Source organism: Nocardioides sp. T2.26MG-1 (assembly GCF_950101795.1).
Taxonomy (GTDB): Bacteria; Actinomycetota; Actinomycetes; order Propionibacteriales; family Nocardioidaceae; genus Nocardioides.
The window spans coordinates 393,525-451,195 of sequence record NZ_CATNLZ010000012.1 but is presented as its reverse complement, the minus strand read 5'-3'; the positions used below and the strand labels follow the sequence as shown (position 1 = coordinate 451,195).

The 57,671-nt window shown below is 69.1% G+C and carries 44 protein-coding genes and 2 pseudogenes (1 of these 46 only partly in view); 21 read left to right on the top strand and 25 right to left on the bottom strand.

Annotated features, from left to right (window positions below; all coding sequences use genetic code 11):
• The 5 genes from QQZ14_RS11925 to QQZ14_RS11905 all read left to right on the top strand — a co-directional run bounded on the left by QQZ14_RS11925 (position 1) and on the right by QQZ14_RS11905 (position 6,038).
• Complete coding sequence (locus tag QQZ14_RS11925) at positions 1–1,176, top strand: sugar ABC transporter substrate-binding protein (protein WP_284534525.1); 1,176 nt, start codon at positions 1–3, stop codon at positions 1,174–1,176.
• Positions 1,177–1,178: 2 nt separating this feature from the next.
• Entirely contained in the window at positions 1,179–2,717 is a 1,539-nt protein-coding gene (locus QQZ14_RS11920; protein WP_284534524.1) for a sugar ABC transporter ATP-binding protein, read from the top strand.
• Entirely contained in the window at positions 2,710–3,789 is a 1,080-nt protein-coding gene (locus QQZ14_RS11915) for an ABC transporter permease (RefSeq protein WP_284534523.1), read from the top strand. The genes QQZ14_RS11920 and QQZ14_RS11915 overlap by 8 nt, the downstream gene beginning before the upstream one ends.
• Before the next feature lie 129 nt (positions 3,790–3,918).
• On the top strand, positions 3,919–5,100 hold the full coding sequence (locus QQZ14_RS11910; protein WP_284534522.1) for an acyl-CoA dehydrogenase family protein: 1,182 nt from the start codon (positions 3,919–3,921) through the stop codon (positions 5,098–5,100).
• A 32-nt stretch (positions 5,101–5,132) separates the two neighbouring features.
• A complete protein-coding gene (locus QQZ14_RS11905; protein WP_284534521.1) occupies positions 5,133–6,038 on the top strand; it encodes a VOC family protein in 906 nt (301 codons plus the stop codon).
• Between the two features lie 316 nt (positions 6,039–6,354).
• Here the strand turns inward: QQZ14_RS11905 and QQZ14_RS11900 are convergent, their stop codons facing one another.
• A complete protein-coding gene (locus QQZ14_RS11900; protein ID WP_284534520.1) occupies positions 6,355–7,593 on the bottom strand; it encodes a flavin reductase in 1,239 nt (412 codons plus the stop codon).
• A gap of 142 nt (positions 7,594–7,735) precedes the next feature.
• On the opposite strand from QQZ14_RS11900, the gene QQZ14_RS11895 reads away from it, so the two are divergent.
• The 4 genes and pseudogenes from QQZ14_RS11895 to QQZ14_RS11880 form a co-directional block, all read left to right on the top strand.
• Positions 7,736–8,545: a 2-keto-4-pentenoate hydratase gene (locus QQZ14_RS11895; RefSeq protein ID WP_284534519.1), complete on the top strand. Its 810-nt coding sequence runs from the start codon at positions 7,736–7,738 to the stop codon at positions 8,543–8,545.
• Positions 8,542–9,492, top strand: a complete 951-nt coding sequence (locus tag QQZ14_RS11890; RefSeq protein ID WP_284534518.1) for an acetaldehyde dehydrogenase (acetylating) — start codon at positions 8,542–8,544, stop codon at positions 9,490–9,492. Before QQZ14_RS11895 ends, QQZ14_RS11890 begins: the two co-directional genes overlap by 4 nt.
• Positions 9,492–10,505: a 4-hydroxy-2-oxovalerate aldolase gene (gene dmpG, locus QQZ14_RS11885; RefSeq protein ID WP_284534517.1), complete on the top strand. Its 1,014-nt coding sequence runs from the start codon at positions 9,492–9,494 to the stop codon at positions 10,503–10,505. Before QQZ14_RS11890 ends, dmpG begins: the two co-directional genes overlap by 1 nt.
• Before the next feature lie 47 nt (positions 10,506–10,552).
• Positions 10,553–10,723 (top strand): annotated as a pseudogene (locus QQZ14_RS11880) (DUF255 domain-containing protein); the annotation flags it as partial.
• A gap of 138 nt (positions 10,724–10,861) precedes the next feature.
• On the opposite strand, the gene QQZ14_RS11875 reads toward QQZ14_RS11880, so the two are convergent.
• From QQZ14_RS11875 to QQZ14_RS11855, 5 genes are all read right to left on the bottom strand, one after another.
• Positions 10,862–11,413 carry a hypothetical protein gene (locus QQZ14_RS11875; protein ID WP_284534516.1) on the bottom strand — a complete coding sequence of 184 codons (552 nt, stop codon included), beginning with the start codon at positions 11,411–11,413 and terminating at the stop codon, positions 10,862–10,864.
• A complete protein-coding gene (locus QQZ14_RS11870; protein ID WP_284534560.1) occupies positions 11,406–12,524 on the bottom strand; it encodes an XRE family transcriptional regulator in 1,119 nt (372 codons plus the stop codon). The genes QQZ14_RS11875 and QQZ14_RS11870 overlap by 8 nt, the downstream gene beginning before the upstream one ends.
• 76 nt (positions 12,525–12,600) lie before the next feature.
• Entirely contained in the window at positions 12,601–17,181 is a 4,581-nt protein-coding gene (locus tag QQZ14_RS11865; protein WP_284534515.1) for a sacsin N-terminal ATP-binding-like domain-containing protein, read from the bottom strand.
• Positions 17,182–17,195: 14 nt separating this feature from the next.
• The gene (locus QQZ14_RS11860) at positions 17,196–17,477 is read right to left on the bottom strand and encodes a hypothetical protein (RefSeq protein ID WP_284534514.1); all 282 of its coding nucleotides are present in this window, start codon (positions 17,475–17,477) and stop codon (positions 17,196–17,198) included.
• A gap of 5 nt (positions 17,478–17,482) precedes the next feature.
• A complete protein-coding gene (locus tag QQZ14_RS11855; RefSeq protein WP_284534513.1) occupies positions 17,483–17,731 on the bottom strand; it encodes a helix-turn-helix domain-containing protein in 249 nt (82 codons plus the stop codon).
• Positions 17,732–17,839: 108 nt separating this feature from the next.
• Between QQZ14_RS11855 and QQZ14_RS11850 the strand changes: the two genes are divergently transcribed.
• The gene (locus QQZ14_RS11850) at positions 17,840–18,550 is read left to right on the top strand and encodes a helix-turn-helix domain-containing protein (protein ID WP_284534512.1); all 711 of its coding nucleotides are present in this window, start codon (positions 17,840–17,842) and stop codon (positions 18,548–18,550) included.
• On the opposite strand, the gene mobF is transcribed toward QQZ14_RS11850, so the two are convergent.
• Positions 18,502–21,105 carry a MobF family relaxase gene (mobF, locus tag QQZ14_RS11845; protein WP_284534511.1) on the bottom strand — a complete coding sequence of 868 codons (2,604 nt, stop codon included), beginning with the start codon at positions 21,103–21,105 and terminating at the stop codon, positions 18,502–18,504. The genes QQZ14_RS11850 and mobF overlap by 49 nt on opposite strands.
• Before the next feature lie 175 nt (positions 21,106–21,280).
• On the opposite strand from mobF, the pseudogene QQZ14_RS25405 reads away from it, so the two are divergent.
• Together QQZ14_RS25405 and QQZ14_RS11840 are read left to right on the top strand one after the other, a co-directional pair.
• Positions 21,281–21,370: pseudogene (locus QQZ14_RS25405) on the top strand (SEC-C metal-binding domain-containing protein); the annotation flags it as partial.
• Positions 21,371–21,400: 30 nt separating this feature from the next.
• Positions 21,401–22,810: a hypothetical protein gene (locus QQZ14_RS11840; RefSeq protein ID WP_284534510.1), complete on the top strand. Its 1,410-nt coding sequence runs from the start codon at positions 21,401–21,403 to the stop codon at positions 22,808–22,810.
• A gap of 156 nt (positions 22,811–22,966) precedes the next feature.
• Here the strand turns inward: QQZ14_RS11840 and QQZ14_RS11835 are convergent, their stop codons facing one another.
• The 7 genes from QQZ14_RS11835 to QQZ14_RS11805 form a co-directional block, all read right to left on the bottom strand.
• Entirely contained in the window at positions 22,967–25,231 is a 2,265-nt protein-coding gene (locus QQZ14_RS11835) for a KAP family P-loop NTPase fold protein (RefSeq protein ID WP_284534509.1), read from the bottom strand.
• Positions 25,228–28,587 (bottom strand): DEAD/DEAH box helicase family protein, encoded by a 3,360-nt coding sequence (locus QQZ14_RS11830; RefSeq protein WP_284534508.1) that lies wholly within the window; start codon positions 28,585–28,587, stop codon positions 25,228–25,230. The genes QQZ14_RS11835 and QQZ14_RS11830 overlap by 4 nt, the downstream gene beginning before the upstream one ends.
• A gap of 39 nt (positions 28,588–28,626) precedes the next feature.
• Complete coding sequence (locus QQZ14_RS11825; RefSeq protein WP_284534505.1) at positions 28,627–30,066, bottom strand: class I SAM-dependent DNA methyltransferase; 1,440 nt, start codon at positions 30,064–30,066, stop codon at positions 28,627–28,629.
• 74 nt (positions 30,067–30,140) lie between these two features.
• Positions 30,141–31,202: a hypothetical protein gene (locus QQZ14_RS11820; RefSeq protein WP_284534504.1), complete on the bottom strand. Its 1,062-nt coding sequence runs from the start codon at positions 31,200–31,202 to the stop codon at positions 30,141–30,143.
• 21 nt (positions 31,203–31,223) lie between these two features.
• Entirely contained in the window at positions 31,224–32,390 is a 1,167-nt protein-coding gene (locus QQZ14_RS11815) for a restriction endonuclease subunit S (protein WP_284534500.1), read from the bottom strand.
• Entirely contained in the window at positions 32,387–33,841 is a 1,455-nt protein-coding gene (locus tag QQZ14_RS11810) for a type I restriction-modification system subunit M (protein ID WP_284534498.1), read from the bottom strand. The genes QQZ14_RS11815 and QQZ14_RS11810 overlap by 4 nt, the downstream gene beginning before the upstream one ends.
• A 114-nt stretch (positions 33,842–33,955) precedes the next feature.
• On the bottom strand, positions 33,956–35,362 hold the full coding sequence (locus QQZ14_RS11805) for a tyrosine-type recombinase/integrase (RefSeq protein WP_284534497.1): 1,407 nt from the start codon (positions 35,360–35,362) through the stop codon (positions 33,956–33,958).
• Between the two features lie 125 nt (positions 35,363–35,487).
• Between QQZ14_RS11805 and QQZ14_RS11800 the strand changes: the two genes are divergently transcribed.
• Both QQZ14_RS11800 and QQZ14_RS11795 read left to right on the top strand, forming a co-directional pair.
• Entirely contained in the window at positions 35,488–37,461 is a 1,974-nt protein-coding gene (locus QQZ14_RS11800) for a thioredoxin domain-containing protein (protein WP_284534496.1), read from the top strand.
• 81 nt (positions 37,462–37,542) lie between these two features.
• Positions 37,543–39,051 (top strand): aldehyde dehydrogenase family protein, encoded by a 1,509-nt coding sequence (locus tag QQZ14_RS11795; protein WP_284534495.1) that lies wholly within the window; start codon positions 37,543–37,545, stop codon positions 39,049–39,051.
• Here the strand turns inward: QQZ14_RS11795 and QQZ14_RS11790 are convergent.
• Entirely contained in the window at positions 39,026–40,027 is a 1,002-nt protein-coding gene (locus tag QQZ14_RS11790; protein WP_284534494.1) for an ArsR/SmtB family transcription factor, read from the bottom strand. The genes QQZ14_RS11795 and QQZ14_RS11790 overlap by 26 nt on opposite strands.
• 56 nt (positions 40,028–40,083) lie before the next feature.
• Here QQZ14_RS11790 and QQZ14_RS11785 point away from each other — a divergent pair, with 56 nt between their 5' ends.
• Positions 40,084–41,337, top strand: coding sequence for an MFS transporter (locus QQZ14_RS11785; protein WP_284534492.1), 1,254 nt, complete (start codon positions 40,084–40,086; stop codon positions 41,335–41,337).
• Between the two features lie 15 nt (positions 41,338–41,352).
• On the opposite strand, the gene trhA is transcribed toward QQZ14_RS11785, so the two are convergent.
• Positions 41,353–42,102, bottom strand: coding sequence for a PAQR family membrane homeostasis protein TrhA (gene trhA, locus QQZ14_RS11780; protein ID WP_284534491.1), 750 nt, complete (start codon positions 42,100–42,102; stop codon positions 41,353–41,355).
• A gap of 115 nt (positions 42,103–42,217) precedes the next feature.
• On the opposite strand from trhA, the gene QQZ14_RS11775 reads away from it, so the two are divergent.
• The 3 genes from QQZ14_RS11775 (at position 42,218) to QQZ14_RS11765 (ending at position 45,553) form a co-directional block, all read left to right on the top strand.
• Positions 42,218–42,994: an isoprenyl transferase gene (locus QQZ14_RS11775; protein WP_284534490.1), complete on the top strand. Its 777-nt coding sequence runs from the start codon at positions 42,218–42,220 to the stop codon at positions 42,992–42,994.
• A 294-nt stretch (positions 42,995–43,288) separates the two neighbouring features.
• Complete coding sequence (locus tag QQZ14_RS11770; RefSeq protein ID WP_446740489.1) at positions 43,289–44,659, top strand: PhoH family protein; 1,371 nt, start codon at positions 43,289–43,291, stop codon at positions 44,657–44,659.
• 225 nt (positions 44,660–44,884) lie between these two features.
• Positions 44,885–45,553 (top strand): aggregation-promoting factor C-terminal-like domain-containing protein, encoded by a 669-nt coding sequence (locus QQZ14_RS11765; RefSeq protein WP_284534489.1) that lies wholly within the window; start codon positions 44,885–44,887, stop codon positions 45,551–45,553.
• A gap of 21 nt (positions 45,554–45,574) precedes the next feature.
• On the opposite strand, the gene QQZ14_RS11760 is transcribed toward QQZ14_RS11765, so the two are convergent.
• Genes QQZ14_RS11760 through QQZ14_RS11750 form a run of 3 tightly spaced genes read right to left on the bottom strand, consistent with a single transcriptional unit; the run spans position 45,575 to position 48,215 of the window.
• Entirely contained in the window at positions 45,575–46,147 is a 573-nt protein-coding gene (locus QQZ14_RS11760) for a DUF305 domain-containing protein (RefSeq protein ID WP_284534488.1), read from the bottom strand.
• Positions 46,144–47,535, bottom strand: coding sequence for a class II fumarate hydratase (locus QQZ14_RS11755; protein WP_284534487.1), 1,392 nt, complete (start codon positions 47,533–47,535; stop codon positions 46,144–46,146). Before QQZ14_RS11755 ends, QQZ14_RS11760 begins: the two co-directional genes overlap by 4 nt.
• Entirely contained in the window at positions 47,532–48,215 is a 684-nt protein-coding gene (locus QQZ14_RS11750; protein ID WP_284534486.1) for a spermidine synthase, read from the bottom strand. Before QQZ14_RS11750 ends, QQZ14_RS11755 begins: the two co-directional genes overlap by 4 nt.
• Before the next feature lie 187 nt (positions 48,216–48,402).
• Here QQZ14_RS11750 and QQZ14_RS11745 point away from each other — a divergent pair, with 187 nt between their 5' ends.
• Complete coding sequence (locus QQZ14_RS11745) at positions 48,403–49,341, top strand: hypothetical protein (RefSeq protein ID WP_284534485.1); 939 nt, start codon at positions 48,403–48,405, stop codon at positions 49,339–49,341.
• A gap of 78 nt (positions 49,342–49,419) precedes the next feature.
• Here QQZ14_RS11745 and QQZ14_RS11740 read toward each other — a convergent pair whose 3' ends face one another.
• Positions 49,420–51,159, bottom strand: coding sequence for a fumarate hydratase (locus tag QQZ14_RS11740; RefSeq protein ID WP_284534484.1), 1,740 nt, complete (start codon positions 51,157–51,159; stop codon positions 49,420–49,422).
• Between QQZ14_RS11740 and QQZ14_RS11735 the strand changes: the two genes are divergently transcribed.
• Positions 51,158–51,805 (top strand): DUF1707 SHOCT-like domain-containing protein, encoded by a 648-nt coding sequence (locus tag QQZ14_RS11735; protein ID WP_284534483.1) that lies wholly within the window; start codon positions 51,158–51,160, stop codon positions 51,803–51,805. The genes QQZ14_RS11740 and QQZ14_RS11735 overlap by 2 nt on opposite strands.
• 6 nt (positions 51,806–51,811) lie before the next feature.
• Here QQZ14_RS11735 and QQZ14_RS11730 read toward each other — a convergent pair whose 3' ends face one another.
• The 4 genes from QQZ14_RS11730 to QQZ14_RS11715 are packed head-to-tail and all read right to left on the bottom strand — an operon-like array spanning position 51,812 to position 56,151.
• Positions 51,812–53,035 carry an ABC transporter ATP-binding protein gene (locus tag QQZ14_RS11730; protein WP_284534482.1) on the bottom strand — a complete coding sequence of 408 codons (1,224 nt, stop codon included), beginning with the start codon at positions 53,033–53,035 and terminating at the stop codon, positions 51,812–51,814.
• A gap of 4 nt (positions 53,036–53,039) precedes the next feature.
• Entirely contained in the window at positions 53,040–53,882 is an 843-nt protein-coding gene (locus QQZ14_RS11725) for a carbohydrate ABC transporter permease (protein ID WP_284534481.1), read from the bottom strand.
• Positions 53,882–54,838: a carbohydrate ABC transporter permease gene (locus QQZ14_RS11720; protein ID WP_284534480.1), complete on the bottom strand. Its 957-nt coding sequence runs from the start codon at positions 54,836–54,838 to the stop codon at positions 53,882–53,884. Before QQZ14_RS11720 ends, QQZ14_RS11725 begins: the two co-directional genes overlap by 1 nt.
• Entirely contained in the window at positions 54,835–56,151 is a 1,317-nt protein-coding gene (locus QQZ14_RS11715; RefSeq protein WP_284534479.1) for an extracellular solute-binding protein, read from the bottom strand. The genes QQZ14_RS11720 and QQZ14_RS11715 overlap by 4 nt, the downstream gene beginning before the upstream one ends.
• Positions 56,152–56,391: 240 nt before the next feature.
• Here QQZ14_RS11715 and QQZ14_RS11710 point away from each other — a divergent pair, with 240 nt between their 5' ends.
• Positions 56,392–57,474 (top strand): ABC transporter ATP-binding protein, encoded by a 1,083-nt coding sequence (locus QQZ14_RS11710; protein ID WP_284534478.1) that lies wholly within the window; start codon positions 56,392–56,394, stop codon positions 57,472–57,474.
• 102 nt (positions 57,475–57,576) lie between these two features.
• On the opposite strand, the gene QQZ14_RS11705 is transcribed toward QQZ14_RS11710, so the two are convergent.
• On the bottom strand, positions 57,577–57,671 hold the 3' end of the coding sequence (locus QQZ14_RS11705) for an alpha/beta fold hydrolase (RefSeq protein ID WP_284534477.1). It continues 799 nt past the right edge of the window; the window shows 95 of its 894 coding nt (coding positions 800–894); the start codon falls outside the window, past its right edge; the stop codon is at positions 57,577–57,579.

Below are 57,671 nucleotides of genomic sequence, written 5' to 3'. Positions count from 1 at the left end.
ATGTCACTTCATCGTCAGACCGCCCGGCGGGGCGCCGCGCTCGTTGCGAGCGCCGCCCTCCTGAGCATGCTCGCCGCCTGCGCCCAGGACACCGTGAGCGCCGGCACCCCCAGTGGCAGCGCCGAGGACAGCGCCGCCGGCATCGCCAAGGCGAAGGAGGCCGTCGCCGGGTGGCAGGACGCCATCACCGACTACCCGGACGAGCCGGCGCTCTCGACGACGCCCGACCTGGCCGGCAAGAAGATCACCGTGATCCCGTTGGGCGACCAGATCCCCGTGATCCACGGCGTCGCGGTCGGCATCCAGGACGCGATGAAGGCCGTGGGCGCCACCGCCACGATCTGCGACGGCAAGTTCACGCCGACCGCGGTGGCCGACTGCCTCAAGCAGGCCGGCGACCAGGGCGCGGATGCGGTCGTGTCCCTGTTCATCGACTACGCCATGGCCGGTACGGCGTTCGACGCGCTGGCCGCCAAGGGCGTGCCCGTGCTCGTCGGCGGCGTCGCCCCGAGCGGCGGCCGCGAGTCCGACGACACGCTGGCGTTCTACGACAACACCGGCCGCGTGGGGAAGCTCTACGACGCGATGTCGATGTCGGCGCTCGCGCAGGGCGGCGAGGACACCAACGCGCTGTGGCTGCGGCTGATGGACTCCACCACCACCCGCGACGCGAGCGACCAGGGCGTGGCGACGTTCAAGGAGCTGTGCCCGAGCTGCGGCATCGCCACCGCGGACTTCACGACCGCCAATCTCGACAAGCTGCCGTCGGCGGTCAGTGCCGCGATGGTGGCCAACCCCGACACCAACGCGCTCATCGTCCCGGTCGACAGCTTCGTGGCACCGGCGCTGCAGGGCCTCCAGAGCTCCGGCAAGGCCAAGCAGGTCAAGGTGTTCTCCTCCAGCTCCGACCTCGCCGGACTGCAGCGCGTCGCCGCGGGCCAGCAGGCCTCCGACCTCGGCACCCCCGTGATCTACGAGGGCTGGAAGTACGCCAACGGCCTGATGCAGCTGCTCGCCGGCGACGAGGTCCAGCTCGCCGACGAGATGGTCACCCGCGACTTCACCGCGGACAACGTCGGCGACCTCGACCTGACCGACAAGGCCTACTTCACGCCCGACTGGTTCGGCAACGACAGCTTCAAGGCCGACTTCCTCGCGGCCTGGGGCGTGAGCTGACGATGACCACCACTCCCCGGCTGGAGGCCCGCGGCGCCAGCAAGACCTTCGGCCCCACCACGGTGCTGCAGGACGCCCACCTGGTCGTCCAGCCCGGGGAGATCCACTCCCTCGTGGGCCAGAACGGATCGGGCAAGTCCACGCTGGTGAAGATCCTCACCGGCTACCACGCCCCCGACGCCGGCATGACCCTCGAGGTGGACGGGCGGCCGCTGGCGCTGCCCGTCCAGTGGCGGACCGCCCAGGCCGCCGGCGTCTCCGTCGTGCACCAGGACGTGGGGCTGCTCGACCACCTGACGGTGAGCGAGAACGTCGGCGTCGGCGGCTTCGTCCGCTCGCGGCTCACCGGCCGCATCGACTGGCGCCGCCAGGACGAGCTGGTCGCGGAGCTCCTCGGCCGCCTCGAGATCCCGGTCCACCCGCGCATGCTCGTCGGCGACCTGGCCCCGGCGCACCGCGCCGGCGTCGCGATCGCCCGGGCGATGCGCGCCACCGTGCCCGGCCAGGGCCTGATGATCCTCGACGAGGCGACCCGGGCCCTGCCCCGCGAGGACCTCGCCCGCATGCACGACCTGCTGGCCCGCGTGGTCGCGACCGGTACGGCGGTGCTGATGGTCAGCCACAACCTCGAGGAGGTGCTGACCGTCAGCGAGCGCGTGACGGTGCTGCGCGACGGCCGGGTGACCGGCTCCGGGCTGCCGACCGCCGAGCTGAGCGAGGCCGACCTGGCCCGGCTCATGCTCGGCAAGACCGTCGACGCCGTGGCCCGCGTGCCCTCGGCGGGCGACGCGCCCGCGGGCTCCGCCGCGGTGATCGCCGATCTCGACGTGGACGGTCGGCCGCTGTCGATCACGATCGGGCGCGGCGAGGTGGTCGGGCTGACCGGGCTGCCCGGCACCGGCTTCGAGAAGGTGCCCTACCTGCTCGCCGGTGCGACCCGCGCGGCCTCCGGCACCGTGACCACCCCGACCGGTCGGCTCGACCTGACCCGGGCCGGCGTGGCGGACGCGCTGCGGGCGGGCGTCGCGCTGGTGCCGGAGCGGCGCGTGCGCGACGGCCTCGCCCTCGAGCACAGCGTCCGGGACAACCTCGCGCTGCCGAGCGTGCGGCGGCGCGGCCGCCCCTGGCTGGTACGCCGGAACTGGCAGCAGCAGCTGACCACCGACTGGATCGACCGGCTGCAGATCAAGGTGCGCTCGGGCGACGACCTGGTCAAGGAGCTCAGCGGCGGCAACCAGCAGAAGGTGCTGTTCGCCAAGTGGCTCTCCACCGGCCCGGAGCTGCTCGTGCTGCACGAGCCGACCCAGGCCGTGGACGTCGGCGCCCGGGCCGACCTGCTGCGCGCCATCGGCGACGCGGCCGCCGCCGGCCGCGGGGTGCTCCTGGTGAGCACCGAGCCCACCGACCTCGCGGAGATCTGCGACCGCGTGCTCGTGCTCCACCCCGGCCAGGAGCCGCGGGAGATGCGCACCGACGACCCCGACGCCCTCCTCGAGGCCATCTACTCCGTCCCCACCACCACGGGAGCCACCCATGCCTGAGCCCGTCTCCACCGTCGACCACCTCGTGAGCCAGGACGAGACCGCGCGGCGCCTCGTCGCCGACAGCGGCACCGTCGTGATCGCGCCCGTGCAGGGCGAGCAGCCCCGCCACGGGCGCGCCGGCGACCTGCTGCGCACGGCCGCCTCGAAGTACGCCCTCATCGGGGTGTGGGCGCTGATGGCGCTGTACTTCTACACGCAGGTGCCCGACACCTTCGGCACCAGCGGGACGTTCTCCTCGATCTTCGGATCCCAGCAGGTGCTGGTGTTCCTGGCCATGGCGGCGCTCGTCACGCTGGCGGTGGGGGAGTTCGACCTCTCCGTCGCGGCGATGATGGGCATCACCGCGACGGTGATCCCGGTGCTGGCCGGCATGCACGGGATGAACATCGTGCTGGCCTGTGTGATCGGGGTCGGCGCCTCCGTGCTCGCCGGTGTGGTCAACGGCTTCTTCGTCGTGGTGCTCGACGTGTCGTCGTTCGTCGTGACCCTCGGCATGGCGACCCTGCTCACCGGGGTCGCGCAGCTCGTGTCGGGCTCCACGATCGTCTCGGTCAGCAGTCCCAACCTGGCGAAGATCGCGATCGGCGACGTCCTCGGCATGCCGGTGTCGTTCTGGTACGGCATCGCGCTCGCGCTGATCATCGCCTACGTGCTCTCGTGGACCCCGTTGGGCCGCGCGATCGTGTTCGTCGGCGCCAACGCCGAGGTCGCCCGGCTCGCCGGCATCCGGGTGCAGCGCGTGCGCTTCGGGGCGTACGTCGTCGCCGGGCTGCTCGCGGGCCTCGCCGGCCTGATCCTGGTGGCCACCGTGGGCGGCTTCGACTCCTCGACCTCCAACAGCTACCTGCTGCCGGCGCTGGCCGCGGTGTTCCTCGGCACCGCCGTGGTGCAGCCCGGCGCGTTCAACCCGATCGGCACGATGGTCGCCATCTACTTCCTGACCACCGGCATCTTCGGGCTGCAGCTGCTCGGCTACGCCGGCTGGATCCAGAACGTCTTCTACGGCGCCGGCCTCGTGGTCGCGGTCGCGCTGGCCAAGGTGGTCCGGGACCGGTCCCGCGCCCGCTGACCCGCCCGCCGTCCCGACCGCCGACCGCGCGTGCCGCGGACCGGCACGCGCCGGTGGTGGCGCAGGTCACATCGTCCCTACCGTCCCCGTAGTGATCGTTACAGACGCTCGACCAGAGATGAGGAACCCATGCCCCAGTCCAAGCACGAGGTGGTGGAGAAGGTCCACAAGGCCGCCGACGTCCTCCGCGAGGAGGCGGTCCCGAGCGACGAGCTGGGGCGGCTGACCGACCGCACGGTCGAGGCGATGAAGGAGACCGGCCTGGTCCGGCTGCTCCAGCCGGTCGAGCACGGTGGCTACGAGGCCACGCTGGCCGACTTCCTCGAGGCCGCGATGGCGGTCGGCGCGGCGTCGCCGTCGGCCGGCTGGGTCGCGGGCGTCGTCGGCGTCCACCCGTGGGAGATCGCGATGATGGACGCGCGGCTCCAGGACGAGATCTGGGGCGAGGACCAGGACACCTGGACGGCCTCGCCGTACGCGCCCTTCGGCCGGGCGCGGCGCGTCGACGGCGGGTTCCTGTTCACCGGCCGCTGGCCCTACTCGACCGGCACCGACCACTCCGCGTGGGTGATCCTCGGCGGCATGGTCGTCGCGGACGACGGGCAGCCGGGCACGCCCCCCGACATCCGGCACTTCGTGATCCCGCGGGCCGACTACGAGATCGTCGAGGACTCCTGGAACGTCATGGGCCTGCTCGGCACCGGCTCCAAGGACGTGCAGATGACCGACGTCTTCATCCCGGACTACCGCGTGGTCGAGGCGTCGGTGATGCTCTCCGGCGGCTACGAGCACCGGCAGGAGGGCAAGCCGCTCTACCGGCTGAAGTTCCCGCTCGTGTTCTCCGCGGCGATCGGGGCGGCCACCCAGGGCATCGCGCAGGGAGCGCTCGCCGCCTACCGCGACTACCTCTCGACCCGGGTCTCCGCCGATGGCATCGTCGGTCGGACCGACCCCACGCAGCTGATCGTGTACGGCGACGCCGCGGCCGACATCGCCGCCAGCCGGGCGCACCTGCTGACCTCGGCCGCCGAGCTCCAGGAGTACGTCGGCAAGGGCGGCGAGATCACCCGCAGCCAGCGGCTGACGTTCCGCCGCGACCAGGTGCGTGCCACCCGGCGCGCGGCCGACGCGATCGACCGGCTCTTCAAGATCAGCGGCGCGAGCGGCATCCGCAAGGACTTCCCCAACGAGCGCTACTGGCGCGACCTGCAGGTCGGGCTGAGCCACATCTGCAACGTCGCCGAGAACGTCTACACCGGCTGGTCGACCGACGATCTCGGCGGCGACGCCAACCCCGCGCTGTTCGTCTGAGTCCCGACCCCCAACCCACAGGAGAAGCAGGAATGATCACTTCGCTCGCCTACCTCGGGGTGAACTCGCCCCGGTCGGAGGACTGGCGCCGCTTCGGGGCCGGGTTCCTCGGCGCCGAGCTGGCCGAGGACGGCCCCGACGGCTCCGTCCGGCTGCGCGTCGACGACGCCGCGTGGCGCATCCAGATCCACCCCGCCGAGGAGGACTCGGTCGCCTACTTCGGCTGGGCCGTCGACCACGAGGAGGACCTGGACGTCGTCGTCGAGCGCCTGGCCGAGGCCGGCGTCACCGCCGAGCGCGGCTCCGCGGAGCTCGCCGACGTCCGCGCCGTCAACCGACTGATCACGTTCACCGATCCGTGGGGCTTCCCCCATGAGGTCAGCTGGGGCCAGCACTTCCACCCCTCGACGTTCCGCCCCGGTCGCGCGATCTCGGGCTTCGTGACCGGCACCCAGGGCCTGGGCCACGTGCTGCTGATGATGCCGGACATCGAGGCCGGCCACCGGTTCTTCCACGACGTGCTGGGCTTCCGGCTCTCGGACAAGATCATCGTCCCGGGCCAGCTGAACGCGCGGTTCTACCACGTCAACGAGCGCCACCACACGCTCGCGCTCGGGCAGTGCCCGCCGGGCGTCGCGGTGTTCAACCACCTCATGCTGCAGATGAAGTCGATCGACGACGTGGGGTCGGCGTACGACATGCTCGACGAGTACGACGTGCCGATCACGCTCAGCCTGGGCCGCCACACCAACGACAAGACGTTCAGCTTCTACTGCGCCACACCGTCGCTGTTCAACGTCGAGGTCGGCTACGACGGCATCGCGGTCGACGGCGACTGGGTGCCCTACACCTACGGTGCCACCGCGATCTGGGGCCACAAGCTCGACCCCGAGGCGAAGAACCGCCCGCCGGGCATCGTGCACCCCTACACCGACTGAGCCCAGCGGTCACACCACTGCCCCGGACGCCGAGTCCGGGGCAGTGCTGTCTCCGGGGGGTGTCGCCCGTGCCGAAGAGTGATGTCGTTTGGTCACCAACCGCAGGTGGGGAGCGGTTCCCGCTGGAGTGGTGACCATGGGGGAGGTCCGGTTGCCCCTCCCGTCGCGCCGCGGGTCCGTCCGCCGGGCCTTGGGTGGGGTCGGTCTGGGGCGCGGCGGTGATGTCGTTTGGTCACCAACCGCAGGTGGGGAGCGGTTCCAGCTGCAGTCTGGGACCAAACGACGACGCTCCGGTCGCAGTGCGGCCCACCGGGCCTCAGAGCGGGAAGTCGGCCTCGTACCAGTCGCGGTACGCCGTGGCCTGCTCCGCCCCGCCGTTGGCGAGGTCGCGCTCGACGCAGGCGGCGGCCGCGCGGACCTCGTCGACCCAGCCGCCGACGACGTGGCCGGGGACGCCGGCGGGCAGCTGCGTCGCGCGCAGCACGAGCGCCACGCGGCCATCGGGGCCGTGCACGGGCACGACGACCGCGCCTACGTCGTACGTCTCGCCGGGCAGCACGTCGACGTCGTCGAAGAAGTGGCGGGTCTGGGCCAGCACCGACCGGACCGCGCGCTCGCGGGCGGGGGTGAGCTCGCCCGAGGCGTACTCGGCCAGGGCCTCGTGCAGGCGCTCGTACTCGCTGCGGGCGCCCGGGCCGACCATGCTCAGCGCGACGCCGCGCTCGGCGACCGTGGCCAGGCGGCGGCGGTAGCACTCGACGAGGGCGGGGTCGTCCGGGGTGACCTTGGCCAGCCACCGCTCGACGACCTCCGGGTCGGCGCCGGCGACGTACGCCTCGCCGATCGGGGGGATCAGCGGGATCCGCTGGCCGAGCGGCTCGACCATCGTCGCGGTACCGCCGTAGGCGCTGACCGCGGTGGTGAGCTCGTCGGGGCTGACCGCGACGAGCGCCGCGGCCTCGCACTCGAGACGAGCGGCGATCCGCTCGACCTGGGCGCGGGCCCGGTCGCCGAGGCGGACCGCGGTGATCAGGTCGGCGTCGGCCTTCGCGGCCATGCCGGCGGGCGAGAACCCGCCGTACCCGCCCTGGAAGAACAGCAGCGGCGTCGCGGGCCTGGTCACCTCCATCTCGTCCACAGCGCACAACACGATCCAGTGGTCGCCGGCCTCGACGACCGACTCCTGGCGGCAGTGCACGTGCGCGACGGCGTCGGTGAGCACCGGGGCGCCGGCCGCGGACGGCGACCAGTCGACGCCGTCGAACTTGCCGGGCCGGGGCACCGCCATCGTCCGGCACAGCGCCAGCTGGTCGTGCGCGAGCACGTTGACGCAGAGCGCGTCGGCCTGCGCCAGCCGGTCCCAGGTGCGCGAGCCGACCTGCGGCATGAACGCCACGAGCGGCGGGTCGATCGACACGCTGCTGAACGTGCCGACCACCATCCCGACGGGCTCGCCGTCCACGGTGCCGGTCACCACCGCGACGCCGGTGGGGTAGTGCCCCATCACGTCGCGGTACTGGGTCGGGTCGATGACGCTGCGCTGCACGGTCTCCATCCCTGCACGGTGCGCGCGCTCCCGGGCAGGCTCAAGAGCGTCATGCCGCACTCCGGCACACCGGGAGAGCCCGAGCACACGGTTCCGGGGACCGGCACGCGCCGCTGGCCCGGGACGGCCGGCGCCCCGGAGGGTTCGGGGCATGGCTCCTCACCTCCTCGCCCGAGAGGCGCAGCTCGACGCCGCGGCCACCCGGCTGCTCGACGCCGCCCGCACCGGCGTGCCGTGCGCCCCGGTGCGCGACCTCGTCGGCGCCGACGACGTCCAGGCGGCGTACGCCGTACAGCAGCGCCTCACCGCCTTCCGCGTGGCGGGCGGCGCCCGCGTGGTCGGCCGCAAGATCGGCCTGACCTCCGCCGCGGTGCAGGCCCAGCTCGGCGTGGACCAGCCGGACTTCGGGGTGCTGTTCGACGACATGGAGCACCACGGCGGGGACGTCGTCGCCGCCGGGTCGGTGCTGCAGCCGCGCGCCGAGGCCGAGATCGCGTTCGTGCTGGGCGCGGACCTCGTCGACGGGGACCTCGGGCTCGTCCGGGTCCGGGCGGCCGTCGACCACGCGGTCGCCGCCGTCGAGATCTGCGGCAGCCGGGTCGCGGACTGGGACATCAGCCTCGGCGACACCGTCGCCGACAACGCCTCGTCCGGCGCCTACGTGCTGGGCCCCGAGCGGGTCCGGCTCGACGCGTTCGAGCCGCGCGAGGCCGAGATGACCATGACCATCGACGGCGAGACCGTCTCGACCGGGTCCGGGGCGGCCTGCCTCGGCGACCCGCTCGCCGCGCTGGCCTGGCTCGCCGGGCGCGCCCGCGAGCTCGGCGACCCGCTCCGCGCCGGCCAGGTGGTGCTGTCCGGCGCCCTCGGCCCGATGCGGCCCCTCGCCCCCGGTCAGCGGGTGCGCGCCACCATCACCGGCCTCGGCTCGGTGTCCTTCACCTACGGGGAGCAGTCATGACGCGACGTACGAAGGTCGCCATCATCGGGTCCGGCAACATCGGCACCGACCTGATGATCAAGGTGATGCGGGGCTCCGACCACCTCGAGATGGGCGCGATGGTCGGCATCGACCCGGCGTCCGACGGGCTGGCCCGCGCCGCGCGGTTCGGCGTCCCGACCACCCACGAGGGTGTCGAGGGGCTGGTCGCGATGCCGGGGTTCGAGGACATCGAGATCGTCTTCGACGCCACGTCGGCCGGGGCACACCGCGCCAACGCGGCCCGGCTCCAGCCGCTGGGGAAGACGATGATCGACCTGACGCCCGCGGCGATCGGGCCGTACGTCGTCCCCGCGGTCAACCTCGAGGACCACCTGGACGCGCCCAACCTCAACATGGTCACCTGCGGCGGCCAGGCCACGATCCCGGTGGTGGCGGCCGTCGCCCGCGTCGTGCCGGTCGCGTACGCCGAGATCGTGGCCTCCATCGCCTCCAAGTCGGCCGGCCCGGGCACCCGCGCGAACATCGACGAGTTCACCGAGACCACTTCGCAGGCGATCGTCGAGGTCGGCGGTGCCGCCCGGGGCAAGGCGATCATCATCCTCAACCCCGCCGAGCCGCCCCTGATCATGCGAGACACGGTCCTCTGCCTGGTCGACACCCCGGACGAGGGTGTGCACGAGGAGATCCGCGCCAGCATCGAGAAGATGGTGGCCGACGTCTCCGCCTACGTCCCGGGCTACCGGCTCAAGCAGCAGGTGCAGATCACGCCGGTCCCCGAGGACCAGCCCGTCCAGACGCTGCTCGCCGCCGGCGCGACCGGACGCCCCACCCACCAGGTGTCGGTGTTCCTCGAGGTCGAGGGCGCCGCGCACTACCTCCCGGCGTACGCCGGCAACCTCGACATCATGACCTCCGCCGGCCTCCAGGTCGCCGAGCGGATCGCGGCCCGGAAGGCGAACGGCTGATGAGCACCCCGATCTACGTCCAGGACGTCACCCTGCGCGACGGCATGCACGCCGTACGCCACCGGATCACACCCGACGACGTGAAGCGGATCGTGGCCGCGCTCGACGCCGCAGGCGTCGACGCGATCGAGGTCGCCCACGGTGACGGCCTGGCCGGCGGCTCCCTCAACTACGGTCCCGGCTCCCACTCCGACTGGGAGTGGATCGAGGCCGCCGCCTCGGTGCTGGAGAACGCGCGGCTCACCACGCTGCTGCTGCCCGGCGTCGGCACCATCCACGAGCTCGAGCGGGCCTGGGACCTCGGCGTCCGGTCGGTCCGCATCGCCACCCACTGCACCGAGGCCGACGTCTCGGCGCAGCACATCGCAACCGCCCGTGAGATCGGCATGGACGTGTCCGGGTTCCTGATGCTGTCGCACATGGCCGAGCCCGAGCAGCTGGCGGCGCAGGCGAGGCTGATGGAGTCGTACGGCGCGCAGTGCGTCTACGTCACCGACTCCGGCGGCCGGCTGACCATGAACGACGTCGCCGCGCGCGTCCGCGCCTACCGCGATGTCCTCGAGCCCGCCACCGAGATCGGCATCCACGCGCACGAGAACCTCTCACTCTCGGTCGCCAACTCCGTCGTCGCCGTCGAGAACGGCGTATACCGGGTCGACGCCTCCCTCGCCGGGCACGGTGCCGGCGCGGGCAACTGCCCGATCGAGCCGTTCATCGCGGTCGCCGACCTGATGGGCTTCGAGCACGGCTGCGACCTGTTCCAGCTGCAGGACGCCGCCGACGACCTGGTGCGCCCGCTCCAGGACCGCCCGGTGCGGGTCGACCGCGAGACGCTCACGCTCGGGTACGCCGGGGTGTACTCCAGCTTCCTGCGGCACGCCGAGGCCGCGTCGGCGCGCTACGGCGTCGACGTCCGCGACATCCTCATGGAGTGCGGCCGACGCGGGCTCGTCGGGGGCCAGGAGGACATGATCATCGACATCGCGCTCACGCTCGCCGAGGGCGCCGCCTGACGGGACTGTCTCGACGCGGCGCTTGGGCTGGGGCACAGACTGACACCATGCCCAACCGCCTCGCGAGCGCGACGTCGCCCTACCTGCTCCAGCACGCCGACAACCCGGTCGACTGGTGGGAGTGGGGACCCGAGGCGTTTGAGGAGGCGCGCCGGCGCAACGTGCCCGTGCTGCTGAGCGTGGGCTACGCCGCCTGCCACTGGTGCCACGAGGTCGCCGCGTAGACGGTCATTGACGAGAGTTCGCGAAACCGCAGGTCAGGACGGGTTCTGTGGATCACTCGGGTTCGGGTTGTATCGCCGTTGGACACCGTTTCCGGGGCTTCATGTATCACTCTCGTGTATCACTCGGCCGGCCTACTCATGGGGGAGGTATCCCTCCTCGTACGCCCATGAGAACAGGCTCTCGCCAGAGCTGATCGGCAAGAACATGTCGGTGGCCAGGAGGTCGTCCACGATCTGTATCGCGCGTGCTCGGTCGACGTCCGGGAGGGTCCAGTGAGCCTCGATCACGAGCCAGAGGGTGTCGTGGCTCTGGACGCCGTGCAGGTCTGCCTGGGCGATCGCGCTCTTGTCATCGATCAGCGCCGTGATGCCGCGGTGCTTGGCGCATGCGATGACCGCGCTCTCGCCCAAGTGTTGGGTGGGACCGCCGCCAAGCGCCGCCTTGACGATGAGCTGCGTAAAGACTTCGTCCTCCGTGAGAACGGTCGTTTGTGCCCAAGACGTCGAAGCAGGGTCTGGTATCCCGCTGTACAGCATGCGCCCGGCCTGGATCTCTGTGTTGACTTCGTCGGGCACGACAATCACGCCGCCCGGCGCCAAGCGTTCAAGAATCTCGACGTGCCCGGCACGGCATAGGTGGGTGTAGACGCTGGTGTCAGTGACCCAGGTCGTTAGGTCAGGCATCCGATCCTGAGCCGGTGTGGCCCTCGAAAGATCGGCGGAGTCCGTCCATCGACGACGACGCGTCCACCGCAGGTAGGTCGTCGACAGTGAGCATCCCTCGCAGTAGTTCAAGTACGCGCGACTCAGTGAGCTTGGACGAGGTGTAGCCCGTCAGGCATGCGGCGACGAAGGCTGGCGAGAGGTACCGGGCTTCTAGCTCGTCATTCCATGACAACCCCAGGCGCAAGTAGTCGCCAGACCGGGGCTCGTTGGCGCTGAGCCGATCGCGCTCGTCGTGCGAGATGAGACCAACATTTCGAAGTTGAGAGATTGCCGCCGTCCAACTCAGTCGGAAGGCAACGCCGACTGCTAGAGCGCGATCTCGAAGCGGCCACTCAGCGTACTCTGACCAAACCGTGGTGATCCCAGCGCGGGGAGCGAGGAAGTGGATGGAGAACGAGTTGATCATCTGTTCGCTGTCAAGCGAGGCTTCCGTGTCATACGCATCGCCAAACAGCCAATGGCCCAGTTCATGTGCCAGGGTCATCCGGCGTCGGCCCGACCCGGTATGCCCATTGATGACCGCGGCGCCCAGTGCGCCACCCTCTGCGTCTACCGCAACACACCCTCCGTCGGGACCAGATTCGCCGAGGGGCGCCGCGAACGTGTGGAGTCCGAACCGTTCGCAAAGGCGGCCAAGATCGGCAATCGGTTCGGAACCGAGGCCCGCCTTTCTCCGGAACGAGGCGGCAGCACTCTCGGCCTCAGCGTGCGTTCTAGGTACGCGAGCGCTCTCATCACGAAGGACTGGCTCAAGCAACCCCAGCGCCAATAGACCTCGCAAATCTGACGCGAACTGGTCGATCTCGACGTCCAGAGCACGGGTCGAGTCATGCGCAGCGTGGGGCGTTGATCGACGGCTGACTGCAGCCGGCACTGGTGCCTCGACGAAGTACGAGAGCGGTCGACCGAGAACCTGAGCGATCTGCACCAGTTCAGGCACCTTGAGATTGCGCTCGCCCTTCTCAAGCAGGACGATAGCGGTCCGGTCGAGACCGACGGCACGCGCGACGCTCTCCTGAGTCATGCCTGCGAGATCGCGGGCCTCGGAGAGCCTCTGGCCGAGTACCATCTTGTCCACGTGTTGGATTTTCGCACATCGATCGTTCTCGCGCCAACGCGAGCTAGATCTGTGGACCGAGAGCGAGCTACTCCGGGTCAGTGCGCTCGTGGTCGTCCTCGCCCACTGGCTCAAACGCCCACGACCGGGCCACCTCGGCTGAGAGGACGCCGGTGAGGTGGACGGCTCCTTGTGGTTGGACAGTCAGGTGATGGAGCGGATCATGAATGATCCTGACCTCGGGGTTCCCCTGCCCATCCTCCACATTGCCCACGAGGACGAGGAAGAAGTCATCCGGCGCAGCCATCGCTCGCTGGATCTGGCTGTCCTCAAGCTGCACGGAGTCGGGGATCGCTCCTTGGTGAACTTTGAGTTCGTAGTACCGACCACGATCATCGACTGCATCGGCGCCCACATTTGGTTGGTGCCGGACATCGGTCAATGTGCATTCGTCGCCAGCCAGAACCATGCGAAGAAGCTCCAACCCCGCGTCCTCGCGCTCCTGTGCCGTGTAGTTGAGCGGCCCTCGGCCGCCGCCGCCGGGCTGTTTGGGTTTGTCTCGGTTCGGTTCCTTCAACTTCGGCTTCCCAGTTCCGGCGGCTCCGGACCCGCCCGACAAACCTGTACCTCCCTCGCCGCGAGGTGTGCCGGTGATGAGTTCCCCGGCGGTGTCTTGCAGGACCAAGGTGGCGGGGTCGACGAGAATGCGAGCCTTCGGCGGTGACGGGGGATCGTCCGTGGCCCCTTGGCTGGGTGTTCCCTTCTTCGGCTTTCGGGCCGAGCGAGTGACCGGCTGCTTCGAGGTCGGCAGGGAGTTGAGCGCCGCCTGGCTCTTCTCCCGACGCAACTTCTCTTCGGCAGCGCGCGCGGCTGCGGAGACGACGAGGTCGGCCTGGGCGCCTGCCTCGGCATCAGCCCAGGCCGCGAGCCACGCATACCCGATTTCGCGTGGGCCAGTGTCGAAGATGGACGCAATTGCGTATCCACCACTTCGGGCCCGGCTGGCGTCCTCGGAGGAGTTGACGAACAGCGTCGCACGTTGGGTGTCCAACCACGCTGGCAGCGCCACTTGGTGCCCAGCGCTGTCCGGCACGGCGACCTGGACCCGAAGGTCGGGAAGCACAGCGACCTGGAAGTCGGACAGTTCCTCCCATGTGAGAGCGATGGCCTCAGCAGATGCCGGCGCACTCTGGGTCAGGTCGGTCTGGAGGTTACGAACCGCGCGCCGCAGTAAATCCGTGAGATCGGGGTCGTAGTTGGCTGAGCTTTCGTGGAGGACATGTGCGTGGGTGGCGTCGAGCGGGGTGAGTGCGAGCGGATCGACAAGAGACTTGAGTTGAGTCAGTTGCCCGCCGGGCTGCCAAACTGCAACCTTCCCCTTGAGCGCTTCTGCGAGCAATGGGTTCTCGACCGCATATACGGGCCGCTTGCTTGTCCAGCCGTTGCCGACATACACCGGTTGGCGGCGCAACTGGCCGAGGCGTTCGGGAGATGTGTCCGCAAGGATTCGTAGAGCTTCCAGCATGATCTGCTGTTCGTCGGTGCTGAGGGATCGGGTGCCTGCGAGCGTCTTGATGACGGTCTTGGCATCGTCGGCTGTGGGGGGCCTTACTCCCAGCGCGCTCCATAAGGGTTCTGCGCCGGTTACGGCCGGCACGAATGCGACCAAGTCTCCGAAGACTGGGGGGCCAGATCGCGCCAGGGCGGTGCGTCTCCAGCCGTGGTTCGTGATGATCAAGCCGTCGCCGCGATCGAAGCGGCTGCGCAGCACGCTGGCTTGCATGTTGCCCACGCGCTGGATGCCTCCGCCGTGAACTTCGGCGGCCAGTGCTTGGTAGAACGGGGCGGCGAAATCGGCGGCTTCCTCCACCGTCATCGGGTGGCCGTCAGACCCGTCTGGGCTCACGGGCTGTCCAGACTGGTGCAGGGTGCGGATCTCCTCGATTCTGGTGATCAGTGCCGCAACAGTCGGATTGCCCTTCACCCCGAGGGCTGACAGCACTTCGCGATGCGCTGGTGCGTCGTATGCCTCGGCGAGGTAGAGCGCCGGGTCGGTGCCGTACATCGCCTCGTTGGTCCCAGTCCTGACTCGCAACTCCCCGGGGGCAGTCGGTCGGCCTCGGCCGTTGCCAAGCCAGGGGATCGATGCCGCTTGGCTGACCCACCACGCGTCGACATCACCCTTGTGGATCCAACCGTTGTCTGGATTCGCGGCGGTGACTCGGGAGTACGGTTCGAGACGGTCCCAGCTTCGGGTGAGACAGCCGATAAGGGCAATTGCCCGCTCTCGACGCTGTTGGCCGTTCCTCTCGGCCGCGATGTCGGCGAGTACCTTCTCAAGGTCGGGCGCGGCGTGGTCGTCGAGCGTGCACTGTGCCCCAACCTCGTTCATTTGCCGCGCGCGCCGAATCGGTGAGCCCGGTGCGTCCTTCCACAGGCCAGACGTGTAGTACGCGTACTGCTTGTAGTAGAGGCCGTTGTCGGGGAAGAGCTCCAGACGCGGGAGGTTCTCGGCACCCAAGAGCCGGAAGAGCCGTTGCGTGCCGATTCCGGCGCGGCCGGATGGTGCACGCAAGGCGTCTGAATAGCGTCGGTGGAGCCAGACGAGCCCGGGCGTCTTCTTGGCGGCGTTCGACCAGCTGTTCCGCTCCTTCTCGATGAAGTAGGAGTCGGCAGGCCGGGCAAATACCTGCGTGCGCTTCCCGTTGGCGTCGTACACGGTTGCCTCAAGTCGGATCGCGCGTCCGATTCCCTCGGCGAGCGCGGGGCGAGCCGACTCTTCGACGGATTCAAGGGCGGCGCGGAGCGCGTTCGCCTGGTCGTCGGTCAGCGGCTCAGCTAGCTCGACGTCGCTGCGCCCCGCGTTGGAGAGGACTCGGAGTGCGTCTGCGTCCGTCGCGGTCTTTCGCAGCGTTCCAGTGTCGTGCAGCCATCCGGCAATCACCGGCCACGTGGGACGTTCCGAGTAGGCGGTGTGCACCTGGGCGCCGATACCCAGTGAGGACCAGAGTTGGGATGCTTCCTCGGGCAGCAGAATGTCCAACCCTTTGGCGGCCTCGGGGCTGGTCCGCCGGCCGTCGGTGAGGACCAGGCACGACGAGGTGAGGAGCTCGTCGGCGAGATCCTCGTCCTCCTCTTCATCGGCGGTGGCAGCTGCGACAGCGGCAGCGGTCAGGTCGGCGACGAACTCAATCGTCCGATCTTCGGCGTTGAGGAGTGGCAGGGCGGTGCGAACGTCCACCAGCGCAGGTGTCGCAGCACCGAGATTATCGAGGTCGGCAATGACGACACGCCATCTGTCGTCATCAGAGCGGTTGAACGACGTGATGACATCAGCGGTTTCCGCAAGGTCGCGGATGTCTTGGTCCGTCAGGATGCCGGTCAGGTCCGGAGTCTCGTAGGAAAGGTCGCGTAACGGATGTCGATCGCCGCTGCAGCCCTTGAGTTGGACCCTGTCGGCGAACTCGAGTCGCGAGGCGGTCATGAGTTGATCCACGACTGCTTCATCGAGTGGGCTCGCGGTGAAGGTGTCGTCCGCGTATTCGGAGTCGAGTGGAACTGCCGCCCAGGCACTCTTGGGGTCGGTGGAGAACAGGTCCAGTGTGGCGTCGAGCCACAGGTCGGCGACGAGTCCGATGAGATCGAGGTTCCACTGGCTGTCGGCGAGGTCCCGGCGGTTGGCGAGCGGATCGAACTGTGCGGCGAAGCGGAAGGGCACGCCGAGTGATCGCACAGGCAGACCGACGTGGACGTGCCCCTCGTCGCCGGCGAATCTCGGGAACGCGATTGCAACGGGAGTGGTGTCGTGGTGGGACTTGCCTGCGCGGTGACCGGCAGGGCTCTTGGCCTTTCGTGAGTAGCGCAGCCAAGTCCGGCCATCGCCGGCCGTCACGGAGGTCCGGACAGCGCTGCCTGCAGCAAGCTCGATCACTGCCGGCTCGCCCACCGAGATGCTTACGCGTGTCACGGGATCCCCGTGCACGTCCAAGAGGGTCACCGAGCGGAGAGAGCTCAGGAAAAGCAGCCCGGCATCGCTCCACGACTGGAGCCAATCGGCCACTTCAGATTCCGTGGTCGCCCCGTGCTGGAAGGGCACGACGAACGCGGTGGTTGCAGCCTCCGGCTTGCTCGGCCAGCGCGGATCCGCGTCGGCCGCTCGCAGGGAGCTTCGGCCAAGGCTCAGATGGAAATGGCCGTTGTGGCCCTCCAGTGTGTCCGACAGCGCCTGCAGAGTCTTGAGGCCGATGCCGAATCGGCCGAGCTTCTCGGCCCGGCTCGTCTTATCGCTGAGCCACGGGATCGTGAGACCCCAAACGTCAGGCAGGGTGAAGTCGCTTCCGTTGTGCCCGAAGAGCAGGCGATCGTTGTCGACCGAGAAATACGCGTCGTCGGCGCCTTCGTCGTCGGCGTTCTGCAGCAACTCGGCGAGACCTTGCAGCCGGTCGTCGGATAGTTGTGCCGCGTTGCCCGTTGCGCGTCCAAGCGCCCCGCGGATGCTCGGTGGCAGTTTCTGGAACTCCTCCGCCAGCGCAACAAGGCTGGCCGATGCCGCATCGGCGTCCGCTGGCACTGGGATCCGCTCCCAAGGCATGTCTGGGTCATGGTGAACGACCTCGCGCGCGGCCTCGACAGCATCGACTGCCTCGAACCGCCAGAGATCGTTGTCCACGGTCGAGAATCTACTCACGCGGTCCGACGCTTTCGCTTGGATTGAGGGAGCAGGTCGCTGAGGTTCACCTCCTCTCGATCGGGAGCCACCAAGGATTGCAGTGCGGCTCCGGCCAGAGCGATCCGTCTTTCCTCCCAGTCGAGCAGTTGGTCGAGCCGCCACCGGTCGGGATGCGTCATCACCGGCGCAGGGACGAGAGACCGGTCCTTGAGGTTCTGGTAGCCCTTCGTCTTGCCCCAGCCGTAGCGCGCCATCACCTCACTCGCGCTGAGGAACACATGGCGCGGGTCGTCCATGCGTCTCACACCGCCTTCGGCTTGCCGAGGACCTGCTGGGAGGCGAGCCGCTGGGTGCGGATGAAGGTCCGCAGGTCGCCGACGGTCGTGTACAGGCGGCGGCCGATCTTGAAAAACTCCGGCCCGGTCCCCTCCTGGCGCCACCAGCGGACTGTGTTCACCGGGGTGCGCAGGACTTCGGCGACGTCGTCGAGCGTGAGCAGCTCGTCGTCGTGGCGGGCGTGGAAGGGGACGTCGTGGGTGGTGCTGTTCATGGTTCCTCCTACTCGTCGAAGACCCGCGAGAATCGTGGGCGACAGGCAGGTGCGCGGGGCTTGCCAGCCGAGGGGCCAAATACAGTCGATCGGATATACCGTGGCCAAATGGACCGCTCGTTCCTCCTGGGAATCGCGCGCCGGGCCCGAGGTCTGACGCAGGTCGAGCTCGCTGCCATCTCGGGTACGTCGCAGGCGACGCTGTCGCAATACGAGCGCGGCGTGAAGTCGCCGTCGCTGAAGGTGGCGTCGCGAATCCTGGCGGCGATGGACTACGAGTTCACGCTGCGTGGGCACATTGACTGGGTCGAGCACCATCCGCCCGGCATCGTGAAGTTCTGGGCGCCGAACATGCTGTGGGCGGTCGAGCCGCCGACCTGCTTCGCCACCCTCAACATCCCCGACGAGATCCGGAACACCGGCATGCGCTCGTGGACCATGCGGGACAGGGGCGAGCGGCGCGGTGTCTACGAGCAACTGATCCGCCGCGGATTGCCCCAGCAGATGATCCGCTGGATCGACGGCGGCCTGCTGGTCGACCTGTGGGACGAGCTCGACTTGCCAGACCCGGTGCGCGACGCCTGGGCCCCGGCAATCCGGCTGGCCACTGCGCCGCTGGAACTCGACGGGCTGCGCTCCATCATCTTCGAGGACGGCTTCGTCGCGCCTCGCGCTCGCATCCGCGACTACCAGTTCATTCCGAACCCTCCTCCTCCGCCGCGTCGGCAGCGAAGGACAAGGTTCGACCCGCGGCCGCTGCCGCCGCAGGATCAGATTCCGAGGCCGGGGCTGCCGGACGACGGGACCGGGGCCCGGTAGCCGAAGTCGTCTTCAGCGCGGCGTGGCGCTGGCGTCGACCGGCGGGAGTACAGGGGCTTCATCGACCCATACCGTTCGATCGCCTCGGCCGCCGCCTCCCGCGCGTGCGCCGGACCAAGGTCGGCACGGTCGCGGCCGAACACGTCGCACCATTGCTTGCGCGCCTCCTCGACGGAATCGGCGACCAGGTGCGCCACGTTGCGCTCGCGGCCCCTCGTCATCCCGACGTACGCCGACGCCGCGCCGCTGTGCTCGCCCACCAACACGTGGCTCTCCGCGACTGTCGCGCCTTGCGCGCCGTAGGCGGTGGTGGCGTAGGCGAGCTCGACGTCACAGCGCACGTAGTCGGGCGGAAGGACGCGCAAGCCCGCGTGGCCGCGGACGGTCAGCGCGCCGCGATCACATGAGACGACGGTCCACAGCTCGCGGTTCGCGACGCCGGCGTCATGGTCGTTGCGCCGGGTCGCGATCGTGTCGCCGACCCCGATCCGCTCACCCGCCGCGGTCAGGAGCTGCTGCTCGTCGACCTCGCCGCTCGCCTTGCGGATCCGGTGCGCGAATGTGTTGATCCGAGCCACCTGCTCGCGGGTGTCGGCGACGACGAGCTTGCCAACGCTGGCTTCGGCGGCCAGCCGCCGCGTGCGCTCGGCGTCACTGGCGTGGATGACGATCTCGCCACGGCCGAAGAGTTCGTCGAACACCTCGCCCGCCTGAACGCCGCTCCGCATCTGGAGCGACAGCTCGGCATAGTGCGGATCCTTGAAGCGGCGCACGCGGTCGAGCTGTTGCATCCGACCAGGTGCGTACCTGATCGCCAGATCCAGGACCCCGCCGCGGCCCACGGCAGGGAGCTGATGGCGGTCGCCGACCAGCATCACGAGGGCCTTGGTCTCGTCGGCCAGACGCAGTAGCGAGCGGGCGGTGTCCTGGTCGACCATGCCCGCCTCGTCGACGACAAGGAGATCCCCGCGACACAACCGGGCACCGAGGTCGGGCTCGGCCTCGACCCGGCTCCACCGGCCGTCCTCATCCCAGCGGAAGCCGTGCTGATAGAGCAGCCAGGCAGCGGAGTACGACGCTGCGCCGGTCGCGCCCTCTGCCACCTGGGCCGCCTTGAGGGTCGGCGTGACGACGACCATCCGACGGCCGGTGGCGATCGCCCGATCCCGGGTGGCGGCCAGCCGGGCGGTCTTGCCAGCGCCGGCCGCGCCCTCGATGACGGTGATCGCGTCGGCCTCGGCGCGGGCGATGATCCGGTCGACGATCTCGTACTCGACGGCCAGCACCTCCGTCGAGGTGAATGTGCGGACGTGCTCAGGCTCGTCGGAGCGGCCGAGCAGCGGCTGCGACGCCGCGATGACGCGGGCGGTCAGGTCCTCGGCCAGCTCGCGGCGCACGGCGGTGTCGACGACTCCTCCGCTCGACGCGATGATGCGCTCGACCTCGCCTCGGGCATCGGCCGCATTCCATGCCGAGCGACGGGAGCCGAGGCGGACGAGAGCCAGGTCGACCACGCCGTCGCGATCAATCGCACCTGCGCGCAGCGCGAAGAGCGGCGCGTTTGGCGCTGGCGGCTGATAGCCGAGCTCGTGCAGCTCCTCGATCCACCGCTGGCGCAGTTCCTCACCGCTGGTCGGCACGACCTTGTCGGGTCGGGCGTCGGCCCACGCCCGCCGATCCCACGCCTGCCGCAACGCCGGCCCGGGCTCCTCGCCGGGATGATCGGCGCGCCACTCGGCTTCGTATGAGTCGATGTTCGCTTCGATCTGCTTGGCGCGGGCGCTGAACGCTCCGGAGTACGCCGCCAGCTCGACGACCTCGCCGGTCACGGCGTCGAGCGTGAACCCGTGCCGCGCGAGTGCCTCGCGAAATGCCGGACTGGTCATCACGGCCGCGTGCCCGATCCCGTTGATCGCCTCCAGGCTGTCCCGGACCCCGACGGTGTGCAGGCCTCGCCAACTGCCCGCCGCGAACACACGGGCGTTGATCTGGAGGTGCAGGTGCCGGTGGGGGTCGCCGGCTCGTGAGGTGAAGTGGCGTACGACGGCCGCCTCGATCTCCTCGACCGGCACTTGCACCTGGCGATCGCGCGGCCCCACTCGCGTCGTCGCGTGACTCGCGAGCCACCCGACGATTTCCTCGGCCGCAGCCCTCTGGGCCGCGTGGTACGCCTCCGCGATCTCGATGTGAAGCGCTGCCGCGAGCGACCAGGTCTTCGGCCCATTGACCGTGACTTCAACGAACCGGACGCCCTTCTCGTCCTTCCGAAGCCGCCCCCTCGCGAGAGCGGTGTCGACGTCGTATCCGGCGACCCATCGCTCGTACGTCTTGCCATCCATATCGGCGCGCCGCTCGACGCTGTCCCGAGTCGCCGCGAAGTGCATCGCGACCCCGCTGCCTTCGGCGAGGTAGTAGTCGTCGGCCCGGGAGCGATCGGCCTCGACGTAGTGCCGCGCGGCGGCCGCAGCGCCGCGGTAGATCTTCATCCCGCCATGCACCCGAACCGCCTCCATCAACAACCGTCGACGACCGCATAACCGCAGGTCAGCGGCCACATCAGCGCCCGTCCCGCTACGAAACTTCGTAGCATGCGTGCCGGGTCTTGAGGAGGTTGAGAGGGCCGATGGGGAGGGCAGATTCGGGAGCCAGCAATGACCGTTGACGAGTGGTACTGGCGTGGTGTCGGTGAATGTCAGTCAGGTCCGGAACGATGGTGCGTGAGCTGAGGAGGTGAATCGGTTGGATCCGTTGTCGCCGTTAGGACGCAACGAGGACTGCTGGTGTGGTTCGGGTCGCAAGTACAAGCGTTGCCACGGCAACCATCGACCCGCCTCTCAGTCCGGCGCACCTGTGCCCGAGGATCCCGACGACGGGACCTACATCAGCCCGGGGTCGGTCCTCGCTCACGACGCGATGTCGATTCCCGATGGTGGCGCTCCACTCACGATGCCCACTGGTGAGCCAACAGCCAAGCCGATCACCTACACCAGTTGGGACCAGGAGCTGGTCGCAGTCGCCAAGACCTCCGACCCTCCGCTACGCCCGCGGGATCTTGGTCGATTGCGGGCCGAAGTGATACGCCATATCGCCGCACATCCGGCCGACGAGTCAGAGCCCGCCGATGAAATCAAGCAGGGATTGTTTTACTTGGCCGCGGAGTCGCTGCGTACGGTCAACGCTCTGGCTGCTACCGACCCGAAGCCGTCCATTCTGTGGAACGAGGAACTCGACCCAGCGGCGTTTATCGGGCGAACCCTGTTGCTTGCGGATCATGTGGCCATGCCCGACGGGGTGTTCGAGGTACTTCTTCGTCGGGGAACCAACCGATCGTTGAGCCGGGCGGCGGTCAAGCAGCTCGCGATCGCGGAGCTGATCGAGACTGGTCTGGTGATCCCTGTTCCGGTGGGCGTCGCGATGGCAGTGAACGGCGCGGGGGCCGCAGCACTCACCGCACTTGACCTCAAGGACCCCTCGCTCGTCTCGTGGGTTCGCGATCAGCTGATCATCGAAGGACCGACGGCGAGGGAAGCGTTGTTCGTGCGGGTCGCCGACGACCTTTCGACGGTCGCGGAAAAGTTCTGGCTCCACGGACACATCGATGCCGAGTCGCTCACCGCAGACGGCCGCTTCACGACCAAGATGCTCCAGCATTACGACCCCGGTTACGACTACGGGCCGTGGATCAAGCAGGTGTCGGACGACGCTGTCAGCTACTACGTGCAGCGGACAAACGAGCGACTTGTCACGGCCGACGTGTTTGGGGCTGAGTTCGTCAGCGCTTCGATGTTTGAGGCCCGCCTCCTCGCACGAAACAAGCGGGGACGGGACTCTGGACCGGCGCATGCCGCGGTGTGGGCGGACGTGCCGCAACTCCCAGACCTCGCTGGGCGTGAGCTCGTCAAGGTGATCCAGAATGAAGACGCTGTTGAGGATCTTCGGCGCCAGGTGCGGGCATCATTGGTGACCGCGCGCACGCCCGGCGAGCGGACGGACGCACTCACCGCGCTTGCCCACGAGTTGGAGGGGGCCTCCCGCCGCTTGGAAAGGACGGCGAGGTCGGACAGGGCATGGCAGGCCGCCGTTCCTGCTGGGCTGGGCGTCGCGAGCCTCGTTCTAGGCGCGATTTCCGGCGGGCTCCTGCCTGTAGCTGCGGGCGCGCTCGGTGTGGCCGGCGGCATCGCTCCATACCTAGGCGCGCGGATCAACGCGCGCAGGGAAGCTGCATATCTGTTTGTGACCGCCCGGAGATCTCGTCGATAGTCCAGTGGTTTCGTCTTCGACCATCTCGAGAGGTCGACAAGCTGCAAGCAGGAAGGTCCATCGCGGCTCGCTGATCGTTGTGACTGACCATCAGGGGAGTTCCGGAAGGCAAAGTCGAGACTGGTTCTTGAAGAGAAGGTCGCAAGACGTAAGGGATCAGTCGCCCGGCTCCTGATCGCTGTCACCGGCGAGAGTCGGCGCTTGCCTGCTTTCGGCTGCTTTAGCCTCTTGGCGGCGTCGGGCCCGCACGCGCTCCAGCCCGGTCAGCGCGTATTCGATTCTCGCATCTAGATCGTCGGCGTCCACGCGCCGATCGAAGTACGAATCCGGGTTGTGCCGATCGAGAAGCTCGGGCTGCTGTGGCATACGGTCCAGCACCTCGTCAACGCCCAGCAGGTCCTCGACGGTGCTCTCCGAGAAGTCGCCCATCGATGTCCAGGAGTCTTCGCCGTTGCTCGCCTGCCCGAGCGGGATCAACAGCCCGAGTACCTCCTTCAGGTCCCATGCGCCTGAGTCGATGGCCTCCCACACCAATTCACGGGTGTTTGCGGGCTCGGCGAGATGGAGGTGCGCATACAGAAAGGACAAGAGACGAGGATGAGACCGGGCGGGCTGGCTAGCGAACGACCTGATCCCGGCGGTCAGAGCGTCGGCGACGGGAGCCTTCGCTTGCGATGCCCAAGGGTGCGGGGTGTCGGATTCCTTCAATCCCATCCGCACGATGTCCGCAGCGAGTGCAAGCGACGCTGTGTCCGAATGTGCTAACGCCTCGACCAAGGGCACAGCAGTCGACGCCTCGGTCTGGTCGAGCACGTCCACTGCGAGACCGATGATGCTGAAGTCGGGAGACAGCCCGAACGCGCCGCTCTTCTGGTCCATCGCCGGCAGATAGATGCTGGCAAGCAGAGGGAGAGTCGTCGACGCGGGCAACGGCGACGCCCGGTGTTCTCGGCGCAACTTGCGCAGGGCGGGCGAGGCATCCCCGCGCATTCGCCGCACGAGCTCCGTAGTCGCGGGACCCAGCTGTCCGGCTCGCAGCTCGTCAGCAGCCGCCCTGACGGTCGACTCAGCCAGATCCGACTCCGGAACACCTACCTGGACGTACCGGTCGAAGTGTTCGGAGGTGCCGACTCCCATCCTCTGAGTCACGTCCTCTTGGTAGGACGAGCCGACGTATTGCGTGCCTTCCTTGGCGCCCCGGATGTAGATGAACAGGTGTGCCAGTAGGTTCTCGATCGCAGCGGGGTGTCGTGGCTCGGCATCGGCGATCCGCTGCTTCCAACGCGCCCATCGGTCCTGCGGCGATTCGTGACGCATTCCGAAACTGAAGGCGGAGGGCTGCTGAAGGATCTCGGCGCGGTGGCCCACAAGGAGGTCCAGGATCGGACGCTCGAAGACACGCAGGAACGTCACGGCGACGAAGTCCGAGAAGTCGACCTCTCCTGAGACGTCGGGCCAGGTCGCATCGACCTGGGTGAATAGGCGCTTCACTGACCGCGGTTGGTCCAGGTAGATCGTCAGGCAGTCTTGCCAGATTCGCTGCATCCGTCGGTTCGTGCCGGCCGTGAGCGTGATTCCTCGCCTTGCGCAGATCTCATCGATCGCCGCGTTGGCCAATGCGGCCTGTTGCTCCGGCAACATGGGAGGGATCTCAAGGCGGACCTGGATGATCTTCTCTAGATACTGTTGAGCGCGGCCCGAGCCCCTCCCCACGAGATCGGTCGCCTCCAGGAGATCTGTCAGAGTCGCCTCGTCGTACGCAAGCAAGTAGTAGACGTTCGGCAATCGGCCGAGGAGCCGCACGAGCTTGAACGTGTAAAGCAGCTCGTCTGGCGCCAAGCGGTCGAGGTCGTCAAGCACCATCAGAACGGGGTGATCGATCTTGGCAAGACCGTTTGCGGCGGACTCCCGTAGTCGGGCCGGACTTCGGTCTCCCGTGATGACAGCCCCGACAGCTCCGATCGCTCCCGATCCGTCAACGCCCGCGACCCCGCCAGCCGCGCCGAGCGGTGCTGCCTTCGAAACCCACTCGCCGACAATCGCGCGCCATTCCTTGCCGAGGACATCCTCAGGGACGGCGTCGCGGAGGGAAGCGAAGAAGCCGGCCGCGGAGCCGGCGAAGTCAGAGTAGGCCCACGGGTTGTGATGCCCCATGTACCAGTCGCTGTTGGCCAGTTCGGTCTCGATCTGGCCCAGCAAACTGGATTTCCCTGATCCCCACGGACCAACGAGGCCCACGACGGCGCTCTCGGTCTCTTCGGCCAGGTCGCGAATCGCGCGCGCCAACTGGGTAGCCAATCGCTTCCGATTCAGTACGTCACGTTCCAGGCCGTCTGCGTCGTCAGCGTAGAGAGACTGTGTCTTGCGCTCGAGCGCTCGAGGTGTGCGGACCGCGCTCGCCTTCTTCTGGCCGAACCTCATGCCACCTCCTCCGGCACGGCGGTCCGTTTGATCTTGTCCAGGGTCTCGACGATGACGTCGACGTCGGCGTCAGGGAAGAAGAAGTCCGGGCCGGTGGGGGCGTGGTCGGTGTAGGGCGACTCGAACAGGCGAGCCGGCTCCATGACGCCGTTCCGGGTGAGCTCATCGACAATGAGATTGACGAACCGGACCTGGTCAGCGGTGAACTTGGTCCCGTCGAGGTAGGTCTCGAAGGCATCGATGGCCGCGGCGCGGTCGAGTCCGACAAGGCTGCGGACGAAGATCCCAAGGCCCCCGCCCTGCTCGGTAGCCCAGGCGATGTCGACCTGCTGGCCGCCGGAGGCGACGAGCATTTCCTCCAGCGCCGTCAGATCCTCGGGCGTGAGCTGCTTGTTCCGGCGGAGTCGCTGGAGGGCGAGGTTGTCGAGGTGCTCGCGCAGGTAGGCCTCGGCCTTGGCGCGGAAGCGCTGGAAGTTCGTCCCAGGCGTCGTGCCGGGAAGCGTGACCTCGACCCCTTCGCCGAGGGTGTCCTCGAAGTCGGTGTAGATCGGGTTGCGGGCCGTCTTCTCGATGAACCGCGCGAGTCCGCGGATACGGAGTCGCGCTAGCTCCAGCATCGGCATGGTGACGTCGATCCACCACTCGTCACCGGCCACAGACTCCAGCAGGACGGCTTGTTCCGCAACACTGGGGATCGCGGTCTTGCCGAGCAGCGCGGCGGCAATACGCTGCACGGTCTCGCGGAGCCGCTCGGCCAGGACGGCGTCGCCGTCGAGCTGAGCGAGCTGGCGGCGCAGGATGAGCAGGTCGAAACGCTTGGCGTCCTCGTCGTCGTCTCGGACCGATGACGGCAACCCGGCGAGCGTGAGCAGTCCCTCGGTGTCCTCCGGCACGATGCTGCCCCAGGCTTCCGCTGACGCGTACCTCTCGACCAATCGCCGGTGCGGTCGGACCAGGAAGTTGTCGAGGTTCATGCCTGCGACGACCTCGTGCAAGTTCTCCTTCGTGGACGATCGGAGCTCAGGCTCGGCGTCGCCGAGGGCGATCACGAGCCCAATGCGCGCCTCGAAGAGCCGCTGGGACAGTGACTTCTGAATCTGACCCTGGGAGCCGGGGAGGTCCTGGCTGAAGTAGTCGAGGTTGCCGCAGAAGTCGAAGACGAGGAAGTCTTGCTTGTCCTCGCCGGGGCCAAACAGGTCGGGGCACAGCCGGGTGCCGCGGCCGATCATCTGCCAGAACTTCGACTTCGAGCGCACCATCTTGAAGAACACGAGGTTCACGACCTCGGGTACGTCGATGCCGGTGTCGAGCATGTCGACGCTGATCGCGATGTGCGGCGCCTTGTCCTTGATCGAGAAGTCGTCGATCAGGGACTGGGCGTACGGCGTGCCGTGGGTGATGACGCGAGCCAAATGGCCGGCGAGCTCGGGATAGGCGAGGTTGAAGCGCTTCTCGATGAACTCCGCGTGCTTCTGGCTCTTGGCGAAGATGATCGTCTTGCCAAGCCGGTCGCCGCCGGCGACCTTGTACCCCTGCATCATCAGGGTCTCGAGCACCTTGTCGACAGTGTCCTCGTTGAACAGGAACCGGTTGAGCTCCTCGGCACCGACCTCGTCGGGCGGGCCGTCCTCACCCCAGTCCAGCGCATCCCACTGGTCCTTCTCCTCATCGGTGAGGTCGTCGTACCTGATGCCCGAGCGGAGGAACTGGGTGCCGACGCTGATACCCTTCGGGGGCACGAGATAGCCCGCCTCGACGGCCTCGTCGAGCGAGTAGTTGTCGGTGGGTACGCCGTCCTCGAGGTGGAACAGCCGGTAGGTGTTGTGGTCGACCTCGTCCTTCGGGGTCGCGGTCAGGCCGACGAGATGTGAGTCGAAGTAGTCGAAGATCGCGCCGTACTTGGCATAGACCGAGCGGTGGGCCTCGTCGATGACGATCAGGTCGAAGTAGCCGGGACCGAACCTGCGCAGGCCGCCGTCGACCTCGTTGATCAGGTTCATCATCGTCGGGTACGTCGACACGTAGACCCTGCCCTCGACGGCCTTCTCCGTCACGAGGTTCACCGTGGTCGAGCCGGGCAGGTGCTCCTTGAACGCGTTCGCGGCCTGATTGACCAACGCGGTGCGGTCCGCGAGGAAGAGCGCCCGCTTGACCCAGTTCGCCTTCTGCAACAGATCGACGAGTGCGATGGTGGTGCGGGTCTTGCCTGACCCTGTCGCCATCACCAGCAGCGCCTCGCGCTGCTTGCGGTCGAACGCGTCGCTGACCGCCTTGATCGCCCGGACCTGATAAGGCCGACCGGCAATGTCGGTGTTCACCGGAGCGCTCGACAGTGGCAGCTTGGTCCGACGGCGCTGGATGAGCAGTTCGAGCTCGTCGCGGGTGTAGAAGCCCTGGGTCTCGCGGGGCGGGTAGCCCCCGGCGTCGTCCCAGATCCGGTGCTCGTAGCCGTTGGTGTAGAAGATCACCGGCCGCCGGCCGAACTGCTTCTCAAGACAGTCGGCGTACAGCTTGGCCTGCTGCTGACCCACGTCCGGTGACTTCGCGGTGCGCTTGGCCTCAACCACGGCCAGTGGAAGGCCGTCTGCGCCCCACAGCACGTAGTCCACGAAACCCCTGCCCTCGGCGTTCGGCATGCCCGTGACCTCGAACTCGCGGTCACGCTCCTCGACCAGCTCCCAGCCGGCTTCGTTCAGCAGCACGTCGATGAACAGGTCGCGAGCCGCGGCCTCGTCGTAGTCGCGGGTGTCTGGGGCGGCTGCTGCCTGAGCCGCGGCGATCTGCGCTTTCAACCGCGCGATCTCTGCCTCGTGCCGAGCGAGGCGTTCGTCCTTCTCGGCCAAGGCGCGGGCGTGGGCCTCGTCCTGCTCTCTGAACTTCTCGGCCAGCCGAGCGACCTCCGCGCGCGACAGCGGTGCGGCCTTGGCGGCGAGTGCAGGGTCGAACTGCGCCTGCAACGGCACCACGTCGGGAGACGGTGAGTGGTGGTAGGACGTCCACACCACGACGTTGAACAGCTCGCGCAGGACCGCGAGCGACAGGTCGGGGCGGATCTGGCGGTTCTCGTGCACCGCGGTGTTTGCGATGCGACGGATCGCGGTCAGCTTCTGCGTGATGCCCTGCGGCACCTTCGCCTTGAACGCGGGGTCACCGATCTTGGCGGCGAGGTCGTCGCGGTACGGCGTCCGCAGCGACAGGACGTCGTAGAGGTAGCCGACGAGCTCCTCGACGACCCGACGGCTGTAGAAGCACGCGGAGCGAGGATCCGACGTCAGGTACGACTCGGCGCGGGCGCAGTCGTCATGGAGTGACGGCAGCGTCTGGCGGACGAAGTCGAAGTTACCCACGAGAGGCATCCTGCCGAATCGACCCAGGCGTGTGGCAAAGAATCCGCATCACAGCAGCCGTTCAAGCTCCGCGATGCCCGCTTCGATCTCCGCATTGAGCGACTTGATGTCGTCAAGGACTTCTCTCGGCGGGCGCGTTGGCGCGGCGTCCTCGGGAATCTCCCGATACCTGCTCAGCGTGAGCAGATAGTCGTTGGCCGCAATCTCCTCGCGCGACACAAAGAAGCTTTGGTCGGAGCGTTCACGGGACAACTCGGGGCCACCTGGGTCGTCTCGCGTCTTCCAGCGAGCTAGGACGTCGGGAAGGTCGTTCTCAGCCACAGGCATGCGCCTCTTGTCGAGGGAACGGCCGTCGGCTCGAATGTCGTAGAACCACACGCGGTCGGTGCCGCCGATCCCGGTCTTGGTGAAGATCAAGATCGCAGTCTGGGTGGCCGAAAAAGGTTCGTAGGCGGCGGGCGGCACCTTGATGACGGCATGGAGCTTATGTTCGTCGACGAGGGCCTTGCGCAAGGCAAGCTGAGCCTTCTGAGCACCGAATAGCATTCCTTCGGGAAGGATCACAGCTGCTCGGCCCCCGGCCTGTAGAAGGCTCAGCACACGTCCGGCGAACAGCGGCGCCTTCGTCGTCGACTTCACGTCGCGGTATAGGTCCTTGTCGAGAGCCGACTTCTCGACCGACCCATTGAACGGAGGGTTGGTCAGCACGAGCGAATATCGACCGACGTCGCCTGTCATGGCCGTCAGCGAGTCGCGGCGCCGGACGTCAGGGGTCTCGACGCCGTGGAGTAGCAGGTTCATGGTGGACATTCGGGCAAAGGCCGGGTCGTTGTCGAAGCCGTGCAACAACCGGTGCTGGAAGTGCGCGCGTTTCGTCTCATCCAAGAGGAGCCCCGGGTTCCTCTCGCGGAGATAGCTGGCGGTGTATGCGAGGAAGCCACCCGAGCCACTTGCGGGGTCGGCGATCAGATCACCGGGTTGCGGATCGACCAGCCTGACCATCAGGTCGACCAGGTGCCGCGGCGTGGGAAAGCCCCCGCTGCTGTTCTTTGTGGTGATCTTCGAGATCAGGTACTCGTACACGGCGCCGTTGTCCGCCGGGGACAAGTACGGCACCTTGTCGATGAGGTCGACCAGGCGGCTGAGGGCACTGGGTGACGGGATCGTGAACACGACGTCGGTGAACGTCCCGCCGCGCTCGCGGAGGAACTGAACGACCTTGGTCTCGAACAGTCCGAACATCGTGCTGCCTTCGACGTTCTTCAGCCTCGACCAGCGCAGTTCTTCAGTCTCGGCGTCGAAGATCGGGCTCTCGATCGGCCTGCCTGTGAGTCTTGCCTTCTTCTCGGCGGCGGTGTGGATGACGTCGAGTCGCCGGACTGCCAGAAGCAGCGTCGCTTGGGCGACGATGTCGTAGCCATCCTCAATCCCGATTTCCTCGAACGCAGCCCAGAGCTCGTCGATCACCGGCTTGAAGTCAGTTCTCATCCACGTTTCCCGCAAACGTCCGGCAATGACGGCAGCGTCTGGCGGACGAAGTCGAAGTTACCCATGCTAGTCGATCAGTCGCCGTCGTCGATGTTGAAGTGGACGGCCAAGCGTTCCAGTGTGAACTCCTGGCGCAGCTTGCAGGCGCTGTGCTGGCTGGCGAACATGCCCTTCTCCCAGAAGCCAGCGTCGAGCGGACGGGCGTCGATCCACTCGACGGGCACGACCCACTCGGCGTTGTCGTCCGGGGTCGCCCGATCGCCAGGGTAGGTGCCTTGCAACGCTTGGGCGCTTAGCGGCACCCAGTTGCCGCCGATGCGGACCTGGGCGTCCTCGAAGCGTGCCGCCGGCGCCAGGACTCGTCCCACCGCCACGTAACGCATCGGCGGCACGTTGACCCAGATGCGAGCGTCCTTCGGCAAAGCCCGCATGTCCTGCGACCACATCTTCCCGCCGCCACCCGAGACGAAGCCATGCTGGCGGGCGTCCTCCCACAAGCGGTCGCCGCCACCGAAGGAGATGTACCAGTCCTTCCCGTTCCACGCTGCGCGCTTGCTCTTCTTGCTTCCCGTGGTTGCCTGCGGGGTCTCGTCGTCCGAGGCCGTGAGCCATGAGCGGGCGAGGTAGCGACGCCCGTCGTCTTCGAGATAGGAGAAGAAGACCGCGTTGACCGGGACCCCGAAATCACGCAGGTAGTTGACGATGCGCTCCGAACTGGCGTCGAGCTCGGCAGCCACGATGGTGAGGCTGAGGTCGCCGTTGAGCTCGTCGGGAGGGGCGCTGCCGAAGACGTCCTCGAACGCGGCCTCGAACGGCTGGTCGAGGTGCTTGGTGGCGATGTCGATGATGTCGTCGCGGGACAGCGTCGAGGCCCACGAGCCGTAGTCGAGCACTTGGGCGACGACCTCGCGTGGAGTCTTGTCGCGCTTGAGCTCCAGCAGGTTGAGATTGCCCTCGGCGTCGATCGCCAGCAGGTCCAGACGTGGACCGTAGGGCGTGATCACCTCGCTGCCGATGACCAGCAGGCGGTCGCCGAGCAGGGACGGGTCGCGTTTGAGGAATTCGTGCAGGTCCTTCTCTGCGGGGAGCACCGAGGTAGTTAGCGGGCGCGGCTCATCGCCGTCGATCCGCCACATCCTCATCTCAACGGGCATCGGTCACAGTTCCCCTCGGAAGGCGCGGAACTGGAGGGACGCGAATAGATGGTCGTCGAGAAGCCGAGCTCGATTCACGTCCATTCGCCGCTGAGTCACCTGAGCGGCTCGATCTGCGAACGCTCGCTGGCATTTCAGATCTATCTTCGGCACAGGCATGGTCTCGAGCTTTGCTTTGGACACGTTCTTCATCGATCCGCCAGTCCCACTCGACAGTCGACTGATCCTCTGGCGCATCGCGGGGGTGCTTAGAAGCGCATGCCAGAAGACTGGCTCGGCGGCGACCTTCCACTGGAAGCGCCAGACCTTGTCGGGCAATGCGAGATTTGGCGGAGTCGTACTCACATAGGCGACGGCTCCGACCAGTTCAGTTGTGTTAGCCCGGCTCATGAGGAGATCGCCCGGCCGGACCAAGTGGCTGGCCGGGGGAACGTAGTCAGGCGGGAGCGGCTTGGACTCGTCGGGCTTGAACTCCCCCGTCGTCACGGCGCTGATCTTTAGGACGCGGTAGTCGCTCGCGGCCGCCGAGTCATCGCCCACCAAGTTGCGGCCGCCGGTCAATGCGGTGACCTGCCCGAACGAGATGGTGTCAGTCGCGTCGTCGGGATCTCCGAACATGTCGTGGAAGATCGACTGGGACAACGAGTCGAGGGAGCTGAGGACGTGGCGGCGCTTGGTGCGGAGGGCGTCGGCGTGGTCGAGGATCGCGGCGATGCGGCTTTGCTCGGGAAGGGCTGGAGCCGGAATTTTCGAGGCCTTGACGATTCGGTCCGAGACCGCGGGGTAGCTGGCACCTGTCGCCTTACGGACCATGTCAGCGATGAACTCGGGCGAACGCACCCAGTGGAAGAGGAACCGCCCGTCGAGCGCGGCCACGGGCCGCAGGACGGTGAATCCCGTAGAGGCGGTAGCGCCGTCGAGTTCAGGCGGCACCACTGCGACGGCATTGAGGTTCGGGCGAACCGTCGATACGAGCACATCGCCTGCGGCGACAAGTTGACGGGCTCGGCTCGGCGCATCGGATCCGACGGTCGGAGTCGCTGTCGTCACAGACTTGCTGGCGTTGTCGACTGCACTGAGATCGAGGTACTGAAACTCACTGTCAGGCTCGTGGCGGGGGTTCCATGTCTTGACGGGCTCGGTGAGCTCTCCGAGTGGTGCAGCCTTCACGAGAGCATCGCCTTCAACTCAGCGAGGCCCTTGGCGATCTCGTCCTCGAGCGCTTCGATGTCGGCGACGATCTCCAACGGCGCACGGTGCTCCACCTCGTCGTGGACGATCTCCTTGTAGCGGTTCAGCGACAGGTCGTAGCCCTGGGCGACGATGTCGGCCTTGGGGACGAGGAAGGACTGCTCGGTGCGGGCTCGGTCGTTCTCGCTGGCGAGGTCACGCCAGCGGGAGAGGACGTCGGGGAGGTCGTTGGCCTCGACAGGGTTGCGCTTGTCGTCGAGTGAGAACCCATCGGCGCGGACGTCGTAGAACCAGACGTCATCGGTGCCGCCGGAATTCGTCTTGGTGAAGAACAGGATCGCGGTGGAGACGCCGGCGTACGGGCGGAATACACCCGACGGGAGCTTTACGACGGCGTCGAGCTTCTGGTCCTCGACCAGCATCTTGCGCAGCGCCTTGTGGGCGGTGCTCGATCCGAACAGCACACCGTCGGGGACGATGACGGACGCTCGGCCGCCCGGCTTGAGGAGCTTCAGGAACAGCGCCAAGAAGAGCAGCTCGGTCTTCTTGGTCTTGACGATGCGCTGGAGGTCCTTGGCGGTGGACTCGTAGTCCAGCGAGCCGGCGAACGGCGGATTGGCCAGGATCAGCGTGTACTTGTCGGCGTCGCCTGCCGCGCCTTCGGACAGGGAGTCGCGGTAGCGGATGTCGGGGGACTCGATGCCGTGCAGGAGCATGTTCATGCTGCCGATGCGGAGCATTGTGGAGTCGAAGTCGTAGCCGTGGAACATCGAGGCGTGGAAGTGCTTGCGCTGCGCGGAGTCCAACAGCGCCTCGACGTGGGTGTCGCGGACGTACTCGCTCGCGGCGACGAGGAAGCCGGCGGTGCCACAGGCCGGATCGCAGATCTCGTCCGACGGCTGAGGAGCGGTCATCTTGACCATGAGTTCGATGATGTGACGCGGCGTGCGGAACTGGCCGTTCGTGCCAGCCGAGGCGATCTTGGACAACATGTACTCGTACAGATCGCCGTTGGTGTCACGGTCCGCCATCGGGATCTCGTCGAGCATGTCGACGACCTTGGACAACAGAGCCGGGGTGGGGATCGTGAAGCGGGCGTCCTTCATGTGTTCGCTGTAGGTGGTGCCATCACCCAGTGAGCGCAGGAACGGGAAGACCTCGTCGGTGACAGTCTTGTGCATCACCTCGGGGCTCGCGTTCTTGAACTGACCCCACCGCAGGTGCGCCTGGCCGGGCAGGAACACCGGGCCCTCGACCTCGGACTTGGTGATGCGCGCCTTCCTCTCGGCGAGGGTCTGGATATCGTCGAGGCGCCGGATGAACAACAGGTAGGTGATCTGCTCGATGACCTCGAGCGGGTTGCTGATGCCGCCCGACCAGAAGGCGTCCCAGACGCGGTCGATCTTGCTCTTGAACTCACCCGTGATCACTGACGAAACCTTACTGACGGACCCGGCTGATGGTTGCGACATTGCTGGACTCTCCTCTCTGCCGTCCCGGTGTTTCCGGAGCAGCCGAGCAGACTTTCACGCGCCGCCGACACATCACCGGGCAGCCAATTTGCTCACGGAGTCGCGGAGGGCGTCCTCGCCGGCGCGGACGTAATGGTTGAGGACCGTGGTGAGCTTGTCGCCGAGGTACTGAGCGACAACCTCCCAGGACTCGCCTAGCTCCTCGTGGAACCACTTCGTCGCGGCGTGGTGGCGGAGGTTGCGGTAGACGATCGCTTTCGGCCAGGCATTGTCAGGGTCGTTCTCCTCGACCCACTTGCGGACGCGATGCCAGCGCTCGTTGTGCATCTCCGGCTTCACGGGCAGACCGGTGACGGTGTCGATGAAGAGCCACAACTCCTCCTCGGGTGGGAGCGGGTAGTTCCACCAGGCGAGGTTCCGGTCCTTCTCGCGCCGTGCCAGCGTTGCGCGGCGCTGGCGCTCCTCCTCCTGGGCGTTGATGACCTGCTGGAGCGATGCCTTCGCGGGCAACGCGAGCAGCTCCTTGACGCGGGGGAGCAGCTCGTCATGCATGAGCGACTTGGGCAGCGGCACCTCGTGGAGCGTGTGGTTCTTCACCGGGCCGCGGAAGCCGGCCTGGCCGCGCGGGGTGATCCAGGAGCCGTTGACGTGGACATAGCCGTGGTCGAAGAAGACGTCGATCGCGCGGAGGGCGTTCTGCTCGCCGAGGCGGAGGCCGCCGAATCCGGCCACACGGATCTTTGCGCCGAACAGCGGCAGTCGGGTCATCAGCGGGTCGGTGCCGTCGGGGCCGCACAACTTGTCGGCGGCAGCGGCCATCGCGTGCACCTGACGGGTCTCGGGGCGAAGCTGCGGGTCGACGTACTGCGCTGTCGCCCCGTGCAGCACGTTGGCCCTGCCGATCTCGAGCCCGTCCAACGGGTCGATCGACCGGTCGAGCCAACCCAGCCGCCAGGCGAGCTTGCGCATCGCGGCGAGCTGGCCGCGCAGGTCCTCGCGGCCCCGCTGGGAGAAGAGCGTCTTGCCGCCCTTCTCCATCACCTTGCGACTGTGCTCGAGGCGCCATTTCGTCACCGGCACGTCGCCGATGGTCGGCAGGATGTGGGCGTTGAGCCGGGAGATCCGCTGCTCCATCGTCCGCGGCTGCTTGCCGCGCTCGATGCTGTCCCTGAGATACTCCTCGCCGAGCATCCAGATCGTCCGTGACGCGCGGACATCGGCGCCGACCGGCGTCTCCTTCTCGGTGTCGAGTGCGGCCTCGGCCTGCTCGAAGATCTTGCGGGCCTCTGCCTCGGAGCTCGCGCGCCGTAGTACGCGCTTCCATGGCTCGCCGTCGCCGGCGGGCGCCCGGAACATCACCTGGTACTTCGTGCCGCCGGGCTCCGGGGCGTAGAGCCGCACCCGCCACGGCCGCGCGCTGCCGCCCAGTTTGCGCGGCTTGCCCTGCGCGAGCAGGGTTGGCTTCTTCCGAGTGGCCACCGGCGTCCCTCCTAAGGTGGACCGGTGGGAGGCGCGTCAGGCTCCCGAGAATCCGTTTCGTGTATCACTCTCGCGTATCACTGGCCCCGAAATGATACACGTGCCACTCGTCAGGAGTCACAGGAATGGCCAACCGGCTCGCCAACGCGACCAGCCCCTACCTGCTCCAACATGCCGAGAATCCGGTGGATTGGTGGGAGTGGGGCCCTGAAGCCTTCGAGGAGGCACGGCGTCGTGATACACCAGTCCTGCTCTCCGTCGGGTACGCCGCCTGCCACTGGTGCCACGTGATGGCGCACGAGTCATTCGAGGACGAGGCGACGGCGGCGTACCTCAACGAGCACTTCGTCGCGGTCAAGGTCGACCGCGAGGAGCGGCCGGACGTGGACGCGGTCTACATGCAGGCGACCACGGCGATGACCGGGCACGGCGGGTGGCCGATGACCTGCGTGCTCGACCACGAGGGCAGCCCGTTCTTCGCGGGCACCTACTTCCCCGACCGGCCGCGGCACGGGCAGCCCGCGTTCCGTCAGGTGCTGGAGGCGCTGAGCGACGCCTGGCGCAACCGCTCCGACGACGTGCGCCGGGTCGCGGCAAACCTGCGCGAGCACCTGGCCACCGCGAGCCTGGCCACCGCGGGCGCGCCGATCACGCGCGAGGTGCTCGACGGCGCGGTGCGCACGCTGGCGCAGGAGTTCGACCGGCAGTCGGCCGGCTTCGGTGGGGCGCCGAAGTTCCCGCCGTCGATGGTGCTGGAGTTCCTCTGGCGTCACGGCTCGCCCGACGCGCGCACCATGCTCGACGCCACGCTCGAGGCGATGGCCCGCGGCGGCATGTACGACCAGCTCGGCGGCGGCTTTGCGCGCTACTCCGTCGACAGGGACTGGGTGGTGCCGCACTTCGAGAAGATGCTCTACGACAACGCGCTGCTGCTGCGGGTCTACGCCGAGTGGGGCACCGACCTCGGCGAGCGGATCGCCCAGGAGGTCGCCGAGTTCCTGGTCCTGGAGCTGCAGACCGCCGAGGGTGGTTTCGCCTCGGCGCTGGACGCCGACTCCGAGGGTGCCGAGGGGACGTACTACGTCTGGACGCCCGCGCAGCTGACCGACGTGCTCGGTCCCGACGACGGGCCGTGGGCGGCGCGGCTGCTCGGCGTGACCGAGGAGGGCACCTTCGAGCACGGCGCCTCGACGCTCCAGCTCCGCGAGGACCCGCGCCCCGCTGAGCTGGCCCGGTGGCTCTCGGTCCAGCAGCGGCTGCGACAGGCTCGCGACCGTCGGGAGCGCCCCGCCCGCGACGACAAGGTGGTCGCAGCGTGGAACGGCCTGGCGGTCAGTGGCCTGTGCTGGGCGGGCACCCTGCTCGACCGTCCGGACCTGGTCGAGGAGGCCGACAGCGCCGGCGAGCTGCTGTGGCGGGTCCACCTCGTCGACGGCCGGCTCCGGCGGGTCTCCCGCGACGGCGTCGTCGGTGCCCCGGCCGGGGTGCTGGAGGACCACGGCTGCGTCGCCGCGGGCTTCCTCGACCTGCTGCAGGCCACCGGTGACCCGGTCTGGCTCGAGCGCGCCGGGCTGCTGCTCGACCTCGTGCTCGAGCACTTCGCCGTCGGCGACGGCGGCTTCTTCGACACCGCCGACGACGCCGAGGCCCTGGTCGCCCGGCCGCGCGACCCGTCCGACAACGCCAGCCCGTCGGGGCTCTCGTCGGTGGTGCACGCGCTGTCGACGTACGCCGCCCTCACCGGGTCGGGACGCCACCGCGACGCCGCCGAGGCGGCGCTGGCCTCGGTCGCGACCCTGGCTGAGCGGGCCCCGCGGTTCGCGGGCTGGTCGCTCGCCGCGGCCGAGTCGATGCTCGACGGCCCGGTCGAGATCGCGGTCGTGGGGGAGTGGTCGCCCGAGCGCGACGAGCTCGCCGCCCGGGCCCGGCGCCACCCGGGCGCTGTCGTCGTCGTTGCGGACGAGGCTGACGAGGACATCCCGCTGCTGGCCGGACGCACCGAGGCGGACGGCCGTCCGGCGGCGTACGTCTGTCGCCACCTGGTCTGTCAGCGGCCGGTGACCAGCGTCGAGGAGCTGGACGCGGCCCTGTCGCGCTGACCGCCGGGCAGGTACCGTGACAGTGTCACTGTGAGAGTCACGGTGAAGAGTCCACCCTGACGGGTTCCCCAGGAGCACGCGATGACCCAGGCCTCCGCCCGCCCGCAGTCCAGCCCCGAGCGCGGGCCGGCCGCGACGTTCGAGTCGCTGGACCCCGCGACCGGCGAGGTCGTCGGCGTCTTCCCCGTGCACGGCGAGGAGGAGGTCCGAGAGGCGGTCGCCCGCGCCCGCAAGGCCGCCGAGTGGTGGTCGGGGCTGACGTTCAAGGAGCGCAAGGTCTACCTGAACACCTGGAAGTCGGCGATGGTCCGCCGGCTCCCGGAGCTCGCCGACCTGATGCGCCGCGAGATGGGCAAGCCCCACTCGGACGCGATGCTCGAGGCGACGCTGGCGGTCGACCACATCGCGTGGGCCGCCGGCCATGCCGGCAAGGTGCTCGGCCGGCACCGCGTCTCGCCGGGCATGCTCATGGTCAACCAGGCCGCGACCCTGGAGTTCCGCCCACTCGGCGTGGTCGGCGTGATCGGTCCGTGGAACTACCCCGTGTTCACCCCGATGGGCTCGATCGCCTACGCGCTCGCCGCCGGCAACGCCGTGGTGTTCAAGCCCAGCGAGCACACGCCCGCGATCGGCGAGTGGCTGGCCCGCACGTTCGGCGAGTGCGTCGGCCGGCCGGTGTTCCAGGTCGTCACGGGCCGGGGCGAGACCGGCGCGGCGCTGTGCCGCGCGGGCGTCGACAAGGTCGCGTTCACCGGCTCGGCCGCCACCGGCAAGCGGGTGATGGCCACCTGCGCCGAGACGCTGACCCCGGTGGTGATCGAGGCCGGCGGCAAGGACCCGCTGATCGTCGACGCGGACGCCGACGTCGAGGCGGCCGCCGACGCCGCCCTGTGGGGCGCGTGCAGCAACGCGGGCCAGACCTGCACCGGCGTCGAGCGGGTCTACGTGCACGAGCGGGTGTACGACGAGTTCGTCGCCGCGATCACCGACAAGGCCCGTGGCCTGAGCGCGCACGGCGGCGAGGGCGCGAAGATCGGCCCGATCACGATGCCGAGCCAGCTCGGCGTGATCCGCCGGCACATCGACGACGCGCTCGCGCGGGGCGGTCGCGCGCTGGTCGGGGGCGCCGACGCGGTGGGGGAGCGCTTCGTGCAGCCCACGATCCTGGTCGACGTGCCGGAGGACTCCGCGGCGGTGCAGGAGGAGACGTTCGGCCCGACCGTGACCATCGCCAAGGTGCGCGACATGGACGAGGCGGTCGCGCTGGCCAACGGCACGTCGTACGGCCTGGGCGCCACGGTGTTCAGCAAGGACAACGGGATGGCGATCGCCGAGCGGATCCGCTCGGGGATGACCGCGATCAACGCGGTGATCTCGTTCGCCGCGATCCCGAGCCTGCCGTTCGGCGGCGTCGGTGGCTCCGGCTTCGGCCGCATCCACGGGGCCGAGGGGCTCAAGGAGTTCACCTACGCCAAGGCGATCGCGCGGCAGCGGTTCAAGCCGGCGCTCGCGCTGACGACGTTCGACCGCACCGAGCAGGCCGACCGGCGGCTCGCCGCGATCGTCAGGACCCTGCACGGTCGCGGCTGAGACCTGTAGTGGCCGCCACCAGCTGGTCGCCGAGCTCGGACCGGAGGTACAGCACCGAGCGGCCGTGCCGCGCCGAGGTCAGCAGCCCGGCGGCGCGCAGCGCACGCAGGTGCTGGTTGACCGCCGGCGGCGTCACCCCGAGCCGGACCGCGAGCTCGGTCGACGACGCCGGCGCCTCGAGCAGCACCAGCAGCCGGGTGCGGACCGCGCCGAGGATCCCGGCCAGCGCGTCCGGGGTGGCCGGCCGGTCGCTCTCCCAGAGCGAGCCGGCGCCGCGGGCGCCGTACATGATCAGCGGCGGCTCGTCCGCCGAGATCGGGGCCGTGACGTTGCGGGTGAAGAACGACGGCGCCAGCGTCAGCCCCTCGCCCGCGGTCGAGCGGCGGTAGCCGACCTTCGAGGTCATCTCCACGACCAGGACGTCGTCGACCAGCCGGATCCGCGGGGAGAGGTCGGCGAACATCGCGGCCAGCCCCTCACGGGCGATCGTGCGGCCGCGGTGCACGATGTCGGCCTCGAGCACCGCGCGCATCCGCGGCCACCACGGCTCGAGGCAGGCGTGCCAGTACGCCGCCATCGCGTCGACGATCCGCGCCAGCACCCGGTCCGGGCGACCGCGCAGCGCCGCGGGCCGGGTCGTCCGGTCGGGGTGCACCTCGGCGATGTCGGAGCCGACCACCTCGGGCGGGGTCCGCGCCAGCGCGGCGAGCTCGTCGTCGAACCGGGTCAGCGGCGACCACGGGCGCGGCGTCAGGAAGTCCGGGCTCCACAGGTCGTCGTTGGTCAGCGCGAGCAGCATCTCCCGGTCGAGCCTCGCGCGGGCGTCCTCGGTCAGCTGCAGCCACCGCAGCTGCAGCGGGTAGCGCCCGGGCTGGCGCCAGGTGCGCAGCGACAGAGTCAGCTCGTTCATCGGCGAGAGCGCGAACCGGACCTCGCCGAGGTCGGCGCCGGCCAGCTCGTACTCGATCCTGAACATGAAGCACAACGCTATATCGATGGTGGGCGGTCGCGACCCGTGTCAGAAATGTCCGCGTGCCGCGACCCGTCCTGCTGCCCACCGAGCCCGTCGAGCGGGCGCTCACCCTCTCGACCGTCACCGCGGCGGCCTCCACCGGCCTCTTCTACAGCGTGAGCGCGCTCTACTTCACCCGGGTGATCGGGCTGTCCGCGCCCACGGTCGGCCTCGGCCTGACGATCGCCGGCGCGGTCGGCGTCGCGGCGTCGTTCGCCGGCGGGCAGCTCGCCGACCGGGTCGGCGCGGACCGGCTCCAGCTGGTCGCCAACGCCGTGCAGGGCGCGGCGCTGCTCGCCTACGTCTGGGCCGGTACGGCGGTCACGTTCACGCTGATCGCCTGCGTGGCGGTCGGCGGGCGCAGCCTCCAGGGCACCGCCAAGGCCACGCTCCAGGCGCGGTGGTTCACCGGGCCGGAGCGGGTCGCGGTCCGGGCCCGGCTGCGCGTGGTCACCAACGTCTTCATCGGGCTCGGCACCTGCCTCGCCGCGGCCGCCCTGGTCGTCGGCACCGCCGAGGCCTACCGGGCGACGATGGTGCTGGTCGCGGTGCTGACGGCGCTCGCGACCATCCCGCTCGCCGGGCTGCGCGCCCGGGCGCCCGGGTTGGTCGAGGCCCTCGCCCGCACGCTCGACGAGGGCGGCGACCCCGTGCGTGGCCCGTCGCCGCTGCGCGACCGCACCTACCTGACCTCGGTCGCGCTGAACTCGGTGATCGCCATGCAGTTCGGCATGCAGAGCGTCGGGGTGCCGCTGTGGATCGCCACCCGGACCGAGGCGCCGACGGTGGTGATCTCGGTGCTGCTGGTGGTCAACACCGTGCTCGTCGCGCTCTTCCAGGTGCGCGCCTCGCGCGGCACCCACGAGATCGGGCACGCGGGCCGCACCGTGCGGCGGGGCAGCCTGCTGCTCGCGGCCGCCTGCCTGCTCTACGGGTCCGCCGGCAGCGGCGGCGCGGTCGCCGCGGTCGTCGTGCTGGTGGCCGCGGAGCTGCTCGGCACGGCCGCCGAGATCTGGTGCGAGGCCGGCGGGTGGGGCCTGGCGTTCGAGCTGGCCGACCCGCGCAGCGCGGGCGCCTACCAGGGTCTGTCGCAGACCGGCTACGCGCTGGCGAACATGCTCGCCCCGCTGGTCGTCACCGCCACCGCCGTCGACCACGGGATGCCCGGGTGGGTGCTGCTCGCCGCGGTGTTCGCGGCCGCGGGCACGGGGGTGGGCGCGCTGGCCGGGCGGGCCGCGACCCGGCGTACGCAGCCGGTCGCGCTGATGGCCTGACTCGGTCGCGAGGGTTCAGCGCAGGGAGTACGTCGCCAGCGAGACGCCGACGTAGTGCGAGACGAACGCCAGGATGGTGAACGTGTGGAACACCTCGTGGAAGCCGAACCACCGCGGCCACGGGTCGGGCCGCTTGAAGCCGTAGACGACGCCGCCGAGGGTGTAGAGCGCGCCGCCGACGAGCAGCATCACGAAGATCGCGACCCCGACCCCCATGCCGAGCTCCTCGGCGCCGTGCAGGAACGACGGCATGAAGAACACCGCGGCCCAGCCCATCGCGATGTAGATCGGGACGTAGAGCCAGCGCGGCGCGTCGGTCCAGAACACGCGGAAGAGCACGCCGAGGATGGCGCAGCTCCAGATCGTGGTGAGCAGCACCGCCCGCTGGGTGCCCTCGAGCAGGATCAGGCTGAACGGCGTGTAGGAGCCCGCGATCAGCAGGAAGATGTTGGAGTGGTCGAATCGCCGCAGGAACGCCCAGGTCCGCGGTGACCAGGTGCCGGTGTGGTAGATCGCCGACACCGAGAACAGCACGAGCGCCGAGCCGGTGAACACCGCCGAGCCGATCCGGGTCGAGGTGGTCGGCGAGAGCGCGACCAGCACGATGCCCGCCGCCAGCGTCAGCGGTGCCACGCCGAGGTGCAGCCAGCCGCGCAGCTTGGGCTTGAGGTCGGCGACCTTGTCGTGCAGCTCGTGCAGGTGGTCGAGGCCCGCGCGGACGGCGTCGTTCGCGCCGGTCCGCGCCCGGTCCATCGCCTCGTTCATGCTCCGAACCTACCCCGCGGTACGCCGATCGACGCTTCCTGGAGCGGTAGCGCGGTGAACGTCACGTCCGCGCGGACACCGGCGAGCAGCCGAGCCCGCCGGTAGCATCGCAGTCGTGGCGGACTGGAAGCGCGGCCTCCGACGGGTGCTCTACCCGGCGTACGAGGCACGCATGCTGCGCCGGATGCCGGCGGAGAACCTGCCCAAGCACATCGGCGTGATGCTCGACGGCAACCGGCGCTGGGCGCGGGCGGTCGGGCGCGACACCGCGGACGGCCACGAGGCGGGGGCGGCGAACATCGAGCCGCTGCTGGGCTGGTGCGACGAGGTCGGCACCGAGGTCGTCACCCTGTGGCTGCTCTCGACCGACAACCTCAACCGGCCCGAGCGCGAGCTGGGGCCGCTGCTCGACATCATCGCCGACGCCGTGGACTCGCTGGCCGTCCAGCGGCGCTGGCGGCTGCACCCTGTGGGCGCGCTCGACCTGCTGCCGGCCTCGGTGGCGCAGCGGCTCAAGGCCGCCGAGGAGGCCACCCGCGACGTCGAGGGGATGCTGGTCAACGTCGCGGTCGGGTACGGCGGGCGGCGCGAGATCGCGGACGCCGTACGCTCCCTGCTCCTCGAGGCGGCCGAGAGGGGCACCTCGGTGGAGGAGCTCGCGGCCGGGATCGACACGGAGTCGATCGCCGAGCACCTGTACACCAAGGGCCAGCCCGACCCCGACCTGGTGATCCGCACGTCGGGGGAGCAGCGGCTCGGGGGCTTCCTGCTGTGGCAGAGCGCGAAGTCGGAGTTCTACTTCTGCGAGGCCTACTGGCCCGACTTCCGTCGCGTGGACTTCCTGCGCGCGCTGCGTGCCTACACGCTGCGCGAGCGGCGGTTCGGCTCCTGAGAGCGGTCCCGTCACACCCGCCGGGGGCGGGTTACGGACACATGACGTTCACCCGCGCGCCCGGGCGTGTCGCCCGAAAACACCCGGACCGCGGCGTACTTTCGCCGTAACGGCGGGTGGGGAAGCCTGCTGTATCGGGAGGCCCGTTCGTGAGACATCACGACTGCACAGCACGGCGGCAGCGTTGCCGTGCGACCGGGAGCCGGCACTCCGGCGCTCGGGCTCGTTCCGGTCCGTCTGCTTGATCCACGGCCGGGGCGTCGAGTGCGCGCGCCGGCCTGCGAAGGGGTTACCGTGCCGCAGCCTCCGAAGTCGCAGAAGTCGCCTCGCCCCGCCTCCACCACGCGGGCTCGCTCCACCGCCGCACCGACGGTGCGCACCTACGTGCTCGACACCAGCGTGCTGCTCGCCGACCCGGGCGCGCTGCACCGGTTCGCCGAGCACGAGGTGGTGCTCCCGGTCGTCGTGATCACCGAGCTGGAGGGCAAGCGGCACCACCCCGAGCTGGGCTTCTTCGCGCGCAGCGCGCTGCGGATGCTCGACGACCTCCGGATCACCCACGGCCGCCTCGACGAGCCGGTCCCGGTCGGCGACGAGGGCGGCACGATCCGGGTCGAGCTCAACCACACCGACGCCGACTCGCTGCCCTCGGGCTTCCGGCTCGGCGACAACGACACCCGGATCCTCGCCGTCGCCCGCAACCTCGCCAACGAGGGGCACGACGTCACGCTGGTCTCCAAGGACCTGCCGCTGCGGATCAAGGCGTCCGCGGTCGGCCTGGACGCCGAGGAGTACCGCGCCGAGGCGATCAGCGACTCCGACTCCGGCTACTCCGGCATGGCCGAGCTCGAGGTCGGCGCCGCCGAGCTCGACGAGCTGTACGACGACGGCGTACTCGACCTCGAGGCCGCCCGCGACCTGCCCTGCCACCAGGGCCTGGTGCTGCTCTCCGACCGCGGCACCGCGCTGGGCCGGGTCGGCCCCGACAAGCAGGTGCACCTGGTGCGCGGCGACCGCGAGGCGTTCGGCATCCACGGCCGCTCCGCCGAGCAGCGGATCGCTCTGGAGATGCTGCTCGACCCCGACGTGGGCATCGTCTCGCTGGGCGGCCGCGCCGGCACCGGCAAGTCCGCGATGGCGCTGTGCGCCGGGCTCGAGGCGGTGATGGAGCGCCGCCAGCACAAGAAGGTCGTGGTGTTCCGCCCGCTGTTCGCGGTCGGCGGCCAGGAGCTCGGCTACCTGCCCGGCTCGGAGTCGGAGAAGATGTCGCCCTGGGCGCAGGCGGTCTTCGACACGCTGGGCGCGATCACCTCCCGCGAGGTCATCGAGGAGGTCCTCGACCGGGGCATGCTCGAGGTGATGCCGCTGACGCACATCCGCGGCCGGTCGCTGCACGACTCGTTCGTAATCGTCGACGAGGCCCAGTCGCTGGAGCGCAACGTGCTGCTCACCGTGCTCTCGCGCATCGGCGCCAACTCCAAGGTCGTGCTCACCCACGACGTGGCCCAGCGCGACAACCTGCGCGTCGGCCGCCACGACGGCGTCGTGGCGGTGGTGGAGAAGCTCAAGGGCCACCCGCTGTTCGCCCACGTCACCCTGACCCGCTCCGAGCGGTCCCCGATCGCCGCCCTGGTCACCGAGATGCTGGAGAACGTCACGCTCTGAGGCGCTTGCGGGGTTCGGCTGTCCGGCCACACCACTGTGACTGCTGTGACTCCTGAGGTGACCTAGGTCCCGGGTCCGGCAGTCGTTGCTCACAATCTCGGCCGTTCGGTTTGCAACCACCTCCGACGTCAGGCAGGGTGGCCCGTGATCTTTTCGTGACCTACCGACCTCGGGAGTCGTTGGTCGCCGGGAAGTCCCACCGTCGTCTACCCCGATACCGAGCCCTTGTCGAAACGCACGAAGTACGAACCGAGGCACCGGCATGTCCCCGAGCCGACCCTCACCGCAGCGCCCCGCAAGGTCCTGCGCAACACCGTGGTGATGTCCTCGGTCGCCGTCGCGGCGACCGGAGTCGCCGTCTCGGGCGGCGTGCTCAGCTCGCCTGCAAGCGTCAGCGTGGCCGCCGAGGACCTCGGCACCGCGGTGACCGGCACGACCTCCGGCGGCCAGGTGGTCGACCGCGACCCGATCGTGTCCCGTGGCTCGGTGTCGCGCACCTCGGCGGACCGCCGCGACGCCGCCGACCCCGCCAAGGAGGCCGCGCTCTCGGTCGACGACGGCCCGGCGGTGACCCGCACGGTCGACGTCGCCGACGGCGACCCGCGCGAGATCGCCCAGGCCCTGATGCCGCAGTTCGGCTTCTCCGCCGACCAGTTCGGGTGCCTCGACTCGCTGTGGACCCGCGAGAGCGGCTGGAGCCCCAGCGCCCACAACCCGTCGTCGGGTGCCCACGGCATCCCGCAGGCGCTGCCCGGCTCCAAGATGGCCTCGGTCGGCTCCGACTGGGCCACCAACCCCGTCACCCAGATCACCTGGGGCCTGGGCTACATCCAGGACCGGTACGGCAGCCCGTGCGGCGCCTGGGCCCACTCGGAGTCCCACGGCTGGTACTGACCGGGCACTGGCCGGCGCTCCTCACCGACCGAGGAGCTGCTCCATCGCCTCGATCTCGGCCCCCTGGGCGTCGATGATGCTCCCCGCGAGCTTCACGGCCGCCGCGTAGCGGCCGTCGGCCTGCTCGGCCTTCGCCATCTCGACCGCCCCCTCGTGGTGCTCCACCATCATCTCCAGCCACCTCGCCTGGAACTCGGCGTCCGAGGCGCCCTCGAGCGCCTGCAGGTCGGCGTCACCGGACCCGTGGTCGGCGTGCAGGTGGTCGCGGACGGTCTCGGGCACCTCGGCGCCCCACCCGGTGAGCCAGTCGCTCATGGTCTCGATCTCCGGCGTCTGCGCCGCGCGGATGTCCTCCGCGAGCCGCTCCACCTCCGGGTCCAGCGGCCGGCCCAGCGTCAGGTCCACCATCGAGAGCGCCAGGGCGTGGTGCTGGATCATCTCGGTCGCGAACGCCACGTCCGCGTCGTTGTGCTCCGTGGCCGAGGCCTGCGCGGACGACCCGCCGGCAGGCTCGTCGCCGCCGCACCCCGACCCGGCCACGCCCACCGAGAGCCCGACGGCCAGAGCACCGACGATCCGTACGACGCGGCTCACGGGTGCGTCATCGACTCGACGTCGAGGGCCTCGTCGAGCTGAGCCTCGGTGAGCTCGCCGCGCTCGACGTACCCCATCGCGACCACGGTCTCGCGGATCGTCGCGCCCTCGGCCAGCGCCCGCTTGGCGATCTTCGCGGCGGCCTCGTAGCCGACGTACTTGTTCAACGGCGTGACCACCGACGGCGAGGACTCGGCGTACTGCCGCATCCGGTCGGCGTTCGCGGTGATCCCGTCGACGCAGCGCTCGGCCAACACCCGCGACGATGCGGCCAGCAGCCGCGCTGACTCCAGCACGTTGCGGGCGATCACCGGCATCGCGACGTTGAGCTCGAAGCTGCCGCTCGCCCCCGCAGCGGCGACGGCGGCGTCGTTGCCGACCACCTGGAAGCACACCATCAGCGTGGCCTCGGGCAGCACCGGGTTGACCTTGCCGGGCATGATGCTCGACCCCGGTTGCAGGTCGGGCAGGTGGATCTCGGCGAGCCCGGTGGTCGGCCCCGACGACATCCAGCGCAGGTCGTTGCAGATCTTGGTGAGCCCGACCGCGACCGTGCGCAGCACGCCGCTGAGCTCGACCAGCGAGTCACGGGTGCCCTGCGCCTCGAAGTGGTTGCGGGCCTCGGTGAACGGCTCGCCCGCCGTCTCGCCGAGGACGGCGATCACGCGGGCGGCGAAGCCCGGCGGGGTGTTGATGCCGGTGCCGACCGCGGTGCCGCCCAGCGGCAGCTCACGCACCCGGGGGAGCACCGACTCGAGCCGCTCCGCGGCGTACCGCACGGTCGCGGCGTAGCCGCCGAACTCCTGCCCGAGCATCACCGGGGTGGCGTCCATGAGGTGGGTGCGGCCGGACTTCACCAGGCCCGCGAACTCCGAGGCCTTGCGCTCCAGGCTCGAGGCGAGCGCGTCGAGGGCGGGCAGCAGGTCGCGGGTCACCGCCAGCGTCGCCGCGACGTGGATCGCGGTCGGGAACGTGTCGTTGCTCGACTGGCTGGCGTTCACGTGGTCGTTGGGGTGCACGTCGGTGCCGGCGCGCTGGGCGACCGTGGCGATCACCTCGTTGGCGTTCATGTTGGAGCTGGTGCCCGACCCGGTCTGGAACACGTCGATGGGGAACTCCGCGTCGTACTCGCCCTCGGCGACCGCGGTCGCCGCCGCCACGATCGCCCGCGACCGCTCCTCGTCGAGCACGCCGAGCTCGGCGTTGACCGTCGCCGCGGCGGCCTTCACCCGGCCGATGGCGTGGATCAGGGCGGGCTCGATCGGGGTGCCGCTGATCGGGAAGTTCTCCACGGCGCGCTGGGTCTGGGCCCGCCACAGGGCGTCCGCGGGCACGCGGACCTCGCCCATGCTGTCGTGCTCGATCCGGAACTCTGCCTGGTCGCTCATGCCTCGGACGGTACCCGCGAGACGAACAGCCAGTACGTCTCGTCCCGGTCCTGCAGGCGCACGTCGTGCCCGTAGCCGGTCGCGTTGCCGAACACCGACCGCATCGTCTCGGCGAGCTCCGGCGCGTCGGCGGCCGACCAGACCGCGAGCGCGCCTCCGGGCCGTAGCGCCCGTCTGGCCGCCTCGAGGAACGGCGTCTCGTACAGCGCGGCGTTGACGTCGTGGACCAGGTACCCGGGGCCGTTGTCCACGTCGAGCAGCAGCAGGTCGTACGACGCGGGCCGCGCTTCGGTGAGCGCCACGGCGATGTCCGCGACGACCACGGTGACCCGCTCGTCCGCGAGCAGCGCCGGCCCGTGCGGGATGGTCCCGGCGCGCATCCAGTCGACCAGCGCCTGCTCGATCTCGACGACCGCGACCTTCTCCACCCGCGGGTCGGCCAGCACGGCGTGCATGGTGAACCCGAGGCCCAGCCCCCCGACGATCACGGCCCGCGGGTGCTCCACCTGCGCCAGCGCCGACTCGGCCAGCGCCTGCTCGCTGCCGACCTCGAGGGTGTCCATCACGAACACGCCGTTGGCGCGCAGCTCGAGCGCGGTCGGCGCGTGCTCCTCGCGACGCTCCCGCAGCACCAGCTCGCCGCGCTCGGTCTCGGCGCGCGCGATCTCGACGTACTCCATGGCGGCCAGTCTGGCGGACCGCTGTTCCGGGACGTCATACGGTCAGTGTGTCCGCCTGCTCCTTCCGTATGACGTCCCGAGGAGGGGGCAGGCCCGGAAACGTCCACCGGCCGGATCCGAACACCGATCTCCACAGTGACGGGGCCATCGCGCCCGTCGGTCCCGCCGCGGCGCGACGGTGGGGTGCATGACCAGAGGACCCACGTACGACGACGCCCGGTTCGCCACGGCGCGTCAGCTCGCGAGCGAGCAGGGTGAGGTCCTCTCGCGGCCACAGCTCTACGCCCTGGGCATCACCCGGTGGGAGATCCGTGGGCAGGTGCGCGGCGGCCGGTGGGAGCTGATCGGCGACCAGTCCGTCAAGCTCCACAACGGCGCGATCAGCCCCACCGGCGAATGCTGGGCAGCGGTCTTCCAGGGCGGGCCACGAGCCTGCCTCGACGGCGGCTCCGCGCTGGTCGCGGCCGGGCTCGAGCGCTACGAGCTCGACCGGGTCCGAGTGTCGGTGCCGCGTGGGGCCCGCATCCGGCGCAACCGCCGGTTCAACATCCGCCAGACCCGCCGCTGGGCAGCCGATGAGATCATTCGCGTCGGCGTGCCGCGCACCGAGCCGGCGACGGCAGCGGTGCGAGCCGCCCTGTGGGCGCGCACCGACCGGGAGGCGACGTACGTGCTGACCCTCACCGTGCAGCAGGGCCTCGTCCCGGCCGCCGCGATCGGCGAGGCGCTCTTGCGGGTGCGGCGCGACCGGCGCCGGCTGCTCCTGCACGAGATCGTCAACGAGCTGGTCGACGGTGCCCGGTCCCTCGGCGAGTTCGACGTGGTGCGCGAGCTACGTCGTCGTGGTCTCCCGGCTCCGGCTCGGCAGGTGCTGCGCCGAGACGGTCGCAACCGCTACTACCTCGACCTCTACTGGCCAGAGTTCGGACTCGTGCTCGAGATCGACGGCATCCACCACACGTGGGCGGAGAACGTGGTCGGCGACGCCCTGCGGCAGAACGCGATGGTGCTCACCGGTGACACCTTCCTCCGGCTCCCGTTGCTCGGGCTGAGGCTCCAACCCGAGCGGTTCTTCGAGCAGATCGCCCAGGCGCTCCGGGCTCGCGGCTGGTCGGTCGCCGCCTGACAGCCGCTTCCGCCTGCGACGACGTCATACGGTCGGTGTGTCCCCTTGCTCCCTCCGTATGACGTCCGGCGCGCCGCCCTACTCCGCGGAGCGCACCCGCACGCCCGCGGGCCCGACCGAGCTCAGCGGCACCGTGACGGTCCCGCCCGGGTCGGTGAAGAAGTCGTTGCCCTTGTCGTCGACCACGATGAACGCCGGGAAGTCCTCGACCTCGATCTTCCAGACCGCCTCCATGCCGAGCTCGGGGTACTCCAGCACCTCCTGGCTCTTGATGCAGTCCTGCGCCAGGCGTGCGGCCGGACCGCCGATCGAGCCGAGGTAGAACCCGCCGTGCGCGGCGCACGCGTCGGTGACGGCCTTGGAGCGGTTGCCCTTGGCCAGCATCACCATCGAGCCGCCGGCGGCCTGGAACTGCTCGACGTAGGAGTCCATCCGCCCGGCGGTGGTCGGGCCGAACGAGCCGGACGCCATGCCGACCGGGGTCTTCGCGGGCCCGGCGTAGTAGACCGGGTGGTCGCGGAGGTACGCCGGCATCTCCTCGCCGGCGTCGAGCCGCTCCTTGATCTTCGCGTGCGCGATGTCGCGGGCGACCACCAGCGGGCCGGTCAGCGAGAGCCGGGTCTTGACGGGGTACTTCGTCAGCTCGGCGAGCACCTCGGCCATCGGCCGGTTGAGGTCGATCTTCACGACCTCGCCCCCGGAGATGTCCTCCGCGACGCCGGCGTCGGGCATGTAGTGCGCGGGGTCGGTCTCGAGCTGCTCGAGGAACACGCCCTCGGGGGTGATCTTGCCCAGCGCCTGGCGGTCGGCCGAGCACGAGACCGCGATCGCGACCGGGCAGGAGGCGCCGTGCCGCGGCAGCCGCACGACGCGCACGTCGTGGCAGAAGTACTTGCCACCGAACTGCGCGCCGATCCCGAACGACTGGGTCAGCTCGAAGACCTGCTGCTCCAGCTCGAGGTCGCGGAAGCCGTGCGCCGACATCGACCCCGACGTCGGCAGGTTGTCGAGGTAGTGCGCGGAGGCGTACTTGGCGGTCTTCATCGCGTACTCCGCCGACGTCCCGCCGATCACGATCGCCAGGTGGTACGGCGGGCAGGCCGCCGTGCCGAGCGAGCGGATCTTCTCGTCGAGGAAGCTCAGCATCCGCTGCGGGTTGAGGACCGCCTTGGTCTCCTGGAACAGGAACGACTTGTTCGCCGACCCACCGCCCTTGGCCATGAACAGGAACTTGTACTCCGGCGTCCCGTGGGTGGGCGTGGAGTAGATCTCGATCTGCGCCGGCAGGTTGGTGCCGGTGTTCCTCTCCTCGTACGTCGTGAGCGGCGCGAGCTGGGAGTACCTCAGGTTGAGCTTGGTGTAGGCGTCGTACACACCCTGCGAGATCGCCTCGCCGTCGTCGCTGCCGGTGAGCACGCCCTCGGACTTCTTGCCCATCACGATCGCGGTGCCGGTGTCCTGGCACATCGGCAGCACGCCGCCCGCGGAGATGTTGACGTTCTTGAGGAGGTCGAGCGCCACGAACCGGTCGTTGCCGGAGGCCTCGGGGTCGTCGATGATGCGGCGCAGCTGCGCGAGGTGCGCGGGCCGCAGGTAGTGCGCGATGTCGTGCATCGCCTCGGCGGTGAGGCGTCGGATCGCCTCGGGAGAGACCTGCAGGAAGGTCTGGCCGTTCGCCTCGAAGGTGGAGACGCCCTCGGCGGTGACGAGCCGGTACGGCGTGTCGTCGGGGCCGATCGGGAGGAGGTCGGAGTACAGGAACTCGGGATCTTGCGCCACGACCCACCAGGGTAGACCTCGGTCTAGGCTGGCCCGCATGGAGGGACAGCTCGAGCCCCGCCCCGACCGGCCCCACGACCCCTCGGCGCTGCGGATCTCCGACGCCGAGCGGCACCAGGTGGCCGAGATCCTGCGCGAGGCCGCCGGCGAGGGACGCATCGACCTCGACGAGCTCGACCAGCGCCTGGAGGCGACGTACGCCGCCCGCACCTACGCCGACCTGGTCCCGATCACGCTGGACCTGCCGGCGCACCGGCCGGGCCACCCGGCGCCCGTGACGCCGCCGCGGCCGCCCGTGGTGGTGCCCGGGCCCGACCACGAGCGCCACCTGGCGATCATGTCGGGGCTCGACCGGCGCGGTGCGTGGGTGGTGCCCCGGCACCTGACCGTCACCGCGTTCATGGGCGGCGCCGACCTCGACCTGCGGCAGGCGAGCTTCGCCGCGCAGGAGGTCGTGATCACCGTCAACGCGTTCATGGGCGGCGCCCAGATCACGGTCGGCCCGCACACCCACGTGGTGGTGGAGGGCATCGGCATCATGGGCGGCTACTCCGGCCCCGACGGGCGTACGCCGGCCGAGCTCGACGAGACCTCGCCGACCGTGCGGGTGCGCGGCGTCGCGATCTGGGGCGGTGTCGCGGTGCAGCGCAAGCCGCTGAGCCGCAAGCCGCGGCGCCGGGACTGACGAGGCTCAGCCCGCCGCGGCGGGCTGCTCCGCGGCGTCGGCCATGGCGTGTCCGACGATCCGGCCGGCGTGCTCCTGGTCGACCGTGAGGTTCTCCCCGGTGCTGGGGTCGAAGAGGTGGATCTTCGACCCGTCCACCCAGATCTCGGCCTCCTCACCCTCCGTGATCCGGCTCGTCCCGTCGAGGGAGACCACGAGCTGGGTGTGCAGGGCCTCCCCATCCAGGTCGCGCTCGAGCTGCCGCAGCTGCTCCTCGACCTCCGGCGGCGCCTCGAACGGGATGTAGGCGTAGGTCTCGTTGCCGAGCCACTCCACGACCTCGACGGTGGCCCGGAACGTCGATCCGGGCGGCGCGTCGCCCTTCACGGACGCGTCCTCGAAGTGCTCGGGCCGGATGCCGGCGATGAGCAGCCCCTTGCCCGCCGCCTTCTCCGCCTTCTCGCGGGGGAGCTCCACGGAGCCGAACGGCATCTTGGCGGCCGTGCCCTCGACGGTGACGGGCAGGAAGTTCATGGGGGGAGAGCCGATGAAGCCGGCGACGAACAGGTTGCCGGGGTTCTCGTAGAGCTCGCGAGGTGTCGCGAGCTGCTGCAGGACGCCGCGCTTGAGCACGGCGACGCGGTCACCCAGCGTCATCGCCTCGGTCTGGTCGTGGGTGACGTAGACGGTGGTGATGCCGAGCTTCTTCTGCAGCCGCGAGATCTCGGTGCGCATCTGACCGCGCAGCTTGGCGTCGAGGTTCGACAGCGGCTCGTCGAAGAGGAACGCGTCGGCCTCGCGCACGATGGCCCGGCCCATGGCGACACGCTGGCGCTGCCCGCCCGAGAGGTTCCCGGGCTTGCGCTCGAGGTGCTCGTCGAGCTCGAGGGTCTTCGACGCCGCGCGCACCTTCTCGTCGACCTCGGCGTTGGGCGCCTTGGCCAGACGGAGTGGGAAGGCGATGTTCTCGTAGACGCTCAGGTGCGGGTAGAGCGCGTAGTTCTGGAACACCATCGCCAGGTTGCGCTCGCGCGGTGCCAGGTCGTTGACCCGCTTCTCGCCGATCATCATGTCGCCGGAGGTGATGTCCTCCAGCCCGACGATCATCCGCAGCAGCGTGGACTTCCCGCAGCCGGACGGCCCGACGAGGATCATGAACTCGCCGTCCTGCACGTCGATGCTGACGTCGTTCACGGCGGGGAAGCCGTCGCCGTACTTCTTGACGATGTTGCGCATGTCGATGGAGGCCATCGGGTCACCCCTTCACGGCGCCGGACGTGAGCCCGGCGACGATCTTTCGCTGGAACAGCAGGACGATGATGATGATCGGGACGGTGACCACCACGGAGGCGGTGGCCAGCTGCCCGTACGGCGGGTTGAACGGGTCGGGTCCGACGAAGTAGGACATCTGCGCGGGGACCGTGCGGGAGGACGTCGTCGACGTCAGCGAGATCGCGAGCACGAACTCGTTCCACGCGAAGAAGAACGTCAGGATCGCCGCGGTGAACACCCCGGGTGCCGCGAGAGGGACGATCACCTTGCGGAACGCCTGCCACGACGTCGCGCCGTCGACCTGGGCCGCCTGCTCCATCTCCCATGGGATCTCGCGGAAGAACGCCGAGAGCGTCCAGATCGCCAGCGGCAGCGTGAACGACATGTAGGGGATGATCAGCCCGGGCCAGGTGTTGAACAGCCCGAAGGTCCGCCACATGTCGAACAGCGGACCGACCAGCGAGACCACCGGGAACATCGCGATGGCCAGCGCCAGCGAGAGCACCGCGCGCTTCCCGCGGAACTCCAGGCGGGCGATGGCGTACGCCGCGAGCGTGGCGAAGATGACCGAGAGCAGCGTCGAGATCGCGGCGATGCCGAAGGAGTTGCGCAGCGCGTCCAGGAAGTCCGGGTTGTCGAGGATGTCCCGGTAGTTCTGGAGCGTCGCGTCCTTGGGCAGGAACTGCGGGCTGCCGGCCGCGGTCTCGTCGGTGCCCTTGAAGGACAGGGACAGGATCCAGGCCACCGGCAGCAGGCACCACACGAGGATGAGCACGAACCCCACCCAGGTGCCGACCTTGTCGCGGGTCGCGTTCGCGGCGGCCATCAGCCCTCACCCCTCGCCTGGGCCAGGTCGACCCGGAACAGCCTCACGATCAGCCAGGCCAGCAGCAGCACGGTGAGGAACAGCAGCACCGAGAGCGCCGAGCCCAGGCCGAGCTGCATCTGCTCGATCACCTGGCGGTAGGTCAGGAACGAGGAGGACTCGGTGTCCTGGGCGCCCCGCGTCATCACGAAGATGTTGTCGAAGATCCGGAAGGCGTCGAGTGCCCGGAACAGCACCGCGACCATGATCGCGGCCCGCATGTTCGGGAGGATCACCTTCCGGAGCCGCTGCCACCAGGTGGCGCCGTCGACCTTGGCCGCCTCGATCATGTCCTCCGAGACCTGGGAGAGCCCGGCCAGCAGCAGCAGTGCCATGAACGGCGTGGTCTTCCAGATCTCCGACACCATGATCGCGAACATCGCCGGCCAGTGGCTGCCGAACCAGTTGGTGTCCGAGCTGATCCAGGGAAGCCAGGCGAACCACGCGTTCACGAAGCCGTTGTTGAGGCTGAACGCGAACTGCCAGGCGAACGCCGAGACCACCGTGATGATGCCGTAGGGGATCAGGATCGAGGTCCGCATCGCCCCGCGTGCGAACACGATGCGATGCATCACCATCGCGAAGGCGAAGCCGATGACCAGCTCGACGGCCACGGTCACCACCATGATCAGCAGCGTGTTCCAGGTGTCGCGCCAGAACAGCGAGTCGGTGAGCACCGTGGCGTAGTTGGAGAAGCCGACGAACTCCCGGTCGTCCGGCGTGGTGAGGCGGTAGCGGTACATCGACAGGTACAGCGCCCGCAGCATCGGCCACGCGGTGACGACGAGCATCACCACGACGGCCGGCAGCACCAGCCGGAGGCCCAGCCGGTTCTCCGCGCGGGCGCGATCGGTGACGACGACCTTCGCCGACGGCTTCGTGCCGGCTGCCATCGGTGGCTTCGCGACGGTGCTCACAGCAGCCTCCCTCCCTTCAGCACGTCCTCGATGAAGTCCTGCGACTCCTGCGGCGTCTTGCTGTTCACGGCGCTGGGCGGGTGCCAGGTGCTCTGGATGCCGCCCGAGATGTCGCTCCAGTACGGCGTGACCGTGCGCGGTGCCGCGGCGTCCAGGCTGTCCTGGAAGAGCTGCAGCAGGTCGGCCGGGTAGATCTTGGCCAGCGGCTGGTAGTCATAGCCCTCGGCGCTGGCCGGCATGTTGCCGGTGAGCTCGGCGTTGACGCCCTGGTTCTCCGGGGAGGTGATGCACTCGATGGCCTTCATCGCCTCGTCGACGTGGTCGGAGTAGGCGCTCACGCCGACGCCGATGCCGCCGTAGGGCGGGTGCGACTCCTCGCCCTCCACGGTCTGGGGGTAGCGCGCGTAGCCGATGTCCTTCTTCACCTCGGGCTGGCTCTCGTCGTAGTTGGTCCAGATGTAGGTCCAGTTGGCGAGGAACGCGCCCTGAGCCGAGCCGAAGGTGCCGCCGGCCTGGCCCTCCTGCGCGACCGAGAGGTCGGCGGGCGCGGCCGCGGAGCCGGCGAGCTTCGCGATCACCCCGGCGGCCTTCGTCCCCGCCTCGGAGTCGAGCTCGAGCGTCAGGTCGACACCCTTGTCGGTGTCGGTGGCGATCTCGCCTCCGGCTCCCGCGATGAGCGAGTTGATCCAGACGACGTACCCCTCGTACTTGTTGGCCTGGACGGCGACCTTGCCGCCGTTGTCGGCGGCGGCGTCGATGATCTGGTCCCACGTGACCGGCTTGCTCATGTCGATGCCGGCCTTCTCGACGAAGGACTTGCGGTACCAGAGCACCTGGGTGTTCGACCAGAACGGCGCGACCACCAGCTGGTCGTCCCAGGTGGCCGCCGTCGTGGCGCCCTCGAAGGACTGCTCCTTCAGCTTGTTCTGGAGCTCCTGGGGGAGCTCCGCGAGGTAGCCCGCGTTCGCGAACTCCGCGGTGAACGGGGGGTCGATGCTCATGATGTCGATCTCGGGGTCCTCGGCAGCGAGCCGCCGAGCCAGCTGGATCCGCTGCTGGTTGGCATCCTGCGGCAGGACCTGGGTGCTGATCGTGTAGTCGTCGGTGCTGCAGTTCTCGGCGACCTTGTCCTGGCCCCCGGCGTCCGGGTTGATGTACCAGATGAGCGTCGGCTTACCCGAGTCGGCGCTGGCCGAGCACGCGGCGAGCACTCCCGAGAGCATCGTCACCGCCGCGGCGGCGGCCAGACCCCGGCTGGTCCGCCGGCGCCTCTCGCGAGCTGGTCGGCGACCCTCGATCGGTGGATGCTGCATGCGATCCTCCTCTGTGGTCTAGATCACATGTAGCCCGTTGGAGTCGCGTTGTAAACCTCGTGACGCCGTCGGAGTCTGCGTCGAGTCGACCGTCCCGCCCGGGACCAGCGGGACCAACGACCCGGCCAAGTCCGGACTCTGGTACTCCCCCCACGGCCGCGCGGGCGGGGTACGGTGACCGTGCTCACCTTTACTACGGATCGTCCGGCACGTACCTGCCGGTGAAGGAGTTGTTCCAGCATGGCCACAGTCAGGTTCGAAGAGGCTCAGCGTTGGTACCCCGGTACCGACAAGCCGGCGGTCCCGGGCATCTCGCTCGAGATCGGTGACGGGGAGTTCGTGGTCCTCGTCGGTCCCTCCGGGTGCGGTAAGTCCACCACCCTGCGGATGCTCGCGGGGCTCGAAGAGGTCAACAAGGGCCGGATCTTCATCGGCGAGCGGGACATCACCAACACCCCGCCGAAGGACCGGGACATCGCGATGGTGTTCCAGAACTACGCGCTCTACCCGCACATGTCCGTCGCGGACAACATGGCGTTCGCGCTGAAGATGGCGAAGGTGCCGTCCGAGGAGCGCAACAAGCGAGTTCAGGAGGCCGCCAAGATCCTCGGCCTGACCGACTACCTCGACCGCAAGCCGAAGGCGCTCTCCGGCGGTCAGCGCCAGCGCGTCGCCATGGGTCGCGCGATCGTGCGCCAGCCGCAGGTGTTCTGCATGGACGAGCCGCTGTCGAACCTCGACGCGAAGATGCGCGTGCAGACCCGCACCGACATCGCCAAGCTCCAGCAGGACCTCGGCGTCACCACCGTCTACGTCACCCACGACCAGGTCGAGGCCATGACGATGGGCGACCGGGTCGCGGTCATGAACGAGGGCGTCCTCCAGCAGGTCGACACGCCGCTGGCGCTGTACGACCGGCCGGTCAACCTGTTCGTGGCCGGCTTCATCGGCTCCCCGCAGATGAACCTGATGACCGCCGTCGCCGAGAACCGGCAGGCCAAGATCGGTGACTACCACGTGCCGGTCGACGACGCCGCGGCCGCGCGGATGCAGGGCAACATCACCGTCGGCGTCCGCCCCGAGGCGTGGCGCGTGGTCGGCGGCAGCGAGTCCGGTCTGCCCGTGAAGGTCACCGTGGTCGAGGACCACGGTGCCGACGCGTTCATCCACGGCACCTGCGGTGTCGAGGGCACGCCGAGCAACATCGTCATCCGGGTGGCCGGTCGTGACCACCCGCAGAAGGGCGACACGATGTACGTGACGACGGACCCGAAGAACGTCCACGTCTTCGACACCGAGACCGGCGAGCGTCTGTCGGCATGAGCCGGGCCGGTGGTTGAGGTGCGAGCGTAGCGAGCCTCGAACCACCGCAACGTCACAGGGCGGCGATCCCCGGATCGCCGCCCTGTTCTGTCTCCGGGTCGTCTACGTGGCCCGATCTGCCGTACGCCGGATGCCGGCGACGAACGTGCCGAACAGCTCGCGGGGCAGGTCGTGGCCCATTCCGTCGATGAGCAGCA

What these genes read in the sequence shown, in the direction of transcription:
- QQZ14_RS11925 (WP_284534525.1), top strand. Translation starts at nt 1, where the DNA reads ATGTCACTTCATCGTCAGACCGCCCGGCGGGGCGCCGCGCTCGTTGCG.
- QQZ14_RS11920 (WP_284534524.1), top strand. Translation starts at nt 1,179, where the DNA reads ATGACCACCACTCCCCGGCTGGAGGCCCGCGGCGCCAGCAAGACCTTC.
- QQZ14_RS11915 (WP_284534523.1), top strand. Translation starts at nt 2,710, where the DNA reads ATGCCTGAGCCCGTCTCCACCGTCGACCACCTCGTGAGCCAGGACGAG.
- QQZ14_RS11910 (WP_284534522.1), top strand. Translation starts at nt 3,919, where the DNA reads ATGCCCCAGTCCAAGCACGAGGTGGTGGAGAAGGTCCACAAGGCCGCC.
- QQZ14_RS11905 (WP_284534521.1), top strand. Translation starts at nt 5,133, where the DNA reads ATGATCACTTCGCTCGCCTACCTCGGGGTGAACTCGCCCCGGTCGGAG.
- QQZ14_RS11900 (WP_284534520.1), bottom strand. Translation starts at nt 7,593, where the DNA reads ATGGAGACCGTGCAGCGCAGCGTCATCGACCCGACCCAGTACCGCGAC.
- QQZ14_RS11895 (WP_284534519.1), top strand. Translation starts at nt 7,736, where the DNA reads ATGGCTCCTCACCTCCTCGCCCGAGAGGCGCAGCTCGACGCCGCGGCC.
- QQZ14_RS11890 (WP_284534518.1), top strand. Translation starts at nt 8,542, where the DNA reads ATGACGCGACGTACGAAGGTCGCCATCATCGGGTCCGGCAACATCGGC.
- dmpG (WP_284534517.1), top strand. Translation starts at nt 9,492, where the DNA reads ATGAGCACCCCGATCTACGTCCAGGACGTCACCCTGCGCGACGGCATG.
- QQZ14_RS11875 (WP_284534516.1), bottom strand. Translation starts at nt 11,413, where the DNA reads ATGCCTGACCTAACGACCTGGGTCACTGACACCAGCGTCTACACCCAC.
- QQZ14_RS11870 (WP_284534560.1), bottom strand. Translation starts at nt 12,524, where the DNA reads ATGGTACTCGGCCAGAGGCTCTCCGAGGCCCGCGATCTCGCAGGCATG.
- QQZ14_RS11860 (WP_284534514.1), bottom strand. Translation starts at nt 17,477, where the DNA reads ATGGACGACCCGCGCCATGTGTTCCTCAGCGCGAGTGAGGTGATGGCG.
- QQZ14_RS11855 (WP_284534513.1), bottom strand. Translation starts at nt 17,731, where the DNA reads ATGAACAGCACCACCCACGACGTCCCCTTCCACGCCCGCCACGACGAC.
- QQZ14_RS11850 (WP_284534512.1), top strand. Translation starts at nt 17,840, where the DNA reads ATGGACCGCTCGTTCCTCCTGGGAATCGCGCGCCGGGCCCGAGGTCTG.
- QQZ14_RS11835 (WP_284534509.1), bottom strand. Translation starts at nt 25,231, where the DNA reads ATGAGGTTCGGCCAGAAGAAGGCGAGCGCGGTCCGCACACCTCGAGCG.
- QQZ14_RS11830 (WP_284534508.1), bottom strand. Translation starts at nt 28,587, where the DNA reads ATGCCTCTCGTGGGTAACTTCGACTTCGTCCGCCAGACGCTGCCGTCA.
- QQZ14_RS11825 (WP_284534505.1), bottom strand. Translation starts at nt 30,066, where the DNA reads ATGAGAACTGACTTCAAGCCGGTGATCGACGAGCTCTGGGCTGCGTTC.
- QQZ14_RS11820 (WP_284534504.1), bottom strand. Translation starts at nt 31,202, where the DNA reads ATGTGGCGGATCGACGGCGATGAGCCGCGCCCGCTAACTACCTCGGTG.
- QQZ14_RS11800 (WP_284534496.1), top strand. Translation starts at nt 35,488, where the DNA reads ATGGCCAACCGGCTCGCCAACGCGACCAGCCCCTACCTGCTCCAACAT.
- QQZ14_RS11795 (WP_284534495.1), top strand. Translation starts at nt 37,543, where the DNA reads ATGACCCAGGCCTCCGCCCGCCCGCAGTCCAGCCCCGAGCGCGGGCCG.
- QQZ14_RS11790 (WP_284534494.1), bottom strand. Translation starts at nt 40,027, where the DNA reads ATGTTCAGGATCGAGTACGAGCTGGCCGGCGCCGACCTCGGCGAGGTC.
- trhA (WP_284534491.1), bottom strand. Translation starts at nt 42,102, where the DNA reads ATGAACGAGGCGATGGACCGGGCGCGGACCGGCGCGAACGACGCCGTC.
- QQZ14_RS11755 (WP_284534487.1), bottom strand. Translation starts at nt 47,535, where the DNA reads ATGAGCGACCAGGCAGAGTTCCGGATCGAGCACGACAGCATGGGCGAG.
- QQZ14_RS11750 (WP_284534486.1), bottom strand. Translation starts at nt 48,215, where the DNA reads ATGGAGTACGTCGAGATCGCGCGCGCCGAGACCGAGCGCGGCGAGCTG.
- QQZ14_RS11745 (WP_284534485.1), top strand. Translation starts at nt 48,403, where the DNA reads ATGACCAGAGGACCCACGTACGACGACGCCCGGTTCGCCACGGCGCGT.
- QQZ14_RS11735 (WP_284534483.1), top strand. Translation starts at nt 51,158, where the DNA reads ATGGAGGGACAGCTCGAGCCCCGCCCCGACCGGCCCCACGACCCCTCG.
- QQZ14_RS11740 (WP_284534484.1), bottom strand. Translation starts at nt 51,159, where the DNA reads ATGCGGGCCAGCCTAGACCGAGGTCTACCCTGGTGGGTCGTGGCGCAA.
- QQZ14_RS11730 (WP_284534482.1), bottom strand. Translation starts at nt 53,035, where the DNA reads ATGGCCTCCATCGACATGCGCAACATCGTCAAGAAGTACGGCGACGGC.
- QQZ14_RS11725 (WP_284534481.1), bottom strand. Translation starts at nt 53,882, where the DNA reads ATGGCCGCCGCGAACGCGACCCGCGACAAGGTCGGCACCTGGGTGGGG.
- QQZ14_RS11715 (WP_284534479.1), bottom strand. Translation starts at nt 56,151, where the DNA reads ATGCAGCATCCACCGATCGAGGGTCGCCGACCAGCTCGCGAGAGGCGC.
- QQZ14_RS11710 (WP_284534478.1), top strand. Translation starts at nt 56,392, where the DNA reads ATGGCCACAGTCAGGTTCGAAGAGGCTCAGCGTTGGTACCCCGGTACC.